We start from the raw sequence: 57,671 nt of genomic DNA on the forward strand, positions 1-57,671 counted from the left end.
GCAGAGCTTTTCTGAAAGTCCGAGTCTTTTTGCTATCAAGTAAGACAATCGAGCGGCTCTTTCACTGTGACCACTTGTATAAGAATCCTTCAACTCGAGGCTTTTCACTAGCAATGTCAAGTTTTCAAGCTTTGATTGCAGGTATTCATTGCGGTAGACATTTCCAAGCTGGATAACGAGAAAAGCGCCAAATAATATCGGTACAGCTGATAAACCCAGGTAAACATAGAGCACATAGCCAAGGATAATTACAGGCAGTGTGAGAAAAGCATTTACCAGCGGAACCTTCACTGTGAGCATAAATGTTTTTCCAAAAGGTTGAGGAATAGACAGAGACAAAACTATTGTGAAGAAAAATGAATTCAAAAGCATATACAGCAGAGAGAACAAAGCAACGATCCACATATCTTTTACAATAGACCCTGAAGTGAAAACTCTGAGCATTTCTGATACGATTCCTGTTGACAAACCTATTTGAGCCGTGTTGAAGAGATATTTGTAAATGTCCTTTGTTTTGATGAATATCGCGCCAGAAAGGAGAACGGTCAAGGAAGAGATAATCATAGCTTGAACAGTTGGCAAAAACGCCGCGATGAGAATATTTACTATAAGCCCGCCAGTGATTCTTACAATACCCCCGCCTAATTTCGATACTGTGAACCCTACAAGTTCAAAGGCACAACCAAGTATCAGAAACATCAGGAAAGTGCGATTCAGATCACCGATTCCATTTAAAGAAAACGAAAGAACGATGAAAAATACATAAACAGAGAAAAGAAGAATTATATATGCCCTTAAAGATTTTGACATCATTTATATCAACTCCGCTCTTATACCGGGGTGCTGCTTGCTATATCACCACCACTCAATATTTCCAACTGCAGAAATCAAGAGTGCGAGGAAGCTTCCGGTGAGAATTAATATTTTCCACAGTTTTTTCACAACAATCCCCCCTATATCTCAGATTGAGACTCCGCTTTTGATCTCCGCTCCCCCGCTTCGCTTTTTAAAGATCGCACCCCGGCAAGATTATGCTAAGTGCTGATTGATTTTTTCTATTATATCGCTTACGCCCTGTTTTGTAACCGCAGAATAAGCAATCACATCTGTGCAAAATAATTCTTTGACCACCCCTACTTTCTTCAAAATATCTGTCTTGCTCAGCTTATCTACTTTGCTCAATACGATAAGAACAGGTACTTCAAAATACTGACTCCACTCAATGAACATTTTATCACTCTGTTGTGGAAAAAGTCTACTGTCAATCAAAAGTACGCTCAACCTGATTTTATTTTTTCTATTTTCAAAATATGTTTCAATTAAATTCTTCCAATAATCCCTTTCGGTTTTGGATGTTTTAGCATATCCATAACCAGGTAAATCTACAAAATAATACTTTTTATTGACCTCATAAAAATTAATCGATCGTGTCTTGCCTGGTTTTTTACTGACCTTTGCCAGCTGCTTGTTAAATAATACGTTGAGTAAAGTTGATTTTCCTACATTTGATCTGCCGACAAAACACACTTCACCCAGCAGCGGCTTTGGAAAATCTTTTTCACTATAGGCGCTGATGACAAACTCAACTGTTTTTACAAACATATCTTTTCTACCACCTCATCGATTTTGCTGATGAGAACAAATTCCATCTTTTCCCTGATCTGAGGTGGTATTTTTAGCAGATCTTTCTCGTTGGTTTTTGGTAGAAGGATTCTGTTTATTCCGTATCTGTGAGCAGCAAGGATTTTTTCCTTTATTCCACCAACGGCAAGAACTTTGCCCCTGAGAGTTATTTCTCCTGTTATCGCTGAGTCGTTTCTGACCTTTTTGTTTAAAGCTGAAGATATCATCGCCACGGTCATGGTTACACCGGCAGATGGTCCATCTTTTGGGACAGCTCCTTCAGGGAGGTTTATGTGAATATCACTTTGCTGGAAAAGTTCCTTGCATTGCTCGCCACAGAATGATCTTGCAACGCTCAGTGCGATCCTTGCCGATTCTTTCATGACTTCTCCAAGTCTTCCGGTGAGGATCAATTCTCCTTTACCCGGCATCATCAAAGTTTCTACGATCATCACTGTTCCACCATACTCAGTCCAGGCAAGACCATGTACTGCTCCAATTTCGGGTTTTGTGAGTATCACGTCATTTTGGATAATTTCCTGACCCAGATATTGTTCTATATCCCTGCTGTGTATTACTATGGATTTTTCACCTTCTTCTATTTTCAGAACAGCCTTTCTCATCAACCTTTGAAGTGATCTTGTGAGCTGTCTCACACCTGCTTCTTTTGTATAAAAGTGAATGATTTTTCTCACGGCACTCTGTGAAATTTTGAGTTGCTGTTCATCGAGTGCAAATTCTTTCAAGAGTTTTGGTATGACATACGATTTAGCTATCGCGAGTTTCTCGTGGTCTGTATAACCTTCTAACCAGATAACTTCCATTCTGTCTAACAGAGCAGGTGGAATCGTGTGAGTAACATTCGCAGTTGTTATGAACAGGACATTTGACAGATCGAAAGGTATTTCCAGATAATGATCAACAAATTCTTTGTTCTGTTCGGGATCAAGAACTTCAAGCAGTGCGGCGGCTGGGTCTCCCTGAAAACTCACTGCCAGCTTGTCAATTTCATCGAGCAATAAGACGGGATTTTTGCTCTGCACGTTTCTGATGAGCTGAACAATCCTGCCGGGCATTGCTCCCACATAGGTTCTCCTGTGTCCCTTGATTTCTGCCTCGTCTCTTAAACCGCCAAGAGACATGTGAGCGAACTTTCTGTCAAGTGCCTGTGCAACAGCTCTTGCAAGTGAAGTCTTTCCAACACCTGGAGGACCAACAAAGCACAATATGGGAGCTCTCACCGACTTACTTCTCTTTCTCACCGCAAGAAATTCAAGAATCCTTTCCTTTGCTTCTTCAAGCCCGTAGTGACTTTCTTCGAGAATTTTCTTGGCTTGTTTCATATCCTCTCTGTCCTGGGTTGAATTGTTCCAGGGTAGGTTAATAAGCCAGTCGACATATGTTCTAACCACAGTCGCCTCAGCCGAATACGGGGACATCTTTTCCAGTCTCTCTATTTCTGACAGAGCCTTTCTTTTTACGAAATCTGGTAATTGTGATTTTTCAACATTTGCTCGAAGCTGTGTGGTCTCAGAATCCTTTTCACCCAGCTCTTCTGTTATGGCTTTGAGCTTTTCTCTGAGGAAAAACTCCTTTTGACTTTCCTCTATTCTCTGCTTAACCTTTGTATCAAGTTGCCTTTCTATTTCAAGAATTTCGTTTTCATGCAACAAGATCTGAAGGAGCTTTTCAAGTCTCCTTGCAGGATGAAGTTCTTCAAGCAACATCTGGCGTTGTTCCAGTGAAATTGGCAGCAAAGAGGCTATGAAATCTGCAAATCTACTTGCTTCGGTGGTTTCGGATACGGCAGCCAGTGTTTCATGTGGATATCTCTGTGTATAGAGTGCGTACTTTGAAAAACTTTCCCTGACGCTTCGAATCAAGGCTTCGATTTTTTTGGTTTTCTTGTAGCTGGTTCTTAGAATTTCAAGCCTTGCAATCATTGGTTCGTACTGAACTATTTCATAAGCTCTTGCCCTTTCGATTCCTTCAATCAAGACCCTGAAGGTTCCGTCCGGAAGCTGAACGACTTGCAAAACCTTGGAAATCGTGCCGATTTGATAAAGCTGTTCAAAGGTTGGTTCCTCGACAGATGGATCTCTCTGACTTGTCACAAAAATCAATTGCTGGTATGAATCTATGGAATGTTCAAGAGCCAGTAACGTCTTTTCTCTGGCAACGTGAACTGGCATAACCGTTTGAGGAAAGATAATCATACCATTTCTCAATGGAAGCAAAGGAAGAACTTTTGGAAGTTCAGGAGTTTGAAGAGATTCCTTTGCCAGTTTTTCCAACTTCTCAAACTTTTTTTCCATTCAACCACCTCGAAACAATTCTCTGAACCAGGTCATTTTTCGATTCCATCTGTATCATCCTACCATTTTCGCAAAAGTCAAACAACACCTTTAAGCAGTCCTCAGACCAAAAGCCTTCGAGCCTGTCAGCCCATTCTACTATCAATATTCCATCCTTGTTTTCGATGATTTCCTCAAGATCCATGGTAAGTTCACTGTCAAAATTCTCCAGACGGTACAGATCTACATGATACACCATTGAGTGCCCTTTATAGACGTTGATCAATGAAAAACTCGGACTTCTGACCCGTCCTTTTTCTATTCCAAGACCTTCAGCCATGTCGCTCACGAAAGTAGTTTTCCCAGAACCAAGTTGCCCGTATAACAATACTGTCTGTGGGGGTTTCAATTCCTCTGCAACTATCCAAGCCAGTTTAGACATCTGATGCCTTTCAAGACAGCCAAAATCGTATCTCATACTCACTGATTTTCTTTGATTGAATTGAGAATATCGATCAATTGGTCGTGGAGCAAGCCATTGCTGAAAAGATAATTTCCGCTTTCAAGAGTTGCTTCTTTTCCGGATAGATCTGTTATAGTTCCTCCGGCTTCTGGAACGATAACAAATAGTGGAGCCACATCCCAGGGATTGGCTCTTCTTGCCACGAAAAAGTCAAATCTGCCGCATGCTACATATGCTCCAGCTAATATGGCACTGCCTGTCATTCTCATTCTTCTCACTTTCTTTTCGATGGCGTTTATAAAAGGTCCTGTAAAACCAACGTAGAATCCGACATTTCCTATACTGTCTTTCAACTGCGAGTTGGATGAAACACTTATCTTCTCACCATTTACATAGGCTCCCTGATTTTTAACTGCGTAGTATGTTTCAGATAAAAGAGGATCGTGTGCGACTCCCATGACGACTTTGTTTTTTTCAGCGTAAGCAATTCCTATGGCAAAAGATGGCAAACCATGAACATAATTCATTGTACCATCTATGGGATCTATAATCCATATTCTGTCCCCTCTTTCAAAAAGTCCCTCTTCTGCGAAGATTGCATCTTTGGGAAAATGTTCTCTGATCTGTTGAACTATCATCTGCTGTGCCTGTTTATCACAGTCACTGACAAGGTCCTGAAATGAACTTTTTTCAGTTACATTCAGTGCATGACCCCAGTACTGCATCAAATAAAATCCTGTTCTTCTGGCTAATTTTATGGCAAAATCAAGTCTATCCATAGTTTAACCTCCCTATGAAATAAGGGGTCCCTCGAGGACCCCTCTGGTGGGTGCGGCAGGGATTGAACCTACGGCCTCTTCCTCGTCAAGGAAGCGCTCTTCCACTGAGCTACGCACCCTCAGTTGAGATTTTACCACATCAATTTCGTAAATTCAAGATCCTTTTGATCGTACATTTCAAAACTCCATCCCAAAGTTCTTAACAGGTTTTTAGAAGTTAGGCTAAACAAACTTTTGGTTTAATGATAAATCAGGCAAAATTTTGATTTTTCTTTTCAAAATTCTTTTTAGATGCTGGCTTTTGATTTTCACCTGTCTTTGCAAAATCGTATTATATATAATGGACAGCGCTGACCGGCCGGTGATCAATCTACACCAACGTATGTTGGGATAGGTCTAATCTTTTGGTTTTTGAACTTCAAGCCAGAATATTCTAAATAGGTATTTTTCATTTTTAGACAATTTTTCGATGTACATCGGTGAAGGTCAACTATCCCACTGCTTATAGAATAAAAATGGATATTTTTCGATAGGTTCTCTGACAAAAGAAAAAACATGTGATAGTGTAAAGTAAAGCAGAATAAGACCTGGAAAAAGTAAAAACATTGAAGAAAAAGTGCATTTTTTCATCTTATAGAAAATGGAGTCTTTTGTGCCGAATGTTGATGAAACTACTCAATGAAAGAAAAAAATCGCATTGATGAGCAAAATCAATTTGAAGGATTTTCTTGAATAGAAATTTTAAAAAAGGCGCCACAGGCGCCTTTCATTTTGCTTTTCTCAGAGAAAGCAAAGTGTACAATATAACAAAAGCAATGATGCTGACAATTCTGAGCCAGAAAATGGGGAATAGTGCGAACACTCCTATAGTACAGTAGAGCGTTCTTATGATTATGTTCAACTTTGTTTTAAAGAAACCTTCTATTGCATAACTAAGTGAAATGGCTGAGACAACCCCTGCAACCAGTGAAAATAAATTCTTTATCCAGTTTGCCTGTAACAGAAACCCCGGGTCGTACATGAAGGCAAATGGTATGATCATAGCAATGATACCCAATCTGAAGGCTTGATAACCGGTCTTGGAAGGCCCTGCTCCCGAAATAGAGCTTGCTGCATAAGCTGCGAGCGCCACCGGAGGAGTAATTGCCGAGAACACGGCAAAGTAAAAGACGAACATGTGTGAGGCCAGTGCTTGAAAGCCAAGTTGAATGAGTGCAGGCACAGCCAGAGCCGAAGCAACGATATACGCAGCAGTTGTTGGGAGCCCCATGCCCAGAACAATTGCCATGACCATAACCATTATGAGTGCAAGAAATGGTACATTTTGAGAAAGCGAGAAGATGAAGCTAACAAGTTTGAAGCCAATGCCAGTCAATGTGACAGCACCTACCACAATACCTGCTGCAGCGCATGCGATGGCAACCACGAAAATGTTCTTGGAACCGTCGTAAATAGCGTTGAGGATGCCTTTTGGTCCCATGCGGTACTTTTTGTCAAACAAAGAGACGAACCAGCTTATCATTATGGCTATCATTGCAGCTTTCATTGGCGTATAGCCTTCTAAGATCATAACAACAAGCGCGGCAATCGGAGCCATCACATAAAGTTTTTTCAAAACCTGCTTAACAGGCGGTATCATCTCATCTGGAAGACCACTCAATCCAAGCTTTTCAGCTCTTGTATGAACGGACATGAACACATAAAAATAATAAAGTATTGCGGGTATCAGTGCAGCAATCATGACTTGCTTGTACGGAATTCCCAGGAAAGAAGCCATGATGAAAGCAGCCGCACCCATGATCGGTGGCATAATCTGACCACCACTGCTTGCCACAGCTTCTACTGCTCCAGCAAAGACAGGTGAAAAGCCAAGTTGCTTCATCATTGGTATTGTAAAAGTGCCTGTTGCGTATACATTAGCCACAGCTGATCCTGAGATACTTCCGAACAAGCCAGAGCTGACCACAGCTATTTTTGCAGGACCACCAGTTGCTTTACCGGCGAGTGATTTTGACAAGTCCATGAAGTAATCGCCAGCTCCGCTGTGCTCCAGAAAACCACCGAGGATGAGAAATATCATGACAAAAGTAGCCGAAACACCAATTGGAGTGGAAAAGATGCCTTCACCGGTCAGATAAAGATGCTCGATAATTCTGTCGAATGTGACATACATACCTTTGAACTGTCCGGGCAGAAGATGCCCAATGTACATGTAAAGAACAGAAACTGCCGCGACAATTGTAAGTGCGAGTCCCACGATTCTTCGGGTAGCTTCCAAAATCAGAACAACAAGCAATGTCCCAAGTATGATCTGAGTAATTGTGACTTCATCAACCTGCACGATACGGTACAGAATGGTTTCATAATTTATGATTGCATAAAGACATGGAAGAATCGCAAGTACGAAGAGAATCCAGTCATACCAGGGTACTCGGTCCTTGTGGCTGTTCTTTGTTGCCGGATAAAGGATAAAAGCAAGTGGCAAGGCAAAAATCAGATGGATGTTCCTTTGAAGATAAGCTTCAAACGTGCCAAATAACGCAGTGTAAATATGGAATGCACCCATGGCAATGAGCGAGAAGAACACAAAATAGTATGTTGGACCTGTTAGCTTTCTCATTTATCTCACCTCATAAGAAAGATCTTAGGGGGCTTTCGCCCCCATTTACTATTTTTGCTCTGACCAGAACCTCACTGCCCCTGGATGTGCAGGCACATCTTTGCTTATTGCTTCTTGTGGATTGAGTTCGGCGAGATCAGTAAAAGCTTTTGCAATTTGATCTTTTTTGTTCCAGAGCGTCTCTGCAAGTTTGTATACGAGATCTTCAGGCAGTTTCTCTCCGATCACAAGGCAGGTATAATCACCGACTGTTGGAATGGATTCTGTCACACTTTTGTATACACCTGGCTCTATGTAAAATTTTGTTGTACCAATGTATTCTGCAAGTTTTTGAATCGCTTCCTCATCGACGGGAAGTATAACAACATCTGCTCTGCTCTCTATATCCATGATCACTGAAGCAACACGGCTGATCTGAAACGCAAAAATATCCAGATTGTTATCGCACAACAGATTTGCACCGTCAGTGTAAGAAGCAAATTCAACTCTCCCACCCCAGGATTTGATGTCTGACCACTTCACACCATAACCTTTTTCGAACAGAGACCTTATGACGAACTCGGAGGCTGTACCGGGTGTGAGGGTGGCAAATCTGACTGGAAGTTTCATTCTAATAACATCTCCTAATTTTTTGATCCCGTATTTGGTCGCAAAATCTTTTCTCGCAATGAAGTATGCATACTGTCTGTAAAGGTTTGCAAACAGTACAGTACCTTTCACCGGTTCTTTAAAAGGTTCTATACCTTTCAGTGCCGCGTTGAAAACAGACAGAGTTGTCAATCCTATGTCTGCCTGACCTCTGGAAATAGTTATGATGTTAGATGTTCCTCCACCTGTACCACTTGTTGTAGTTATGACAGATTCAGTCCAGATATTTGCAAGTGTCCCTCCAAGCGCAAACCACGTTCCTCCAGACGGTCCCGAAACGAACCTGAGCTGAGCAGGCCACTGCGCAGCCATGACTGCACTCAACAATACTCCAAGCAAAACGATAGCAAAAGTCCTTCTCACAATTTCACCTCCCTGAATGAGTACGAGCCACGGTTTCATTATGCTATAAGGTATAGCTTTGTTCAGATGAATTTCAGAGGGATTTCACTGCAAGGTTGCAATCACAATCTTTTTTACACTCTGAATTGTTGAAACTTCCCACTTGACATGAGAATAAATTTTCTGGTAGAATATACCAAACAAAATTTGCCGGAGGATTTTGAATGGAGTACAGGACGATTTTGAATCAAAGGGTGGCTCAATTTGCATATGCTTATTGGTGGTTTAGGGGAATGCCCTCTTCCAAGGTTCCCCTAATACCACTTGGTACATAAACAGGGGAATCTGATTAAAAAACACAGGGAAGAGGGCATCCAGAAAGGATGCCCTCTTTTTTTAAAAACTCACTTTTGGGGGTGTTGGTATGAAAAGGTTAATATCCGCTGTAGTTCTGGTTCTTTGTATTGTCGGTTTTGGTGCTGTCAGGGTAGGTATAACCCAGATTGTGGATCATCCGGCATTGAACGCAGTTTTCGATGGAATTGTGAAAGCCGTTGAAGATGCAGGATTCAAAATTGGTCAGGATGTAATCATCGACAGACAAAACGCTCAGGGAAGTATGCAGAATGCTGTAACGATAGCAAAAAAGTTTGCAACTGAGAAGGTTGATATTGTAGTTGCCATTGCAACACCATCTGCTCAAGCCTGTGTTCAGGCAATAAGTGACAGACCTGTTATCTTTTCTGCGGTGACAGATCCAGTTGGAGCAGGATTGATCAAGCAACTTGGGAAGAATGATTCAAATGTCGTTGGAATCTCAGACATGGTTCCAGTGTCAACGCAGCTCAGGTTGATCAAAAAGATCTTTCCCAATGCCAGAAAAGTTGGTGTGATTTACAATCCAGGAGAGGCAAATTCTGTGACTTTGACCAGTATTGCTAAATCCGCTGCTCCATCTTTGGAAATGACTGTTGTTGATATCCCCGGTACTTCTCCAAGTGAAATGATCACAGCTCTCAACAGTATTGGTCCCGGTGTGGATGTTCTGTACATAGGAACTGACAACACCGCCGCTTCTTCGATCGAAGCTATTGGTAGCGCGGCTTTGAGGTTGAAAAAACCTATAGTTGCCGCCGATATAGACATAGCACGCGGTGGAGGAATTGTCGGTTTTGGTTTTAATTACTTCCAGGTCGGTGTAGAGACAGGTCAATTACTGGTTGCTTTGCTCAAGGGTGCAAAACCAAGTGATCTTGAATCACACGTAGTTGGTCCGGATTCGCTTGTTTTGTATATAAACCTGGATGTGGCAAAACAGTTGAATATTGAAATACCATCTGATCTTCTTGAGAGAGCCAACATAGTTGTTAAGGACGGCAAAGAGGTGACCAGATGATACCGATAGTCGAACAGGGACTTTTACTGGCTCTGGCCGCCATGGGTGTATATATATCATTCCGCCTTGTCGATCTTCCTGATCTGACGCCCGATGGTTCCTATGTTCTTGGAGGAGCCGTCGCGGTCGTCCTCCTTCATTCCGGTCATGGGTGGGTCTTTTCGACTTTTATGGCTGCACTTGCCGCCGGTGCGGCCGGTGCTGTCGTTGCGTTTATAACGACGAGATTTAGAATCAACTCACTGCTCGCTTCAATTATGGTGATGACAGGTCTTTATTCACTGAGCATAAGAGTTATGAATGCGCCGAACATGCCAGTACCAAAATTCGATACGGGAAAGATAATGAGCTACGAGCAGATAGTTGGGAAAACTCCCTTAGACGACATACTCGGTGGATCAACCAGTCCAAATTTTGAAGCCAGCGGATTGAGAGCTGTAAGGGTTCCTTTCACAAATCTCGGTGATGGTCACGATCTTGCTGTCATTTCTGCGATTGTCGTGATATCGATTGTGATCATCTCGCTGTTCCTTAAAACTGAATTTGGCACGATGCTTCGGGGTTATGGCAGGAATCGTTTTGCTGTAAAGGTTTTGGGTGTCAATCCGGATCTATTTGCTTACGTCGGGCTCGTCATGGGAAATGTTTTTGCGGGATTTTCTGGTGCGCTGTTTTCCATGTACAGCGGATTTGCCGACGTGAACATGGGAATTGGGACTGTGGTGGTTTGTCTTGCGGCAGTAATTCTTGGAGAGATTGTATTTGGCTCGCATGAGCCGTTGTACGGTGTCGTCTTTCCAGTTGTGGGTGCGTTGCTGTATCAGTTTTTGCTGACATTTGCCATGAAGTATGGATATCGTATTGGTTTTAAGCCGAGCGACATGAAGTTGCTCACAGCGCTCTTTGTCGTTGCCGTCATTGCAATCAGGAGGTTCAGGAAAAGTGAGGTGACCGTATGATAGATATTGAAAATGTCACGGTTGTTTATAACAAAGGGACGCTGGATGAAAAAGTCGCCCTGAGGGATGTTTCTCTCAAAGTCAATGAAACAGAATTTCTTGTCGTTGTAGGATCAAATGGTGCGGGAAAATCTACGCTTTTGAAACTGCTCGTTGGGGATGTAAAGCCAGCTCAGGGCAGCTGCAAAATTTTTGGAATGCCTGTAGTCTCTGAAAAGATATTCAAAAAGACCAGTATAGTCTGTCAGGATCCAAACCAAGGAGTGTTCCCGAATTTGACAGTGGAAGAAAATCTCATGCTCGCCAGTAAAAAAGGTATGAGGGGACTTGGCTTTGGCAAAGTCTGTCCAACGAGCATAGATCTGCTCAAGTCCACGGGAATGGGTCTTGAAGAAGCTCTCAAAAGAAAGGCATCCAAGTTGTCCGGGGGGCAAAAACAGGCACTTGCTATAGTGATGGCTGTTTCTTCAAATCCAAAGCTACTGCTTTTGGATGAACATACAGCAGCACTTGATCCAAAAAGCACGGAAAAGATCATGGAATTGACTGACAGGATAAACAAAGAGCTCGGCACCACGATCTTGATGATCACCCATGATATGACACTCGCAGAACAATTTGGTAATAGTGTGATAGTTATGGAAGATGGAAGAATTTGCACAAAGATAGACAAATCGCAACAGAAAGTAATAGCCTCTCAACTCAAAGCCATGATAAGATCTACTGTGTTTAGCAGTAGATAACAACTTTTATTCAGTTGAGAGGTGGTTTTATGGATTCGCATACGCTTGTAAAAGCCGCAGAGTCTTTTGGCACTCCTGTCTACGTCTACGACCTTCCTTTTATTCGCCAGAGAATTTCTGTTTTAAGAGAAATGTTCAGAGATTTTGATTTCCGCCTTGCCTACGCCGTAAAAGCGAATTTCAACAGAGATATTCTGAGTGTGCTTGAAAAGGAAAATATCATGGTTGATGTTGTTTCTTTTGGAGAATACAACCAGGTTCGCTCGGTTGGTTTCACGCCAGATAGGATAATCGTCAACGGCAATTGCAAAAAAAGAGAAGAGCTTGAAAAATACGTCCAGGACGGTGTTTTTTCTATAAACCTTGATAGCTATGAAGAACTTCTCAGGCTTGAGAAAGTTCTTTCAAAACCAGCAAGGGTATCTATCAGGGTCAATCCGGATGTAGATGCAAAAACTCATCCGCACATTGCAACTGGTTTGAAGGAAAACAAATTCGGTGTCGATTTTGACACGGCATCCAAAATGGTCGAGCGAATCAGGTCGAACAAAATGGTTGATTTAATAGGTCTTCACTGCCATATAGGTTCACAGATAACCGAAGTGGAACCTTATCTTGAAGCGGTTGTTTCTATAAAGTACTTTGCAAAATCGATGAACCTGAAATTGAATGTGTTAAACCTTGGCGGTGGCTGGGGTATAGATTATGGCAATGGCAAAACTCTCGATCTTGAAGAATACAGACAGAAGATTTTCCCTATTTTGAAAGAATTTGGCTCAACGATTGTTCTGGAGCTCGGAAGATGGATTGTTGCTTCTTCGGCTTATCTGGTGGCAAAAGTTGAGTACGTAAAGAGAACCTGCAGCAAAACTTTCATCATGCTCGATACGGGAATGACCCATCTGATAAGACCTGCTCTCTATGGAGCTAAACACAGAATAATACCGTTGTACGAGACGAAGAACCGCAAGAAAATAAAAGCAGACATTGTCGGACCAATTTGCGAAAGTGCCGACACTTTTAGAAAGTCATACACCATAGCAGAGCCAGAAGAAGGTGAATTTGTAGCTATATGTGACGTTGGAGCTTATGGCTATGCCATGGCATCTGATTACAACCTGATACCAAAACCAAAAGAAATCATCTGGGATGGCGATAAATTATTCAGATCTTCTTGATCTTTACAGCCGTTCCATAGGCAAGTACTTCGGCGGCAGATTGCATGATTGAAGAACTACCAAAACGAATACCTACAACGGCATCTGCACCAAGTTCTTCTGCCTGAGCTATCATTCTTTGCAGGGCAATATTTCTTGCCTCGGTCAAAAGCTCTGTGTAAGACTTGATTTCACCGCCTGCGAGTGTTTTAAAAGCCGCAGCTATGTCTTTGCCAAGGTGTTTGGAATGAACAGTATTTCCCATAACAAGACCGAGCGTTTCAGTGATTTCATATCCCTCTATTTTTTCGGTAGTTGTGAGTATCAACCTAACACCTCCTGTGTATATTATAAAAAAACCCGGATTTCACCGGGTTTTTTGCCTGTTAGATCAATCCTTCATTCATTCTTCGTAAAAGCACGTCTTTAACATTGCTGATATGATTTTCAACGGCTTTTTCTGCTGCCTCAACGTCCTGTTGACAAATTGCTTTGTATATCAACAAATGCTCCTGATAAGACTTACTTATTCTTCCAGGGTAGGAGAGAGAAAGTATCCTGACTCTGTGGAGTTTTTCGCCCAGTGAGTTCATGATTTTGGACAATTCTTCGTTACCGGAGCCATTTATTATGGTTCTGTGGAATTCTGAATTAAGACGTGTCAGGTTTTCCAGATCATTCATCTCGGAGGCTACTTGCATTTTTTCAATAATCTGTGCAAGAGCTTGGTTGTTTTTCTGTGCACCTCTTTGAATGAACAACCTAACAGCGAGCTTTTCAAGATACATCCTCAAAAAGAGCAAGTCCTCTATTTCTTTTTTGTTCCATTTTTTCACAATGAATCCTTTGTGCGGTTCAACCAGAACCAATCCCTGTGCCGCTAAATGGTGTAATGCTTCTCTGACCGGTGTTATACTGACTCCGAGTTGCTTTGCAACCGCATCTATCACAATCCGTTCTCCGGGCATGTAATGCCCTTTGAGTATGTAATCTTTGACTGTCTCGAATACCTCTTCTCTGAGCGATTTATGACTTGCTTTTTGCATTCAAAACCTCCTTGTATAAAAATTATACCCTGGATGTTTTGTATTTTTTCACAGCCGCGGAAATTAACGGGTAGAACAAAGACAGGGCAGCCAATGAAAGCAGGGCTATTGATATACCGGAATTGAAAAAGATAGAAAAACTACCATTGGACAGCATCAAGGATTGTCTAAAGGACTGTTCAAATTTCCTGCCAACAACACTTGCCAGAATCAAAGGAGCAGTTGGTATATCGAGCTTTCTCATTGCATATCCTAAAAGCCCAAAGAGTATGAGTAGGTAAAAATCAACTACACTCAGGTTGATTGCATAAACGCCGATAAAGCAAAGTCGTTTCATTGAATATTTTTTTTAATCCACTCTGCGATGTCTTGGACAACTTTTTGAGAAACATTTGCAGGCTGCTGGTATTCAATTGGTGTAGAGGGTCCTTCGCCAGCAATAAAAAGGTGATTGAGATCGTCGTAAATTTTGAATGTGACAGTTCCTTTATTTTTAAGAGCTTCATACCACATCTGAAAATCCTTCATCGTCACCTGATAATCACGCCTGCCCTGCATTATTAAGATGGGAATATTCAAAGATTTAGCTACTTTTATTGGATCATAATTTAATAGATCTTCCCAGTAAACCTTTGAAGCACCAAGAACTGTTTCGCCTTCTTTTAACTGATCTTTCTGGATGCGTTCCAGTTGATCTTTCATATCTTGAAGTTGCTTTGCTTCGTTTTCATCGATTTTCCCATCCAGTGAAAAGATGTACTCAAGTTGATCCAGAGCATTTATTATGTATAATCCCCTTGCAGCTGGTGCAAGCAGAATGATACCTGCCAGTTGTTCTGATCTTGTGGCAATTCTGGGTGCGAGCGTTGCTCCAAGGCTGTGCCCAAGGATGAATATTCTTTTTTTATCTATTTTGTCAAATTTTCTGAGTAAATCTATGGCAGCCAGTGCGTCGTCCACCGTCTCGTCGTTGACTGTGAAATTATCCATCATCTGAATGCATTCCTGGGGATACACTTTTGTGCGTTTATCGTATCTGAGTACAGCTATACCATTACTCGCAAGCCCCCAGGCGATATCTTTGAACGGTTTATTTGGGCCGATGGTTTCGTCTCTGTCATTTGGACCAGAGCCGTGAACAAGAACCACCGCGCTGAATGGACCATCACCTTCTGGTAGTGTCAGAACTGCAGGCATTTTCCATTGACCGTTTTCCACAACGCATTCGATTTCTTTGAATTTATCGATTGCGACATATTCTGGTATCATGTAAGTTCTTTCTTCGACATAAGGCAAAAACTGCAAACCTGCTATCTTTTCCTGTTGATCAAAAACGATTCTGGCATCTAGCCTCATTTTTTCAAAATCACAGCCGACGAAAACCACGTTGTATCCCTGTTCGGTTGTACTTTTCAATCTGAGAATCTGTTTGAAATTCCCAACCTGCAGATTCAGTGTTTTCCAGAAAGATTCAAGTGTGAGATTTGATTGTTCTAAAGCATCCAGCATGATCTGTGAAACCATATTTTGAGCATTTTCAAAATTTCCAGTTGAAAGATAGTGGATGAACATCGCTGCTGTTTGTTCACAAGATGCAAAAATCAAAGTCGAAACAGTCATTAAAAAGACTACGATTGTTCTTTTCACAGGATCACCTTCCTTCAAAATTCTTTCTTTAAGAACGTACCGTAACTCAATAAGAAGAAAAACACAGATATTGCAATCAATCCAAGTGAATACTCTATGTCCAGATGACCTGTCTGGAATATCTTTCCACCCAGGATGTAAACATAGGTGTTTAAAAACCTGGTGAATCTTATCATGCCCATTACCGTGGTAATTGCCAGAAGTCCAACGCAGATCAAGATGGGTTTGACCTGATCATTTGATATGACAGAGAAAAACATCGTGACGACAAACCAGAAGATCGCACCAACTACTGTGTGAATGAGAAAAGCAACTAAAAGCCCGTAATTCAGCTTTTTGCCGGCTAAAAACGAGTAGATACCTGGAAGAAGTGACAGAACAATCATTACAGCAGCAGTCGTCGACATTGCTAAAATTGATTTTGAAAGGAATATCTTTTTTCTGTCCTTTCTTGCCAGAAGAAATTCCATGGTTCCATTCTCAGTTTCTCTTGCAAAGAGCGGAAAAGCCATTATTATTGCCAAAATTGGTACCATCTGCCCCAGGTTTTTTCCGAACCACTGGCTGTAGATATAAAAATTCCAGTCGCTCAGATTGTTTATGAAATCTTTTGGTAAGAGTTTTTCAAGAAATCTGGGTGCGTTTTGTATCTGTGCGTACTGCTGTAACATCTGGACAGTTACATTTTGAAGTGGAGCCAGAACGAAGAACAATCCCACACCTATGAGAAGGATCACAAATGCTCTGAGTTTCATATCGTAGAATTCTTTTTTTAACATCATCTCGCCCCCTTAACTATGGCTTCAAAGATCACATCGAATGTGGCAGGTTCGATTGATCCTTCTGCGAATTGCCTTCTGGTAACGTATATGTCTTCGCTTTCAGTGCTTTTATAATAAAATCCATCGATCTTCTTGCCTTTTGGTACCACACACAGTACATATCTTTCCTTCAAATCGTCAAGGTGATCCATTTCGACAATCTTTCCTTTGACCATTATCGCAACTGTATCGGCGATCTTTTCAACCTCTGCAAGGATATGACTTGTGTAGAAAACCGTGCTTCCATTGTAGGAAAGCTGTCTAATCATATCTAAAACTCTGTTTCTCATGATTGGATCCAATCCCCAGGTTGGTTCATCCATGAAGTAGATCTGTGCTTTTTGAGAAAGCACAATAGCCATGTAGGTTTGTGTGAGCATACCGTGTGATAGATTTGCTATCTTTTCTTTGAGAGGTATCTGAAAATCCTGAAGAATCTCAAAAGCTTTTTGCTTGTCAAAGTTTTCTGTGATCAACGAGGAAATCTCAACCATTTTCTCAACAGTCAGATATCTGTACAGCTCTTTTGTCTCTGGCAGATATGCAAAAGAACCATTCAAATTGATCTTCCCAGAATCAGGTTTCCTTAAGCCAAGGATACACTTGATAGTGGTTGTTTTTCCAGCACCGTTGGGTCCTAAAAGTGCAAAGATACAGCCTTCTTGAACTTCAAAACTGATATTATCCACTGCCTTTTTGCCTGTGTAAGATTTTGAAAGCCCTTCAACTTTCAGCACCATTATCATCCCTCCGATAGATTTGCTTTAATCTTTCTGAAAGAAACTGCTGGTCTATACCGATTTTTTTACATTGCTCAACGCTATTGTCGAATTGGGATATCAATCGATTCACAAAATCCTGTTCATCCAACTCTCCAACGACGTAACCTTCTCCCCTGACGAGTTTCAGCACACCTTCGTTTGTGAGTTCTCTATAAGCTCTGGCAACGGTGTTTATGTTCACCTGAAGATCTTCAGCCAGAGTCCTTATAGAAGGAACAAATTCTCCTTTCTTCAATTTGCCTGACTTGATCAAAGTTTTCACCTTTTCCATGATCTGTTTGTACACAGGTACATGTGAGCCAAAATCTATTGAAAACCACATACGCTTACCTCCGTATACTGTACTATCACAATATTACAGTGGTAATGTAAACTGAAAGTTTCATAAAAATAAATTTCGTTCTAAGCAGTCTGCCGCAGGTGGTCAAATTTTTTAAAGTGACAAAAAACAAAAACCACAGATGAGCAGATCTGTGGTTTTGACCTCCTTACAATTTTATCTGCCGTTGAACTTTGAAATAGTTTGACATCACAAGATCAGTCGGTTTGAAATCAATTCTGACATCTGCCTGAGAGGTATTGAATTAACCTTATACAGTCATTTTGCTTTTAAAAACAGTTTGAAGAGTTTTCTTTCATGTTCTTTTTGCAAAAACTCATTGAACAATAGGTTTTGGATAAACATATACTATTTCATTCTTTTTGAATATCACGGCAAGGTAAATTTCGTTGTCGCCTTTTAGTGTTATAAACGGAATAGTGTATGGAGCTCTTGTCTGACTTGATGTATTTTTAAGCATAAGGTGCAAAAGATAAACTTTATCAACATCATCTGGTTTCATGCTTATATCAAAGGAATAAATCAAGGTAGCTTTAGTTTCATAAATGCCCAGATATTCAACCTTATTACCCAGCGTGGAAATGGTGGCTCTGAGTTGATTGATAAATTCTGATTTTTTAGCACTCACATCTTGGTCTGTGGACAATGTTTTGACATAACTGTCAATGTCTGTAGTATTTGTTATCAGATTCTGCAGAGCGTTGGCAAGACCCCGTGCACGACTTTCAATGGTTGTTGGTTGCTGTGGCTGTTGTTCAGCACATGAGAAAAGCAATAATGAAGATATCACCAAAATAAAAGCCAGTTTTTTCATCTTCATCCCTCCATTACTGATTATACCTGAGATTCACAGAACAGGTCAAAACAGATATCTGTGATTTTTGATGTGCTTTGTATAGTTTACAAACGCCCATGAGTTTTTTGAATTTCAGAAAGATCAGAAAGATAGAGAAATATATCACAAAGTAAAGTTAATTTTGTTGTAGTGATTAAATTGAGTGAGAAAAGCACCTGGTTTGCTTTTTCAATAGCCGATGTTATAAAATGAATATGCAATATTCCAATGCGAGGAGGGTGAGACAATGCTAAGGGTTTTGGGTGCTGCTTTTTCAAGGTTTGCAAAGAGGTACTTGCCGGATGCTTTGATCTTTGCATTTTTGCTGACACTTCTCACATTTGTACTGGGTATGATCGTACAGCAAAAAAGCCCCATGGATATGGTTCGCTACATGGGCGATGGTTTCTGGAATTTGCTTTCTTTTGCAATGCAGATGTGTCTTGTGCTCATGACCGGACACATATTAGCTTCGACCAAACCAATGGCAGCCATTCTCAGATCCATAGCTAAGATCGCGAACACACCTTTCAAAGCAGTTGCGCTGGCTTGTGTTGTCATGATTGTAACAAGTTATCTCAACTGGGGTTTTGGTTTGATCTTTTCGTCACTTTTGGCGATCGAGATCGCAAAGAACATGAAAGGTAAAAAACTGCACTATCCACTGCTTGTTGCTTCTGCGTACTCTGGATTTCTGGTCTGGCACGCAGGACTTTCTGCATCTGCACCGTTGCTCGTCAACACAAAGGGACATTTTCTTGAAAAGTCCATAGGTTTGATTCCAGTTTCACAGACAATTTTCTCCCCAATTGGTTATTTACCAGTTCTGGTGTTGCTCTTCACACTGCCTTTCATCATGGCAGGAATGCATCCAATAAAAGATGAAGAAATAGTGGAAGTTGATCCGGCTGTCTTTTCAGAGGCAAAGAAAGCCCCCAAGAAAAACTGGTCGGAGATGACACCGGCAGAGAAGATGGAGTACAGCCCGGTTCTGTCAATGATCATTGGTGTTATTGGACTGGTATACATCTTCTATTATTTCATCGTCAAGAAAGGTTCTCTTGATCTCAACATAGTCAATTTCATCTTTTTGATGGCTGGTATTCTGTTGCATGGTACTCCAAAGAATTTCATCAACGCGGCTATCGAGGCTGGAAAAACTGTGTGGGCGATTGTGGTTCAATTCCCGTTCTACGCAGGTATCATGGGTATGATGATAAATTCTGGACTTGCTGCGACGATTGCCAACTGGTTTGCTTCTTTCTCCACTGCAAAAACACTTCCTCTGTTCACTTACTGGAGCGCAGGTTTGATAAATTTGTTTATTCCATCCGGTGGAGGTCAGTGGGCTGTGCAGGGTCCCATCATGGTTCAGGCGGCGCAGAAGATCGGTGCATCTGTTCCCAAGGTCATCATGGGTGTTGCGTGGGGTGATGCATGGACAAATATGATTCAGCCATTCTGGGCTTTGCCACTGCTTTCAGTTGCAAAGCTCGACATCAGAGACATCATGGGTTACTGTGTGATGGCTTTGATATGGAGCGGAATCGTCACAAGTTTGCTTTTCTTGGTCTTGTGATCGGTTTTTGAAAGGAGGAGTGTCAATGAGGAAAGTTTACATCGTTGGAGCAAAGAGAACTGCAATAGGAACCTTTCAGGGCACTTTAAAGGATGTCCCCGCTGTACAGCTCGGCGTTGCGGCAGCAAAAGCGGCTATGGAACAGGCGAATGTAAAGCCTGAATGGGTCGACGAAACGATCATCGGGAACATCCTGATGGCTGGACAGGGCATGGGACCTGGCAGACAGGTCAGTATATACGCAGGTATTCCGGCTGAAAAACCCGGGTACACGGTGAATATGCTTTGCGGTTCTGGCATGAAAGCCATCATGATCGGTGCAGTGGATATCATGGCTGGTCAAGCCGAGATAGTTCTTGCTGGTGGTATGGAGAGCATGAACAATGCACCATACCTGTTACCAAAAGCCAGGTTTGGTTACAGGCTGGGAAATGGTGAAATAATCGATCACATGGTTTTTGATGGGCTTACAGATATCTTCAATATGTATCACATGGGAGTCACGGCGGAAAACCTGGTGGAGAAATACGGTATATCGAGAAAAGAACAGGATCTTTTTGCCTACAAAAGCCAGATGAAAGCAAAAAAGGCAATTGAGACAGGTAGATTCAAAGATGAAATAGTACCGTTTGTGATAAAAGACAAAAAAGGAGACAAAATCTTTGACACAGATGAACATCCAAGGTTTGATACGACACTCGAGGCACTCGAAAAATTGAAACCAGCCTTCAAAAAAGACGGTACGGTAACAGCAGGAAATGCTTCTGGAATAAATGATGGAGCTTCTGCCACGGTTCTTGCAAGTGAGGATGCGGTGAAAAAATATGGTTTAAAACCACTGGCAGAAATTGTCGCATTTGCACAGCACGGAGTTGATCCAAGTATAATGGGTATAGGACCTGTTGGAGCAATTTCAAAAGCTTTGAAAAAGGCGAATTTGAAACTCACAGACATTCAGTTGATAGAACTCAACGAAGCCTTCGCCGCTCAGAGTATAGCTGTTCTAAGAGATCTGAAGAGCGAACATGGTGTGACAGATGATTGGCTTGAAGAAAGAGTTAATGTGAATGGTGGCGCAATTGCGCTCGGTCATCCAATCGGTGCAAGTGGTAACAGAATAACTGTGACACTGCTTTACGAGATGAAGAAAAGAGGACTTGAACTCGGTCTTGCGAGCCTGTGCATAGGTGGAGGTATGGGTACAGCGATAATCATCAGGAATGTGGAATAGGAGGTGCTCTGAATATATGAAAAACAAAGTCATAACCGTCGAACAAGCTGTGGAAATGATACCAGATGGAGCCACGTTGATGATCGGAGGTTTTCTTGGGGATGGAACTCCTGAAATGATAATAGATGCGCTCTTGAAAAGTGGCAAAAAAAATTTCACCATCATCGCCAATGACACCGCTTTTCCGGACAAAGGCATAGGCAAGCTCATTGTCAATAAAATGGCTAAGAAAGTGATCGTTTCACACATCGGTACCAATCCAGAGACACAGAAACAGATGATTGAAGGTACTTTGGAAGTAGAACTCGTTCCGCAGGGAACGCTGGCTGAAAGGGTACGCGCCGGTGGGTTTGGGCTTGGAGGAATTTTAACGCCAACTGGCGTTGGTACGGTTGTTGAGAATGGCAAACAGAAAATAACAATTGATGGTAAAGAATATCTTGTCGAAACAGCTCTCAGGGCAGATTTTGCACTGATAAAAGCCAAAAAGGCAGATTTTTACGGAAATCTTTTCTTCAATTTCACCTCTAGGAATTTCAACCCTCTCATGGCTTTTGCCGGAAAGGTGACAATAGTGGAAGTTGAAGAGCTGGTTCCGGTTGGTGGGCTTTCACCGAATGAGATTCATACACCTCATGCAGTTGTGGATTACATCGTAAGGGGGAATGCCAGATGATACAGGACCAAAATCTTGCAAAAGTTGTGATTGCCAAGAGGGTTGCGCTTGAGCTGAAAGATGGAGATGTCGTGAATTTGGGTATAGGCATTCCAACCTTGGTGGCAAATTATTTGCCTCCAAAAGTGGAGATTTTTCTGCAATCTGAGAATGGGATACTCGGTATGGGACCCGCACCGATGAGTGGATACGAAAATCCCAATCTGACAAATGCCGGCGGTTCACCCATAACATTTTTACCGGGCGCCTGCGCTTTTGATTCATCGGTTTCCTTTGGTCTGATCAGAGGCGGTCATGTTGATGCGACGGTACTCGGCGCTTTGCAGGTAGACGAAGAAGGTCATCTGGCAAACTGGATGGTCCCAGGTAAGATGGTGCCGGGCATGGGTGGTGCGATGGATCTTGTTACCGGTGCAAAAAAAGTTATAGTTGCGATGCAGCATGTTGCAAAAGGTAATGCACCAAAGATTGTCAAAAAATGCAGTCTGCCTTTGACATCTATAAGAAGGGTTGATCTGATCGTCACAGATATGGCGGTTATCGAAGTAACAGAAAAAGGCTTGCTTTTAAAAGAGCTTGCACCTCAAACAACTGTGGAAGAAGTAGTTCAGTTCACCGAGGCAAGGTTGATAATACCACAAGAGGTTCCCGTAATGCCTATAACTCTTTAGTTTATTTTTCACTTTTCAACAAAAAAGCGGGCTTAAGCCCGCTTTTTTGATCTTTCGATGTATAGATGTATAATTTTTTGGAGGTATCTATTTGTTCAAAAGTACGCAAAATTATGTGCTTTTCTTATCGACATTGAGTATTATAAAGATTTTCATCTTTTACCTGACAATTTCAGGCATGTTCAAGCTTTCGACAGCTTTGAGCACGGTAGGCTGGGTTTTTTTGATGTTTTTCGTGTTTAGCTTTGTTGTCAAGGAATGGGGTTTTGGATTGTATTGTGTCTTATCCATAGTACTTTTTGCCGATTTTCTTTATTTTCAGAATTTTGGAACTATGCCTTCTGTAAAACAGCTTGTCCTTTTACCGCAGGTTGGGAAACTTGGAACAGATATAAAGTATTTCACCGATTTTTTCTCTTTGCTGTTTGTTGCCGATTTGATACCGCTTGGAATATTCGATAGAAAAAGATATCTTTCCATTAAAGGGACAAATTTTCAAACACCAAGATGGGTACTGGTTACGGTATTGCTTTGCTCAATTTTCGCCGCAGCTCCACTTGTGTCTGAAAAGCTCAAACCATCTCAGGTCTTCAATAGATATGGTTTTGTTGCGTACCATGTATACGATATCGCCAGTGTGTTTACCCGTTCAAAACAGGAAGTTGCATCAGTTGTCCAAATGAATTCTCAGCAAATTGCTAAAAAAAGATACTGGGGTGCTGGTGCAAATAAAAATATCATAGTCGTTCAGCTTGAGTCTTTCCAGAATTTTTTGATAGGCATGAAATACAACGGTCAAGAAGTTACACCGAATCTCAATGCTTTGGTACATAAAGACTCCATTTACTTCACGAATTACTACCAGCAAACTGGCGCAGGCAACACAGCCGATGCTGAGTTCGTATCTCTTGTATCGTTGCACATTCCAGGTGATGAGGTAGCTTATGAAAAATACGATGTTATAGATTTTTACGCACTTCCAAGGATCTTGAGAGACTATGGATTTCATACAATTGCCATGCATGGCAATGTGGGCTGGTTCTGGAATAGGGATAAAATCTACCCGCATCTTGGTTTTGAAGAGTTTATAAGCCTTGAAAAATTCAAACAAGACCTGATCTTCAATATGGGATTGAACGATCTTTCCTTTTTTGAACAAGCCGTTGATATTCTTAAAAACTATCCAGAACCGTTTTTCGCTTTCCTGGTTACTGTTTCAAGCCACACACCTTTTGTAATTCCAGATCAGCTCAAGAGCTTGGAACTTTTACCAGAGCACGAAAATACGATCTTTGGAAATTACCTTCAGGCTGTGCACTATGCGGATTATGCCCTTGGAAAATTCATCGAAAAATTGAAAAGTACAGGGCTCTATGAGAAGTCCGTCATAATACTTTACGGTGACCATGCGGGATTGTATCCTTTCAACAAAGAGGCAAAAGACGCAATCTCAAAGTTTTTCAATAAAGAGTACAGTTATAAAGATGCCATGAATGTACCCCTGATTATTCATATACCGGGCTCGAAGATCAAAGAAGAAATAAAAACAACTGGAGGACAGATTGATTTCTTACCAACCGTATTGAATATAACAGGTATAGAAGATCAAAAGGTTGTATCAGTCGGCAAAGATCTAATTAACTCAAAAAACGGTTTTGTCGCTTTGAGGTACCACTTGCCAGATGGTTCTTTCATCGACGATGAAAGGTATTTTGAAGTGTCAAAAGATGGCATCCTTCAAAATAGTACTGGTTTTGATCTTAACTCCAATCGAACTTTGCCGTATTATGAATGTCTCGATGGCTATAAGATTGCCATTCAGCAGATAGAAACTTCTAAGCAAATACTTAACTCTTATGTTGAAAAAACTTTGGCGCTTTCAAAGTGATTTGCCATCTCTAAACACGGGCTTAACCTAAAAGAGAAATCAAAACTTTTAAAATACACGTGGGTGTTGTTGTGAGTCTACCTTTGATTGTTTTACTGGTTGTCTTTGCTCTCATTGCAATCAGAAAAATCAAGAGTGTGACTTTCAAGATATGGCAGGTCATGACCGCTGCCGCTGTATTTTTGATACTAACCAGGCAGATCAGCATTAAAGATGCTTTGTTATCTATAAATCTTGATGTGATCATCTTTCTAATCGGTATGTTTATCATCGGGGAAGCAATGAGAGAGAGTGGGTATTTATATCACCTTTCTTATCTGATCTTCAGAAAGGCTAAGAACTCATCCAGTTTACTTTTACTGGTCATATTTGTGAGCGGATTTCTTTCTGCCATTTTGATGAACGATACTGTTGCAGTCGTTGGAACGCCTTTGATGATCTATCTTGCCAAAAAGCACAGAATAGACCCAAGGGCTTTGTTGCTTGGTTTAGCCTTTGGTGTCACCATAGGAAGCGTCACAAGTCCAATTGGAAATCCGCAAAATCTGCTCATAGCACTTAAAAGTCAAATGAAAGGTCCTTTTGTTGTTTTTGCAAAGTATTTGTTCATCCCAACTGTTTTGAATATGCTATTGACATATTTTATTCTCAAGATATTCTACAGAAAATCTTTTGACGGCACACAGATTGATCATACAGTTGATATTACAACAGATGCAAAGCTTTCGCGCATCTCAAAAATTTCATTGATTTTACTTCTACTTCTGGTTGCAGTGAGAATCGTGGGTACTTTCTTTGGTCATGAGATCTTGAGACTCAGTTATATTTCAATAGTGGCGGCTTCTGTCGTTGTTCTGTTCAGCGAGAAAAGATTCAAGATCCTCAAATCCATGGACTGGGCAACGATAGTTTTTTTCGCTTCGATGTTTGTTACAATGCAAGCCGTCTGGAATTGCGGGGTTTTCCAGAAATACGTCTCTTTCATGAATTTTTCGAGCATCCCGCAGATACTTGCAGTCAGCGTCGGTGTGAGCCAGTTTATATCGAATGTTCCCTTTGTTGCACTGTTTTTGACCTTTTTCAACAACGCAAGCGATGCTGTTCTTTGCGCTCTTGCCGCCGGCAGTACAATAGCTGGCAACCTCACCATCCTTGGTGCCGCAAGTAATGTGATCATCGTTCAAAATGCCGAGAAGGAAGATGTGCATCTGACATTTATGGAATTTTTCAAGGTGGGGTTTTTGGTTACAGCCGTCAACATATCGGTTTACTGGTTGTACTTTCTGCTTTTGTGAATTTCAACTTTTTTGGTAATTTATTTGATTTTTGTAGTATAATTCACTCAGTGAGTGATTGATATGGATGATTATCTTTTTTTTGAGCCGTCTGTTCTTTTCAGAGAATATGTACTTTTGAAAGCCATTTTATCTAATGGTTCATTTTCCCAGCAACAATTTTCAAAGATCGCCCATATTGCTCCATCCATGGTGAACAGATATCTTTCGCTCTTTGAACAGAAAGGTTATATAAAAAAAACAGGTCCAAACAGAAAGAAGATGTCCTACGTAATAACCGAAGGTGGAATCTATAGATTGCAGTATCTCTCAATATGTTATCTCAGAGAAACTGCGAAACTTTATTCAAATTCCCGTCAGGTTTTCACTGAGGTCCTCGATCAGCTTTCAAAATTTGGTTTGAAAAAAATCGTTCTGTATGGTGCTGGTATAGTTGGACAGACTCTTCTTGATGCACTTACGGGTGAAAATATCGATGTCGTTGCGTTTGTGGACGACGACAGCTCCAAGCATGGCACAACTGTTAACGGTGTGAATGTGATCGATCCAGATATGGTACAAAAAATTTCCTACGATGCAGTTCTTGTAGCTTCATTCAGACATGCCGATGAAATAGCACAGAAGGCTAAATCTTTGAAGATGCAGAATATCTTTGTTTTCAAGATTCAGACAGACGGGCGGGTCTTCTTGGAAAGAAAGGAGTGAGGTCCGTGAAAGTACCACTCTTTGACATGACAAGACAATATCATGAGATTGAAAGCCAAATACTCAACGCCATTGACAGTGTTTTAAAGTCAGGAAGGCTCATCATGGGACCAAATGTCGAAGCTTTTGAAAAGGAAATGGCACAGTATTTGGGTGTAAAACACGCAATAGCCGTGGCAAATGGTTCAGACGCTCTTTACATTGCCGTCAGATCTCTTGGTATATCCGAAGGAGATTATGTGATAACCACAGCCTTCAGCTTTTTTGCGACTGCAAGCTGCATAACAAGAAATGGTGCCACTCCCATTTTTGTGGATATAGATCCTGAAACTTTCAATATCGATCTTGATCAGGTTGAAGAGATACTCAAAAGCCATCCACAGAGAAATAGAATAAAAGCAGTGATACCAGTTCACCTGTTCGGCAGAACCGTCGATCTGCAGAAACTTGAGAAGATAAGAAACGATTTTGGCGTGAAGATAATAGAAGACTGTGCTCAATCTGTCGGTTCGTACTGGATTTATTCAGATGGAAATATCAAGAAAAGCGGTTCAGTTGGAGATATTTCCACACTGTCTTTCTTCCCAACCAAAAACCTTGGAGCCTTTGGAGACGGTGGAATGATAGTGACAAACGATGATGCCTTAGCTGATTTTTGCAGGATATTCAGAGTTCACGGTGCAAGAAAAAAGTATTTCCACGAAATTGAAGGTATAAACAGCAGGCTTGATGAAATCCAGGCTGCCATTCTGAGAGTCAAACTCAGGTACCTTGAAAAATACCATGAAAGAAGAATACAGATAGCAAAAACATACAACAGGCTGTTGAACTCTCTCAATTTGGATTTGTTAAAAACCCCTCAGGTTCATGATGATCTGAGGTGTATTTTTCATCAATATGTGGTCAGAGTGAAAAACAACCACAGAGATTCTCTTAAAAAATATCTCAATGATAATGGTGTTGAGACCGCAGTTTACTATCCGCTGGGTTTACACAGGCAGAAGTGCTTTTCCCGGTTCGATTTTCAGCCTCTTGAAAACACAGAGCGTGCATGTAAAGAGGTGCTTGCGCTGCCAATCTTTCCAGAACTCAATGAGATAGAAATAGAGTATGTTGTAAAGTGCATAGGTGAATACTTCAAGGAGGCGAGAGGATGCTGAAGGAAAAAATACTCAACAGATCTGCTGTAATCGGTGTGATTGGACTTGGATATGTAGGTTTGCCGCTTGCTGTTGAAAAGGCAAAAGCGGGTTTCAAAGTGATAGGTTTTGATATTCAAAAAAAACGTGTTGACATGGTAAATCTTGGTCAGAACTACATTGGTGATGTTGTAACCGAAGATTTGCAAAAACTCGTCAGTGAAGGAAAACTTCGCGCAACCAACGATTTTGACAAACTCAGAGAATGTGATGTTGCAACTATATGCGTTCCGACTCCGCTGGACAGGTTCAAACAACCGGATCTAACTTATGTCGTTAACACGGCGAAAGATATAGCCAAAAGACTTCACAAAGAGATGCTCGTGGTGCTTGAGTCAACTACTTATCCGGGTACGACCGAAGAGGTTGTGAAACCGATACTGGAATCGACAGGTTTGAAATGCGAAGAAGATTTTTATCTTGCCTTTAGCCCGGAGAGGGTCGATCCGGGAAATCTCATTTACAAGACCAAGAACACACCCAAAGTGGTCGGCGGTGTTGGTGAGAAATCAACCGAAGTTGCAAGACTTTTATATGAAAGTGTGCTTGAGGCACCGGTTTTTGTTGTCTCTTCACCGAAAGAAGCGGAAATGTCAAAGATTCTGGAGAACACTTTCAGAATAGTCAACATAGCACTTATAAATGAGATGGCTATCGTTGCAGAAAAGATGGGAATAAACATCTGGGAAGTGATAGAGGCAGCTTCGACAAAGCCGTTTGGTTTCATGCCTTTTTATCCAGGACCGGGTGTCGGAGGGCATTGTATACCCATTGATCCTTTTTATCTGACTTACAAAGCGCGTGAATACGATTACCACACAAGACTCATTGAATTGGCTGGAGAGATAAATGATTATATGCCGGAGTATGTGGTTCAAAGAACCATGCAATTGTTGAATCAAAAGAAAAAATGCATGAACGGCGCAAAAGTGCTCCTGGTTGGTATAGCATATAAAGGAGACGTAGACGATGTCAGAGAATCTCCGGCATTGAAGGTACTCGAGCATCTTGAGAAAAATTTGGCAGATGTCGTTGTTGTCGATCCATACGTTGAAAGATTCAGTTACAAAGGCAAAGAGAGAAAAACCGAAAAGCTCACCGAAGAACTGTGCAGATGGGCTGATATAGCCATTATAACGACTGCGCATAAGAAAAGGATCGATTACAACATGTTAGTTGAGAACAGTGAGTTGATCTTTGATACAAAGAATATTCTCAAGAGTTTTGGCATAAAAAGCAAGAAGGTGATAGTCCTTTAACAATTTGATGGGGGTGGTCTTGTGAGCTGGTTTATTCTGGCTCTGTCTGCAGCAGTTAGTTCCATCTGCCTTGCGTTTGGACTGTATGCCTATGTTATGAAAAAAGATTCCGGCACAGAAAAGATGAAACAGATATCTTCTGCCATCAAAGAAGGTGCTCTCGCGTACTTGAGGAGGCAAAACAGGGCCTTAGCAGTTTTTGTTGTAATAATGGCAGTCATCATCGGTCTGGTGAGTGGCTTTCTTAAAAACCCATCGGTTGGATTGAGTATGGCAATTGCTTATGTACTTGGTTCTGTTTGCACTACTGTTGCCGCTTATCTTGGAATGAGAGCGGCAGTTGAGACCAATGTCAGAGTCGCGTCATCTGCAAGAAAAGGACTCAAAGCCGCTTTCCCAGTTGCTTTTTATGGTGGAGCCGTCATGGGAATGTTTGTGGTTGGGATATCGCTGCTCGGTATAACTGTTTTATTTTTCATTTTCAGAGTTGGTTTTGGCTGGAATGATTCAGATGCATCCAGTGTGGTGCTGGGATTTAGTTTCGGAGCAAGCGCACTCGCCCTGTTTGCAAAAGCGGGTGGGGGTATCTATACAAAGACGGCAGATATAAGCGCTGATCTTGTTGGGAAGGTCGAACTCGGTATACCGGAAGACGACCCGAGAAATCCTGCGGTGATAGCCGACAATGTTGGAGACAACGTTGGAGATGTGGCTGGAATGGGTGCAGATTTGACAGATTCATACATCGCGAGTGTGATTGCTGCCATGATAATTGGATCAGAACTTGGTGGTGGAATCCTCACGACGATGCCGCTGTTGATAGCTGCGATGGGACTTTTTGCTTCGATGCTTGGACTTGTCTTTGTGACCAGTAGTATTAAAAGCCCCGGCAGGGCTCTGAATATGGGAACATTTTCAACCTGTTTTATTTTTGTGATTCTGCTGTTTTTCGTCACCAGATTCTCAGGTCTTGAAGGTTCAAAATGGCTCGGAGTGTTTTTACCCACGGTGGCTGGTCTTGGAGCTGGAGTTGTCATCGGGCTGACTTCGGATTATTTCACTTCGATTGAAAAAAAGCCAACCAAGCAGGTTGCACAGGCTTCTGTCACCGGCAGTGCCATAAACATCCTGACGGGTTTTTCATACGGACTTGTTAGCATTGTGCCTCCAATTTTGTGTATTTCAATTGCAACTATTGCTTCGTGGTATCTTGCAAAAATGTTTGATATGGATCCATTTTACGGTGTTGCAAACGCAGCACTTGGCATGCTTTCGATTGTAGGTATGATCATCTCGGCTGATGCGTATGGTCCCATATCTGACAACGCCAAAGGCGTGGCTGAACAATCCGGGCTCGGTGAAGAGGTCATTGCAATAACCGATATGCTCGATGCAGCCGGGAACACATCAAAAGCCATAACGAAGGGTTTTGCAATAGGTTCCGCAGCTCTAACGGTTTTGGCTCTGTTCGCTGCGTACACTCACTTAGTGGATATAAAATCTCTGGAATTGATTTCTCCACAGGTTATCGCAGGTATTTTCATCGGTGCAATGATGCCACCATTTCTCTCGGCATTGTTGATTCTGGCTGTGGGTAGAAACTCTGAAAGAATGGTTGAAGAAATCAGAAGGCAGTTTAAACAGATCCCTGGACTTATTGAGGGAACGAGTAAACCGGATTATGCCAGGTGTGTCGATATAGCAACGGCAGGTGCTCTGAAAGAATTGATTTTGCCTGGCGTTCTGTCTATAATAGCTCCTGCAATGACACTGATCTTTCTTGGCAAAGAAGCCTTGGCAGGTTTTCTCGCTGGTAGCATAGTCACTGGAATTATCTTTGCTCTGTTTATGGCAAATGCGGGTGGTGCGTGGGACAACGCAAAGAAATTCATTGAAGAAGGACATCACGGTGGAAAAGGCTCACAGGCGCACAAAGCTGCGGTTGTTGGTGATACTGTCGGTGATCCATTCAAGGATACTGCCGGACCATCACTGAATACCATGATCACTGTTATGTCACTCGTTGCGGAAGTGTTCGCACCTTTGATACTTCTGATCATGAATCGATGATTGGGGTATAATTCTTTGGGAGGAAATTTTTCTGTTTTTAGACAAGACAACACGGGATTTTGTGATGGTTGATGCGATTTTGTCGAATTTTCAACCTGTGACGGAATATGGGAAAAGTTTTTTCAAAGAACTTTTTCCTATCAAAGACGAGAGGGAATTTTATCAACATTGGGAAAGATTACAAAAGGTACTGAAGCTTGATAGATTAACTGTTCAAATGATCAAAGATCAGCTTGGGCTTTTGGGATACATCAAAAATCAGGTTGAAAGCGGTTTTGATAGCATAGGTGATTTTGCAAAGCTCAAAAGATTTGTCTATTACACGATAAAACTTTCAGATTTGACAAAAGGTATCTGGGATTTACCAGACTTATCTAATCTGTGGAAGATTCTTGCCGATTTGACCTCTCAGTCTGTGAATTTCTACCTGCAATCTGAAGAGCTTGTCCATCTTCGAAAAAAACACCTTTCTATTTCAAAGCAGATAGAAGAAAAATTGAAATCTTCAAAAGAGGAAATAGAAAAGAGATTCTCAATTAAATTACCCGGCGAGGAATTCACATGCGACAGGGAGATTGCCGAAAAACTGATTCAGGAAGATTTGGTTGAAGTGGTCAGAAGGTCCAGTGAAAGGTATCATCTCAGAATCAAATGTTCACAGGAAGTTGTAGAACTGTCTGACCAGTTGAAAATGATAGAAGATCAGATGAGAGACGAAGAAGAAATAATTCTCAAAAAGCTTTCCAGAGCTGTTGATAGCTTTTTGGAAACTCTCAAATCCTGTGAAGAATTGGTCCAGCAGATCGATCTTGATCTTTGTAGATATGATTTCTTTTACCAGATGAATTGCTGCCGTCCGGAGATTTCAAGTGGATTTAAGATCGAGAAGGGAAGATTTCCGCCTGTTGTTGAATACTGCCAGAAAAATGGCTATACATACTATCCTGTGGATATTGAAGCGAGCAAGGGTGTAACGGTTCTGTACGGACCAAACATGGGCGGTAAAACGACCCTGTTGAGAACAGTGGGAAGTTTTGTAGTTCTCATGCATCTTGGGTTCCCGGTTCCGTGTGAAAGGTTTTCTTCGCCTCTTTTTGATTCAGTGAGGTATCTTTCCAGAGGTGAAGAGCTTGGTTTGAGCTCATTTGCAAGGGAGATTTCTTCGTTTGTGGATATCATAAAACTCGATGGAAAGAAATTGATCCTGATCGACGAATTTGGCTCGACGACAAATCCAGTTGAAGGCGAAGCACTGGCTATTGCTGCTGTTGATTATCTTGACAAGTTCAGCGACTTTGTGTTTTTCACAACGCATTATCCAGCTGTTGTCAGAAACGCGTCAAATGTGTATATGTGTGGAAAGTTGAGAAATCTGGACGCAGTTGACCCTCACAGAATGATAGATTATTCTGTGCAAAGAGGTAAACATCTGGGGCAGAATGTTGCGATAACTGTGGCTGAAAGATTTGGTCTGCCCGATCAAATTGTGCAAGTTGCTCAAAATTTTCTGAAAAAGGGCGGTTCCTGTGGATAAAGTTTACACAGTCAGTGAAATCACTTATTACATAGAAACTCTGATAAACTCCGATCCATATCTCACCGATATAAACATTATCGGTGAAGTGGTTGATTGCAAACAGAGAAATGGTCATTTGTTTTTTTCGCTCAAGGATGAATTCACAACGATAGGGTGCGTGTTTTTTGGCGGAGCCTCAATGGGTGTTAATCTGACAGATGGTCAGACAGTTGAGGCGCGCGGTGATGTTAGGGTCTATGCACCAAGGGGTGTATACAGATTTCAGTGTAAATATTTGAAAGTTCTCCCGCAGCGTGGGTTGCTTTTCATGAAAATGAAAGAAACTTACGATCGACTTTTGAAAGAAAAAATCTTCGAAAAGCCAAAGCGTCCTTTACCGAAGTACCCAAGAAGGATCGGAGTGGTAACCTCAAGAAATTCAGCAGCCTATCAGGATGTTTTGAGAACGATTTCAGAAAGATTTCCCGCTGTAGAAATCCTTTTGTATCACACAGGAGTTCAGGGAGAAGATGCCAAAAATTCTCTGATAAAGGCGTTGAATGATGCAGACAATGAAGAACTGGATGTGGTTTTGATCACCAGAGGTGGTGGATCGGCAGATGATCTGTGGATTTTCAACGATGAAGAGGTCGTCAGGGCTGTTTACAGATTGAGACACCCTGTTATCTCTGGGGTGGGGCATCAAATAGATACGGTTTTTATAGACTTAGTGGCTGATTATTCAGCTCATACACCAACAGCCGCCGCACAGGCAGCAGTACCTGAAAAATCACAGTTGATAAGTTATGTAACCAGTTTGATTCAAAGGGCGGGTATTCATCTTAAACAAAATCTGAAAAATGATATAACTCTGATTCAGATTCTTGCAAAAAGGCTATTAGATGCAATGCAAAAACACATATTTTTATGTGAGAAAAAATCAGAATCTTTCAGGTTAAAATTGTCTTCGCTAAATCCGGTGAACATACTTGAGAAAGGTTATGCGATTGTTGAAAAAGATGGTCGTTGGGTGAAAAGCTCTTTTGAGTTGAACAAGCAAGACAGATTGACTGTCCGATTTTCAGACGGAGTTGTGAAGGTGATGGTCTGTGAGGATCGATCAGATGGTAAGTGAGTTGGAAAAGATTGTGGAAAAGCTCGAACAGGAAGATCTGCCATTTGATGAGGCGCTGGATCTGTATAACAGAGGTATCGAGATATATAAAAAATTGATTGCGATGCTCAGTGAGGCGAAGATCCAGGTTCAGGATGTGTATGCTCAGGCTCAACAATTGATGGAGGGGACCGAATTTGAACCTAGATGATGTGGTAGGAGCAGATATCTGGAAACTTAAACAGATTTCGAGCATCATAAGAGAGCGAATAATACAGGTTGTTTCAGCAAATGGCGGACATCTTTCTTCCAATCTGGGTGTGGTTGAATTAACGCTTGCGCTTTACAACGTTTTTGATCCCAGACAGGATATAGTCATCTGGGACACTTCTCATCAGTGTTACACACACAAACTTTTAACAGGTAGATGGGATGAATTTACAAACATCAGAAGATTTGGTGGAATCAGTGGTTATGCGTCGTTAAAAGAGTCCGATCTGGACAGATTCGGTGCCGGTCACGCGGGAACTTCCATCGCCGCAGCTCTTGGTATTGAAAAGGCATTGAGGTTGAAAAATCAAAATAGAAATGTTCTGGTTGTAATAGGAGATGGGGCATTGACAAACGGTGAAGCCCTGGAGAGTTTGAACCAGTTGAAATCGCAGAATTCTAAACTGAAGATCATCCTGAATGACAATGGTATGTCAATTGCCCCGAATGTTGGAGCCCTTTCACAGACTTTTGCAAAATTGCGCACCAGCCCTGCTTATGTGAAATTCAAACAGCTTCTGAAGAAGGTACTTGAAGGATCAGATCTGGGAAAAAATTTTGAAGATGAACTGAAGAGAATTCGTGAGAGTATGAAGCATTTTATCTCCGGACCTGATTTTTTTGAATCGCTCGGCTTGAAACACATAGGTCCTATAGATGGACATGATCTTGAATTGATGACTGCCGTTTTTAAGAGAATAAAGCACTACGATTATCCGGTGGTTGTTCATGTTTTAACACAAAAAGGCAAAGGATATGAACCGGCTGAGAAAGATTGCGTAACCTTTCACAGTGCCCCAAAGTTTGATCCAGAGTCTGGAGAGCCTGTTAAGAAGCAGGGATATATATCTTACAGTGAGGTCTTTGGTGAGACTTTGCTCAGACTTGCCCAAAAAGATAAAAGGATCTTTGCTGTAACTGCCGCAATGCCAGATGGGACCGGCTTGAGACGATTTTCAGAAAAATTGCCAGATAGATTTGCAGATCTTGGCATAACTGAACAATCCTGTGTGACATTCGCCGCCGGATTGTCAGTCATGGGTTTAAGGCCTTTTGTTGCAATCTATTCCACCTTTTTGCAGAGGGCATACGATCAGATTGTACACGACGTGGCATTGCAAGACCTTGATGTTGTCTTTGCAATCGACAGGGCTGGTCTTGTCGGTGAAGACGGTCCAACTCATCACGGGTTGTCAGATATAGCACTATTCAGAACTGTGCCAAAATCGATAATCTTTACGCCAGCCAATCTGTTTGATCTGGTATGCTTATTGAGGACCGTGGTTGAAAAGAACATAAAAGGCGTAATAGCCATTCGATATCCAAGAGATTCTGAAAAAGCGGATTTTGAGGAACTGTGGGATAAATCAAAAACAATAAACCCGTTTAGCTGGGACATTCTCAGAAAGGGGAACGGTAAAATAGCTGTTCTTGCAGTTGGGAATATGGTAAACCAGGTTGAAAAACTCATTTCACTGGATCCAACTGTTGTCTATGTCAGATGCGTCAAACCTTTAGACGAAGTGACGATGAACTTTTTAGCTGAGAGTCACGATTTATTTGTCACGATCGAAGAGGGTTTTCTCAGCGGTGGTTTTGGAGAAAGTATAATCACTTTTATGAATCAACACGATATCAGAAAACCTGTGCTCACACTCGGTGTACCAGAAGAATTCATACCGCATGGTTCTAGGGAAGAATTGCTTAAATTCTGTAAACTTGACTCGGAGGGAATTTTTGACACTGTGGTATCATTTCTAAAAAAGGAGGTTTATGCATGGTAATCAAACTGGATTATGGAGAACTGCAGGTGAGTTTGAAGGCGTTGAAAAAACTCGCTTATATTGCAACGGCACAGAGCTATGGACCTGTGAACATATCTTCTGAAAGCTTTTTTGGAAAGCTCTTTGGAGAAAAAGAGGAAGAGAGAATAAAAGTTGAGGAACTCGACAATGGCAAGGTAGTTGTCGATTTGTACATCGAAGTCGAATACGGTGTGAAGGTAACAGAGGTTGCAAAGAATATCATAGAAAATGTCGTGCATGTTTTGAAGAACATAGGTACTTGCGAGGATGTTGAAGTTAACGTGCACGTGACAGGGATCCGCTGAGGAGGTGCGGATCTTGGAAAAAGTGAATGGAAAATTCATGAAGACTGCTTTTCAAAAGGCAACACAGTTTCTTGCGTTACATGTTGACGAACTCAATGCGCTAAACGTCTTTCCTGTGCCAGATGGTGATACCGGTTCAAACATGCTTGCAACAATGAAAGAAGGTTGCAAATATCTGGACCAATTGGACAAGGACAAGCATGATCTTTCGGCTGTGATGGAAGCCATTAGAAGTGGAACGCTTATGGGTGCCCGGGGTAACTCCGGTGTGATACTTTCCCAAATATTCCGCGGTTTTGCAATGTACTGTGAAAAGAAAAGGACACTTCAGCCAAAAGATATACTGAAAATGTTTTCAACGGCGAAAAACGTGGCATATAAAGCTGTTATGAGACCGGTTGAGGGAACTATGCTGACGGTTTTAAGAAGAATAGATGAAAGATCACAAGAAGCAAGCCAGGCTGAGACAGTTCTTCAGGTCTTTGATTGGATCCTTAAAGTGGCAGAAGAGACCGTAAAAGAAACTCCGAATTTACTTCCGGTGCTGAAAGAAGCCGGGGTAGTCGATGCCGGTGCCAAGGGATTGTACTACATACTGCAGGGATTTCGTTCAGTGGCTGCAGGAGATGAGCAGGTTAATCTCGAGGTGGTTTCCAGTACCAACGGCGAGATCTCTGTGGAGTTGCCTACAGAAGAACTAAAATATCAGTACTGCACTGAAATAATGGTGAAGGGAAAGAGTGATTTTCACATTGAAAAGGTTGGAGAGTTAAGGCTTTTTCTTGAAAGCATAGGAGATTCAGCGGTTGTGGTGCACGACGGTGCGGTGCTCAAAACTCATGTTCACACCAACAGTCCAGGTATTGTAATTGAGGAAGCGCTGAAATACGGAGAAATATTAAAAGTGAAAGTGGATAATATGAAACTGCAACATGAACATCTGGTGGAACAAACTGCCGAGCAACTCAAAAGATATGGTTTTGTGGCAGTTTCTCCCGGTCATGGTATCTCAGAAGTTTTGAGAAATCTTGGAGTGGATCAGATAGTCCGCGGCGGTCAGACCATGAATCCAAGTACAGCCGACCTGAAATTTGCCATAGACAAGATCAGGGCTGAAGTGGTTTTTCTGTTTCCTAACAATCCCAACATAGTACTGGCTGCAAAACAAGCTGCAGAGAATACGAAAGATAAACAGGTGATAATAATACCAACTCAAACTGTCCAGGAATGCATCTCAGCCATGATGAGTTTCGATCCAAATGAAGAACCAGAAAAGTTACAGGAAAAGTTCATCCAAGCTGCTGAATATGTTATTCCACTGTGTATTACGCGCGCTGTAAGGGACGCAAAGCACAATGGAACCAAAATCAAGAAAGGTGAATACATGGTGATGCGAGGTAAAAAACTCGTTTCACACGGACAATTTCTAAAGCAGGCGATGAACAGGGCTCTGACGGCACTCGATTTGCGTGGAAGAGAAGTGGTGACGATTTTCACCGGTCAGGACGCAGTTGATGCTGATATAGATACGATCAAAGAGGCACTGGAAAGGGCTGTTGACCAGGTGCAGATTGATGTTCATGAAGGTGGCCAGCCACATTATCCTTACCTTCTGATGATAGAATAAGGGGCAGATGCCCCTTATATCAATCTGAAAGTTTCATTACGATCTTTCCGCATTCACCTTTCATCATTAAGTCAAAGCCTTTTTGCCAGTCTTCAAATGGAATGATATGTGTCACCACTTTGGAAAGATCGATTTTTCCGCTGCTGAGAAGTTGATCTGCTATTCTCCATGTCTCAAAGATCTTGCGACCTGTTATGCCGTAGATTTTGATTCCTTTGAAGGTTATTAGTTCGTCTATGGCAAGCTGTACTTTTGTTCCAAATACGCCTAAAATGGAAGCTGTTCCACCGCGTGTGAGTGATCTCAATCCCTGCTCAAGTGCGCTCGCATTGCCGGACATTTCCAGAAAGACGTCAACACCATCACCGCCTGTGATTTCCATCACTTTTGTGTAAAGGTCTTCTTGAGTTGGATCTATTACTATGTCTGCACCGTTGTTCTTTGCAAGGTTTTTTCTGTATGGTTTGATCTCTGAAGCTATTACCAATGAAGCGCCGGCAGCCTTTGCAACCTGAACAGCCATTGCACCTATTGGACCTATACCAGTTATCAGCACAGTTTTACCGGTTAAATCTTCGACCAAAGCCGTGTGGATTGCATTCCCGAAAGGTTCCATCACCGATGCAAAATCAGGTGATATCTTTGATGATACCTTCCAGAGTATTGTCTGTGGTACCTTGATGTATTCGGCAAAGGCTCCATCAATGTCAACACCAAGTATCTTCATGTTTCTGCATATGTGCATTCTGTTGGTCTTACACTGATAGCACTGCTGACATGGAATATGTGTCTCTGCTGCAACAAAATCTCCCACCTGAACTGTTTGAACAGCTTCACCGATTTGTTCAACTATTCCGGCAAATTCATGACCAATTATCATAGGTGGTCTGATATGACTTTTTGCCCAGTCATCCCATTTGTAAATATGAACATCAGAACCACAAATCGATGCACGTTTTACCTTCACCAAAACCTCCGTTGGTCCAATAGTACCTGGTTTTGGTACATCCTGCATCACCAGTCCAGCCGCCATGTGTGTCTTTAAAATAGCTCTCATTTTAATCCCTCCCTGTTTCCAGATAAAGCTTACATCAAAGTTTTATAAATTCAAAATACATACTCAGGTTGGCATATTTTTTGCTGAACATGCAAAAGTTGTAAAATACAGATGCAGTAGACAAAAGGAGGTGTGACAGATGCCTTTGGAAAGAATAACCAAGGCACTTGATGAGGAATTACAGCAACTGAAATGGGAAGGTCGTGCAAAGGGAAAAGAGTTCATAATAACAGATATCAAGAAACCAGAAGGTGAAAAAGGACCCAGGTTTTTCCTGAAGGGTTATGGGAACAAAGAGTTCATAAGAATGAACTCCAATTCTTATCTTGGAATGTCTTTGAGAGAGGAGATCATAAAAATTGAGGAAGAAACAGCCAGAAAATATGGTGTTGGACCAGGTGCGGTGAGATTCATAAGCGGTACTTACCTGCCTCACAGGGAACTTGAAAAGAAACTTGCACAATTTCATCTTAGAGAAGATGCGATGATCTACAGCGCGGCGTATGTCACAGTGATCGGTGTGATCTCTTCTCTCACAGACTCCGAAACGATCATCATAAGCGACGAGTTAAACCACAATTGCATTATCAACGCCGTGAAGCTTTCAAGACCAAAGGACAAATTCGTTTACAAACATTTAGATATGAACGATCTTGAGCAAAAAATAAAAGACAGTATTGGCAGAGCAAGGAGAGTTCTTGTTATCACCGACGGTGTTTTCAGCATGCGAGGAGACTATGCACCGCTGGACAAAATAGTTGATATCGCAAATAAGTACGATAGCTATTTTGAGCAAAACATAATTGTCATTGCCGATGATTCTCACGGTGTGGGAGCCTTTGGAGAAACAGGCAGAGGAACCGAACAAGTAGTTGGTGCACGGGTTGATCTTCTAATTGGAACACTCGGGAAGGCTTTCGGTGTGAATGGTGGATATGTGGTCTCAGATCAGACTGTGATTACATACCTGAGAGAAAAAGCAATTACGTATATTTACTCAAACCCAATCACACCAGCAGAGGCTGCATGCGCACTTAAAGTCTTACAGATTCTTGACAGCGATGAAGGTAGAGAAAGGTTGAGATATCTGGGAAAACTGACCAAGAAATTCAGAGACGGTTTGTTAAAACTCGGTTATGAAACCATTGTCAGTGAACATCCGATTGTTCCTTTACTTGTTAGAGACACCAAGAGAACCTCTGATATGGTGAACTATCTAATAGAAAATGGTGTCCTTGCCACTGGTCTGAACTTCCCCGTAGTTCCAAAAGGAGATGAAACAATAAGATTTCAAATAAACGCCGATCACACACCTTATGACATTGATTTTGTCTTAAAAGTACTTGAGAACTACAAAAAAACAAGGTGGGACAGATTCTAATTTATTAAGGAGTTTGACTCATCGTGTAACAGATTGTATAATGAACGTAGATCAATCTTTGAAGGGAGGTAGAGGGAATGAAGAAAGTGTTTGTGTTGTCAGTGCTCGTTTTTGCGGTTTTTGCTTTCGCACAGGCTGTTAACTGGGCTTTCTTGCAGGAGCCAATTTCACTGAACATCTGGAATTACCTTGGTCCAAATGCGACGGTATGGACTGGCTATGTGATAGGTCCAAGAGTCTCCGGGTTGTACTCTTACTCAGATGTGAGATTTGACTGGATCCCGAGTCTTGCCGCAGATCTTCCAGATCTTGAACAACAGGGAGATCAGTGGGTGTACACCATAAAACTCAGAACAGATGTCACATGGTCAGATGGTACGAAGTTCTCTGCTGATGATGTTGTCTGGTCTATGAACACCGTCAGAAAATTCATAGTTGATTACGGTCTTGGTGGAAACTGGGCTGGTTACATCGATCCCGATTACTTCATCAAAGCAGAAAAGGTTGATGATTTCACGGTGAAAATTTATTTCACACAACCAAGTCTTGCAAAGGCAAACTTCGGTGCATTGATGATGCCAATCCTTCAGAAAAAATACTGGGAACCAAAAGTTGAGGCAGCTCTCAAAACAGCGGATCCACTTCAAACAATGTACAACTACGATGTTTCCGACGAGCCAATCCTTGGGGCATTCTTGCTGAAAAAGTGGGAAAAAGGAGCATTCATAGAAGTCACTGCTCGTAAAGATTACTTCGACACCGGCAGTATACTGACTCTCTACAAAAACGGTGCGGTGTCCATCAAAAATCCAAACACTGGATTTGCCTGGTCTGGTTATGGTGAACCAACTGGTGAAAAATTGTACGAACTTGTCACAGGTCCTTACGTTGATAGCATAATCTACAGAATGTACCTGAACAGATCTGCCGCTATAACCGCTCTGATCAACGGCGATGTCAGCTTTATCTTCAATTCACTTGGCTTGCAAAAAGGTGAGGCAGATCAACTTGCAAAGGTTGCGAATGTTAAATTGATCAGCAACTCTGTGAACGGTTTCAGATACATGTGCTTCAACATGAGAAGATTCCCGATGAACATCAAAGAATTCAGACAAGCCATAGCGGCTCTTGTGGATCGTGAATTTCTCACTTCCAGGGTCCTTGGTGGTCAGGCATTTCCACAATACGGTGTTGTGCCCAATGGAAATGTCTTCTGGTACAACCCCAATGTTGAAAAACTTTCACCAGGTTATGGCATGAGCTTTGGAGACAGAAGAAAACTTGCCATCGATCTTTTGAAAAAAGCTGGTTTCAAATGGGTTGTCGAGCCAAAGATCGAGGGCAACAACGTTGTCAGACAGGGTAGAGGTTTGATTGGTCCTAATGGTCAGAGAATTGAACAAATAGAACTTCTTGCACCCGGTGCAGGCTATGACCCAATGAGAGCCACAATAGCACTCTACATTGAAAGATGGGCAAATGAACTTGGTATACCTATAAAAGCGAACCTGGTCGACTTCAACCTGATCGTTCAGAAAGTCTTTGATGAGCCATTCAACTTTGATATTTACATGCTGGGCTGGAGCCTTGGATACTATCCAGATCACGTTGCAGATTTCTTCCACAGCAAGCGCGCAGGTGTCGGTGATTACAACGCTGCTGGATACAACAATCCAGAGTTTGATAAACTTGCCGATGAATTTCTTGCAGCATCTGATATCGACAAGGCAAGAGAACTGTCCTTCAAACTTCAGGAGATCCTTGCACAGGATGTTCCTTATGTGGTGATCTTTGACACACCGGTTACCGAAGCTTACAGAACAGATCAGATTATCTTCCCGTATGAAAAGACGCTGTCTGGATTGCAATATGCGAACGGAACACCACTGCTTGTAAAGGCAGCAAAATGAGTATTCAATGATTTTTCAATTTCCACCGCCCCGCCACGCGGGGCGGTTGGGATTTTATAGCCTGAGAGGAGGTAAAAGGTGCTTAAATTTATTGGCAAAAGAGCTTTTCAAATTGTCATACTTCTATTCATCTATGTTACAATTGTTTTCTGGTTGATGGAAGCCCTGCCTGGAAGTTTTCTTGATAAGTACCTCATGAATCCAAAGATTACTCCAGAAATAAGAGAAAACTTGAAACGTCAATTTGGTTTTGACAAACCCGTTTTTACCAGATATCTGTATTACATGAAAAACTTCGTGACCTTAGACCTCGGCGTGTCGTTTTCGTATTTTCCAAGGAAAGTCACATCAATAATATTTGAGAGGCTTCCCAGAACAGTTTTTCTGTTCGTAACCTCGACCTTAGTTTCGTATGCCCTTGGATATAATCTTGGTAAAAGATCTGCATGGAGAAGAGGTAAGATAATCGATCAGGTGACAACCTTCACCGGCATCGTGTTCTGGACGATCTTTCTGCCGTTGCTCGCCATATTCAACATCTGGTTGTTTGGAGTTATACTGGGAGTACTTCCGCTGAACCAGTTTATAGAACCGAATCTTTGGAGACACGTTTCTTTTTCAGCGCAGGATCTTTTTCTAAAGCTTCTGCTCAATGCATTTATCTTTCTGATTGTTTTTCTAATTTCCATGATCATTTCCAGCAAACTCAAGACAATAGCCGCCAAGAGAGCTCTACTTTATACTTCTTCGATTACCACGATTGTTATCTCAATTTTGATTTGGATTCTCTCAGGCAAGGGAGTTTATGCCTGGGATATAATAAAACACATGGTTCTACCTGTATTTACGCTGACACTCTATTCTTTTGCCGGAAGTATGCTTGTGATGCGTGACACAATGCTTGATGTTATAAGGGAAGACTACATCACCACGGCAAAGGCAAAGGGTTTACCTGATAAAGTAGTGAGAGACAAGCACGCGGCGAGAAACGCTTTGTTACCACTTGTGACCAATTTTGTGATAAGTCTTGGTTTCACGATAGGTGGAGGCATAATAACCGAAACCATGTTTTCCTGGCCCGGTCTTGGAAGGGCATATTTGGAAGCCCTCAATCAGCAGGATACTCCTTTGATGGTAGGACTTCTTGTTTTCACGGGTATTTTTGTTCTTATCGCCCACCTTGTTGCCGATGTACTCTATGCCTTTTTGGATCCAAGAATAAGATATTGAGGTGAGCAAAATGGTTGAAGCGGTCATAAAGGAACCCCTGTGGAAGATTCGTCTTAAACTCTGGATGAGATCCTTCAGAACAGGATGGGAGTTGTTCAGAGAAAGAAAGCTGGCTGTTTTTGGACTCAGTGTCATAATATTCTTCGCAATTTTTGGTCTGGTTTATCCTCTTTATCCGATCATAATGAAAAACATTTTCTGGAAAAATGATCCTTTAGGGTATCAGGCATTCGCACCTTATGATCCTGTAATTGGTTTTGATCCTGATGTAATTAGCCACCCATCTGCCCCATCTCTCAGACATCCACTTGGCACAGACCCACTTGGAAGAGATATTCTGTCGATGATCATGTACAGCACACCGCGTGAATTTGTCCTTGGTATAACTGCCGCTTTGATAACAGTTGTCATAGGTACGATCATCGGTGCCAGCTGTGCATATTATGGCGGTGTGATAGATACATTTTTTATGAGACTTGCTGATATAGTCATGCTTTTCCCAAGTCTTGCACTTTTGATGGTCCTGAGTGCTTTCATAGATTTGACGCTTTTCAGACTGGCTCTGATCATAGGTATGCTTTCTGGCTTTGGTTCAATCACTCTGGTGTTGAAAGCGCAGGCTTTGACCATAAAGGTTAGACCATTCATCGAAGCCGCAAAGTCTGCCGGTGCGAGTGACGCTTATATAATATTCAAGCACATCATTCCAAATATTTTACCTCTCTCGTTTTTGTACATGATGCTGGATGTGACAGGTGCTATCTTCACCGAAGCTACACTCTCTTTCCTGGGTCTTGCAAACATTAGGATGAGCTGGGGTGTGATCATTCAAATGGCTGAATCGTCAGGTTACCTGATGGGAGCGAGTATAGGAACTTACTGGTGGCTGTGGCTTCCTGCTGGAGTCTGCATAACTTTGCTGTGTTCTGCATTCTATTTCCTTGGTAGAGGACTTGAAGAGATTGTGAACCCAAGGCTCAGAAAGAGGTGATGAAATGCTGCTCTCTGTGAAAGATTTGAGGATGCACTATAAGACGAAAATGGGATATGTGAAGGCTGTTGATGGGATAAATTTTGATCTTGATTCTGGTGAGAGTTTGGGAATAGTTGGCGAATCTGGATGTGGTAAAACTTCTATCTCGATGACGATTTTGAGGTTGTTACCAGATAATGCAGAGTTCAAAACGGGAAGTGTTCTTTTTGATATGGGAAACGGTCCAGTGGATCTTGTTCAATTAGACGAATCAGAAATGAGAAAATACAGATGGCGTGGCATATCTATGATCTTTCAGGCTGCCATGAATTCACTCAATCCAGTTTATAAGGTGGGAGATCAGATAATCGAAGCCATACAGAACCATTTTCCCGAAACTCCTGTGGACAAAGCCCGAGAAAAAGTCGCCGAGCTCTTTGAATTGGTTGGACTCGATCCGTCCAGGATGGATCAATATCCACATCAGTACAGTGGTGGAATGAAACAAAGAGCGGTTATTGCAATGGCTTTAGCATGTGATCCAAGAGTTATCATTGCCGATGAACCAACAACAGCGCTCGATGTTATCGTTCAGGACAGGATACTCAAAGAAATAAGAAAGATTCAAAAGAAGCTGAACATGGCAATGATATACATCTCTCATGATATCGCAGTGATAGCAGAAGTCAGCGATAAAATAGCGGTCATGTATGCGGGAAAATTCGCTGAACTCGCCGATTCAGTGACAATTTTCAAAAGACCCATGCATCCGTATACCTATGGTTTGATGCATGCTTTTCCAAGTACCGTTGGTGAAAAAACAGATCTTGTCACGATACCAGGAGAGCCACCAAACTTGCTCAATCCACCAAAAGGCTGTCGGTTTGCTCCAAGATGTCCCAAAGCAGATACAACGTGCTTGAACCAGGAGCCTGAGTACAGAGAAATAGAAAAAGGTCACTTTGTAGCATGCCATCATCCTGTGGAACCAAAAGAGGTGGTGCGTTTCTATGAACAATGAACTGGTGTTAAAAATAGAAAATCTCAGAAAACTTTTCCCGGCTGAAAGGCGCATTTTCGGCAAAACAAGATACTTTGTTCATGCCGTGGATGATATTTCAATCGAGATAAAAAAGAAGGAATCACTTGCGCTGGTTGGAGAATCAGGCTGTGGAAAAACGACAACAGGCAAAGTTCTTGTGGGGCTTGAAGAACCGACAGAAGGAAGGATAATCTTTGAACAGGAAGATGTAACACCCCTGTTGTATGAAAATGAATCCTTGGCAAGGCGCTATGTGGAAAAAAATTATGTTGAAAGGTTTTCAAAGATGAGTGATGAACAGCTCAGACAATTAGATGGTATAGATGGCATATATGCCGATAGGTTTCTCAAACTTTCAAGAAACGAGGCGAAATTCGTTTCAGAGTTTCTCGAAAATCGAAGATCAAGGGTCTGGCAATTGCGCAGGCGTGTACAGATGATCTTCCAGGATCCGTACGAATCGCTCAATCCAAGGATGACGATCTTCGATATAGTTTCTGAACCTTTGAACATCCACGAAATAGGTAATTTGAAAGAACGTGAGGATAGAGTCGCGCAAATGCTTGCGGATGTCGGCTTGACCCCGCCGGAAACTTTCATGTTCAGATTTCCACACGAACTTTCAGGTGGGCAGAGACAGAGAGTGGCAATAGCAAGAGCGTTGATTTTGAATCCATCTTTTGTAATCGCAGATGAACCCACTTCAATGCTCGATGTGTCAATTCGAACAGGTGTGATGAAACTGATGATGAGACTTGCCGATGAACACAACATGAGTTATCTGTACATAACTCACGATCTTGCCGTCGCAAGGTATATGAGCAACAACATAGCGGTCATGTACCTGGGTAAAATAGTTGAGACTGGTCCAACCGAGGAGGTACTGCAAAATCCACTTCATCCTTATACCAAAGCTCTTCTGGCTGCGGTACCTATCCCTGACCCGGAGCAGAGAAGAGGCGAACCAAATATAAAAGGGAGTGTTCCCAAGCCTATAAACCCGCCAAAGCGGTGCAGGTTTTTCGATAGGTGTCCGTATGCAGTTGAGTATTGTGAAAAGAACGACCATCCACGTTTGGTAGAAGTTCTTCAGGGGCATAAGGTCGCCTGTTATGTTGTCAGTGGAGAAGCAAAATAGAAAGATTAACTGGCTTTTGTTTTTGTGTATAACCCTGGCGGTGTTGAATTACACTGCCGGGGTGATTGTTTATAGAGGTTACATTCAAAGACTTTCCAGCACATCGGCTGTTTGCCAGATTTTTCTAAAATCCGATTCTTTGCACGGAGAAATAAACATAAACCCCCCTGATGATTTGGCTGTTTTTCCTGTGGATTATCAGATCTATTTTTATGATCAAAAAGGTGATACACTACAACTTGTTGCGAATTCTTTAAACGGACAGCTTCGTGCGGTTTTTGATGTTCCAATCAGAGAGAAACTTTTTTCGACTCAATGGCATGTTGTGGGATATTCAAACATTAGAATCAAATGGTTGTGGCTCTCGATGAATCTGACTTTGCCAGTAGAGGTGGAGGTCAGATGAAGAAAATCTCTGTCTTTTTCATTTTAATGGTTTTTGTTTACCATGCGGTTGTTTTTGAACTGATTTTAGGAAAGTTTTCACCACTGCCGTCTTATTTACTCTGGGTGATCGTTGCTGTGATCTCCTGGGTTGTTGGATTGTCTGTGGAGTCATTTTCGAAGATCCTGTTTATCATAATAGGTTCTTTCATTGTGGCTGGAATTGTCAGCTACTTTCTGATGGGTTATTACATTCGCGAAGGTGTAGCTGGTCTGGTTCAGATCATTACTCTGAAAATGATATCAATCTCTCTGCTCACCATCTTTTTGCTCAGCAGTATCTGCGCCTTTTTTGGTTACATGTTCAGATCTCATTAGTACAAATAGGCTCACTGAATTATTCAGTACATGGCAGAGTAATGCGCAAAAAAGGCTTTTTGTGCTCAAGACAGAGTAAGCGAATATGTAACCCACGGCAAATCTGTAAGCAAAATTGAAGATTGAAAATCTCTCTATCTTGCTGAAAACGTTCGACAGATGAATGAAAGAAAAGATCAATGCATTTATAAAGACATCTGGTATCAGAGACAGTACTGCGCCTCTGAAGATGATCTCCTCTGATATGGGTAGCAGAATGCCCATGAAGATAAGGTCAACAAAAGATATTTTTTTGTAAAATCTGATTTGTTCAGCCTTGAGAAAGCCCCCAAGAAGGATCATCGCTCCAAAAGCTACAAGAAAAGGTATCAATCCCTTAAATTGTATTTTGAATGTGTAAGGCACTCTCAGAAAAACAAAAAGAACAACTGCATACAGAAGCTGGCAAAAAGCGATGAACTGTATTCTATTTTTTCTGAGCAATTTAGAGAGATTTTGCAGTACTATCATTACAAACAAAACCAGTAAAACCAGTAAAAATCCCAAATTTCATCCCTCTATCTTTCTAACACGTTTTTCACGGTCGAATTGCACACGCCACAGCCATGGCATCTGTCCCATCGGCAATCTGAAGTTGTAATGCCTTTCAAAGCTTTTTCATATTCTTCTATCAGAAACTTTTTACTCACTCCAACATCGATGTGATCCCAGGGAAAGTCTTGATCGATACTCTTTTGGCTCAGATAAGAATGTAGATCGATCTGGCATTTTTCGATGGCATTCTGCCATAGACTGAAGTTGAAAATATTTTCCCATTCATCAAACAGTGAACCATCTGTGAACGCGTTCAAAACAACATCGAAGACCTTTCTATCGCCTCTGGATAGCAAGCCTTCTATCAGGCTCATGTGCGGGTTGTGAAAATCGATGCTGGCAATGTCTTTTGCCTGCAAAATGATTTTCTGTGCATGGTTTACATAATCGATCGATCTTTGCTCGGCAAACTGGAAAGGTGTGTGTGGTTTTGGTATGAAATTTGCCACAGAAAGAACGATCTTTTTGAATCCAATTTTGCGAGCGATTTTAGCCATTTGCACAATGCCGTAAAGGTCTTCATCTTTCTCTGTTGGCAAACCGATCATGAAATAGAGCTTCACCCTGTTCCAACCAGCTTTCTTTGCCGCTTCAAGGGTGCTTATGTAATCTTCTTCGGTCACATTTTTGTTTATCACATTTCTGAGCCTTTGAGTACCAGCCTCCGGCGCAAATGTCAAACCTGTTCTCCGTACAGCGCTCACCGCTTGTGCGATGGACAGACCGAATCTATCAAGGCGTGTAGAAGGTATGGATATGGACACAGCCAGGTTTTTAAGCTTTTCTCTGAGAGTTTCTAAAACTGTATTTATGGTGCTGTGATCTGCGGTAGACAGTGACAAAAGAGCGAGTTCTTCGTAACCTGTGCATAAAAGCGATGAGATTGATTCATCGATGATATTTTTACTGTACTTTTCTCTGACAGGTCTGTATATGATTCCTGCCTGGCAAAATCTGCATCCTCTGGTGCAGCCGCGCATGACTTCCACCACGACTCTATCGTGAACGGGTTGTGTATTTGGTATTATTCTCTGATCTGAGAGTTTAGCTTCGTTGAGATCTTTGAATATCCTTCGGTTTATCTTTTTCGGTGCCCAGTCAAAAAGCGGTCTTGGTGGTATGGTCGGTTGATAAAACATCGGCACATAAACTCCGTCTATTTGAGAAAGTACCTTGAGCCTTTCTTCTCTTTTCATTCCTTTTGTCTGGATCAAGCTTTGAGCTATTTGCAGAGCCACATCTTCCCCATCTCCCACGACAAACGCATCGAAAACTCTTGCAAGGACCTCGGGATTTGTTGTACATGGCCCACCGGCGATGATTATTGGATCACTTTCTGTACGCAGATCCGAATAAAGCGGTATTTTGGCAAGATCGAGTACGCAGAGTACATTTGTGTATGAAAGTTCGTACTGAAGAGATATACCTATCAAATCGAGTTTTCTCAACGGAGTCTTCGATTCCAGTGTGAACAATTCGATGTCTTTTTGCTTCATCAGATTTATCATGTCTTTCCACGGCAAAAAAGCTCTCTCAGCCCATACCTCTGGCAGGTTGTTCAGCACATTGTAGATGATCAACAGTCCAAGATTTGACATTCCGATTTCGTAAAGGTCTGGGAAGACCAGTCCCACTCTGAGTTTTACTTCAGACGGGTTTTTCATTATCTGATTGTATTCCATACCGATGTACCTGGAAGGTTTTTCGACTTTTTCAAGGTTTTCATTTATTAAACGCAGGATCATTTTTTTGTCTCCCCCATGAGAAATTCAAAGATTTTTCTTGCCATCGGTGCGGCAGCTTCTCCTCCTCCGCCTGCATTCTCGAGCATAACTAAGACTATGAATTTTGGAGAATTCACCGGCGAGAATGCAACAAACCACGAATGTGATCTTTCACCCTTTTTACCGGTTTCAGCAGTTCCCGTCTTGCCAGCCACATCGATGTTAAAGCCTTTGAATGCCTGATATGCTGTTCCCTCGTCGGCTGGATTACCGTTTGACTTTACAACCTCTCTGAGAGAGTCTTTCAGAAAATCGATTGTACTTTGCTTGAGTGGGATTTTGTAAGATAATCCTTTTTCGAATTCGTAGATTTTCTTACCTTGCTGGTTTTTGACGTGATCAAGCACATGAGGACGATAGCAGGAAGCATCGTTAGCTATCGTGTTGAAAAAATTGAGGACCTCAATGGGCGTGAGATTGATAAAACTCTGTCCTATTCCGCACAGTATCGTATCACCCGGATACCAGGGCTCTTTGTAGGTGTTGTATTTCCAGTTTGGATCCGGGTACAACCCTCTGCGCTCAGCCGGTAAATCTATTCCGGTGAGTTGATCGATCATGAAAAGATTTGCGTACTGTTTCATTCTTTCAATACCAAGCTCCAAGGCTAAATTGTAGAAAAACACATTGCACGAGACTCTGATAGCCTTTTTCAGATCGGTCACGCCGTGTCCAGATATATACCAATCTCTATACAAACCCAGAGATCTTCCAGAACTTCCGATGTACTCATAGTATCCTTTGCAATCGACGGTTTTGCCAAGATCTGGATTATTTTCCAAATATGCAATGGCATAGAGCGGTTTTATGATAGATCCAGGTGGATAGGTCGCACTGATTGCCCTGTTCAAAAGAGGGCTTTTGGGATCATTTGAGATCTGTATCCATTGTCTTTGATCGATATTCAGAAGCATGTTTGGATCAAAACTTGGAAAAGAAGCCATTGCGAGAATTGAACCATCTTTTGCTGACTGGACAATGACAGCACCGGCGTGGTTGAAACTGCTCAAAAGTCTCTGGACATACTCTTGAAGCTTTGAATCTATCGTCAATACAACGTCATTTCCTGCAAGTGGTACTGCCTGTAAAAATCTTCCAGTGACTCCACCCGATACCGATACGCTCACCAGCTCGTAACCATCCTGACCTTTCAGGTACGAATCGTACTGCTTTTCTACTCCAGATACTCCATATCTATCGGCACTGATATAGCCAACAACATGAGGTGCCAGGTTACTGTAACGCCTCACATATTTTCTGAAGACTAAGACGCCTGCTTTTTCGAGTTTCATTGCCTCAGCCTCAGTTACCTGTATCTCTTCACCGAGTATCAATTTCAACTTTCTTTCCTGTCCCAGTATTTCGCCAACTTTCTCAACATCTAAGGAACCAGTTGATCTTGCAACCAAGATCTCTTCGTCCCATGCGAGTAATACACCGTCCCTGGTCAGTATTTTTCCCCTCGGAGCATCGATTTTTCTCACATAAACTTTAAGTGACTCTATGTATTCAAGATGGGATTTATGTTGAATGACTTGAAGTACAAAGGCTCTGATCAGTAAAACAACGAATGGAACAGTCATCATCAGATAAATCACTGCTTTAAGCCTTTTCAAGGTTAATCCTCCAGATTGACATGGACAGTATACTCAGTATTATCGTCATGATCAAGGACGAGCCTTCAAAAAATAAAAGCACAGTAACAGCTATATTGTAGAGCAAAAATGGAATGAATGGTTTGAGAAAGTATTCCCTTGTCGTGATAAAAAAAACGTAAGTTGCAAATATCATTAAATGAAAAAAATTCTGGCTCTGGAAACACAGTGCCGAGTGAATTGTTAAGATCACCATAACTCTCACAATACTCACAATCGATGAGAATATGAGGTACTCAACGGCAAGATAGGGTATGAGTAAGGTGAACAGATCAAAATAGGCACTGTCAACGGCTAAGACAAGAACTCCAAAAACATATATTCCAAGTTTTCGCCAGTAAATGCCGTTCACTTGCTTCACCTGCTTACATTATATTTTAGTATTCCTGCTCGGGATCAACGGGGTTGATTATTTCACCCGTTCTTAAGAACGTCTCCAATATGTTAAACGTCTCGTTCATGAGTCCATCGCTTCCCTGTTGAGTGTAACCACCGACATGAGGTGATAGAACGACATTTTTAAGCGTGTTGAATGGATATCTGCTGGGCAGTGTGACTTCGTCGGTGTTTCTGGGATACAGATACCAGGTGTCTATGGCTGCTCCTGAAAGGATCCCATCTCTGAGGCTCTGGAAAAGTGCTTTTTCATCAATTATCTCGCCTCTTGATACGTTTATCAGGTATTTTCCTTTCATTTTGTGAAGCCTTTCGGCATCGAATAAGTTTCTGGTTTGTTTTGTCAGCGGAAGGGTTATGAAAATCACATCACTAACTTCAACTGCCCAATCCAGATCTGATGTTATATTCGAATGCTCTTTTGGAGCGGATTTTCTGACTCCTATGATCTGACAGCCAAAAGGTTGCAACAACTTGGAAAGTTCCTCGCCTATATGCCCCATGCCCACGATACAAACCGTTTTGTTTCTGAGTGAACACCAGTGATCTTCTTCAACAGAACCAACTGAATAACCATGCCAGACACCGTATCTGAGATCTCTATCGAATTCGACAACCCTTCCAAGAAGTGCCAGCGCCAGAGCCAGTGCCCTTTCGGCAACGGCAGGCGCATTGGCATGACAGTTGCTAACCATTACTTTCTTTTTCCTGATTGCTTCCCAGTCGAGTGCATTCACACCAGCCATCGGCACGATTATCAATTTGAGTCTTGAAGACTCGATTTCTTCCTTGGAAAGCCTTGCAGAAACAACAACATCGGCGTCTTTTATGAGCAAGCGAGGCGATGGATTTGAAAAATATCCCTCAAAATGAACATTCCGATGAAGGTCTTTGAGTTCTTTTATCTTAGCCAGCCATTTATCGTTGATTCTGTTCAGAAAAAGCACCAGCATTTGACCACTCCTCAGTAAAGATGCAGAACCATCTCAAGTTGTGTCAGGACCGTTTGAAAACCAATTTTGATCGCAGCGCTGTACAAAGGATCGTCCTCAGGCACATTAGCAATTGAACAGATGTTTTTGTTTTCAACATCACAAACATAGCTGACAGCTTCGCTGAGCAGTGGAACATACGATTCTCTGTTCTTTACAGGTGCACAGTCAACTATGAAGGCGTTCTTCTCGGTCGAACCCCAGACAACATATCCCTGGTCCTTTAGCAGGTTTGTTCTTGCCATCTTGTACCTGCTGCTTGCCAGTAAAAGAGTGGCTGGTTCGCGTTGCCAGTTGAGATGTCTTGAAAGATTTATCATGGCTTCTACAGAAGCTTGATGAATCCATCTTGGATCGACTTTGAAGAAAGACACTTTTCTCACGGGTTCAGGATTTTCCTTTACCATCGTGAACAGTTTTCTTGTGGTTCTAAAGCCGTTTTTTTCATAGAATCTGATTGCCCTTGCCTCGGTCTCCAGAACCTCCAATACGACTGTCTCAGCCTTTCTCCATCTGAGTGCTTCAAGGGCGTGCTCCAGAATTCTGTATGCAAGCCCGCTTCCCCTTTCTTCTTTCACAACTCCCATGGAATCAATTCTTCCTCTGTTTTTTCTCAGACAGCACACGACAAACCCAACAGGTCTATCGTTTTTGAGAAACACGAAGGAATCGGTGAAAGAAATGGAATTTTCTCGAGCATCAAGGTTGAAGCTCAGAATATCCCAGTTAATTGGCACCGGATAATCGCTGAAAATTTCATTGACAAGATCGAGAAACCTTACAACAGGAAACTCCGCCAACAACTTGACGGATTCCATCCGACCACCACCTTATCAGATAGAGATATTAAGATGGTTATCTTTGTCCTGCTTTGGTGTGTTTGCGACAGATTTCATAGCTATTCTCCAGGCATCTAACAATTCCTCAAAATAACCCAGAACTTCGTCTATTTTTTGCATCTCTTTTTTCACAGATGCTTCTATCAGTGTTCTGTACATATAACTGTACAACGATCTCAACCCCTTGGCTATTTCTCCGCCTCTTTCAATATCAAGTGAGATGTTCAATTCAGTGACTATGTCCTGAACCCTTTTGATTTTCTCGTTTGTGGTGATAAAATCGTTTTTACTCAAAGCCTCTTTGGCATTTTTGAGAAGCTCTATGGCTTTTTCATACATCATCTCGATCAGTTTTGCCGGGCTGGCGGTTTTCACTGCATTTTCTATGTAGTAATCTTTCATCATTGTGAGTGCACCTCCCTGATTTTGGAAAGAACAACTTCAAAGAATTCCTGATAGAACTTCAAAACTATCGCAAGATCGTTTTCGACGGAGTTCGCTATTTCTGAAATGTCCTGCTTTTCCAGGGTGGCGAGAAATTTTTTCAATCTGAGCAGTATACCTGATGTGTCGATATCGGGTATTTCTATTATTCTGTAAACGCTCTGTCTGAGATTGTCCAAAGCCGAGATACTCTCCGATATGCTCTCTATGTCTTTGAAAGATTTTGGTTGGCCGGATCTGAGTGAGCGAGCGACGGATGGTAACAGTCCTGTGGCGGTTTTTATGTATTCGAGTATGCCCGGTAGAATTTCACTCAGGTATTCAATCGGTGTGGAAAATTCCATGATGATCTCTGTGTTTTCTTCGAGCAGAGAATCTCTCAATTCGGAAACCTTCTGGGTCGGAATTTGAACTTTATCGATTATCAAGGACTTCAGCACCTTATCCTTTGGAGATACTTCATCGTACAGTTTGCCAAAGGTCACAAAATCTTTTGCCTGAAAACTCATCTGCTTTCCGTTCAATATGACTGTAACCATTCAGATCACTCCTTTTTCTTTTGCCAGAAAGACTAAGGACAGAGTCTTTGCATCGACGATTTTTCCACTCAAGCACATATTCAAAACCTCGTCTGGTCTGAATATTTCTACCTTGAGCAACTCGTCCTGATCTAGATTCTGCTCGGTCTTTACGAGATTTTCAGCCACGTACAGGTGAATTTTTTCATTGGAAAAACCGGGTGTTGTGAAAATGTATCCCATATATTCAAGTTTTTGAGCCCTGTATCCTGTTTCTTCCTCAAGTTCTCTTAAAGCACATGCCTCTGGCAATTCGTTCTCATCGAGCTTGCCAGCGGGAACCTCAATAAGCTCTGCACCGACAGGGTACCTGAACTGCTTCACCAGAACAACGTTGCCATCTGCCAGGACTGGCAGCACAGCAACAGCACCTGGATGCATGACTACTTCACGTGTCGATCTGTACCCATTTTGTAAAAGAACCTCGTCAACTTTGACTGTCAAAATCCTGCCTTTGAAAATCTGCTGGCTCTTTAATACCTTTTCGGACAAAATTCTCACTCCTTGACAGCTATATTTTCTATCTCAACAGGTACGATATTTGACACACCGTCGATCATCGTGACTCCGTGCAATAGATCGGCAGATTCCATAACGACTTTGTTATGCGTTATTACTATGAACTGAGCCTTTTTCGAGCCGTCTTCCAGCAATCTTTTGAACCTTTCTGCGTTGAATTCATCCAAAGGAGCATCGATTTCGTCAAGAACATAAAACGGACTTGGTTTGACTTCGAGCAGTGCAAAGAGCAAAGCTATGCCGACAAGTGCCTTTTCTCCTCCAGAAAGTAACTGTAGCTTTTGGATTCTCCTTGAAGGCTTTTTGACACAGATCTCTATACCCGCTTCGAGAATATCTTTACCCGGCTCGATTTTTATTTCTCCTTCACCGCCTGCAAAGAGCAGTGAGATGAAGTAGTTGAATTTCGTGTTTACCTGTTCGTACACATCAAGCAGTCTGTTTCTCGCCTCTTCATCTGTTCGCCTGATCAGATCGTTTATTTTTTCTTTTGCTTCATTTAGATCATTTCTCTGAAGTACAAGATCGTTGTACTTATTTTCCACCTGGTTGTATTCATCTATTGCAAGTAAATCAACAGGACCGAGGTATTTTATCTTGTTCTGCAGGTCCTCCAGTTCGTTTTTCAGTGATTCCAGCTTCTCTTGATCGACTTCTTCTATTTGAAGGGCTGTTTGCTCTTCTATTTCAACAAGGATTTGCTCTATCCTGTTTTGAACTTCCTGAATAGACAGTTCAAGATGGTGCAGATATTCTCTTGATTTTTCACGTTCATCTTTGATCTGCTGCATCTTTTTTTCCAGTTCATCGAGCTGAGCCAGTTTTTGGTCTTTATCACTTCTCTGCATTCTCATCGTTTCAAAAAGATTTTCCGTTTCTTTCTTGACTGTTTCCAATTCCTGCTGGTTTTCAAGCAATATGTTTTTCAAGCGATCGATTTCTTTTTCGATTTCCTCTGACTGTGCTGAAAGCTGCATAGATTCCTCTTTTAGTTTTTGTTTCTGTTCTCTTAGTCTGGATAATTCAGACTCATAGTGTAATTTTCTCTCCATCAAATTGGTAACCTCGGCTTTCAGTTGCGAATATTGCGTCGAAATTTCTTCAAGCGTTTGTTTTTCGAAGGCTAACTGTTCATCAAAATTTCTCAGCTCGGATTCATAAGACGAAATTTTTCCAGAGAGCTCTTCGAGTTCTGAGAGGATTTTTTCCCGTCTAATCTGCATTCCTTCTGACTTGATCGTGTAATTTTTTTTCAACTGTTCCAAGGAGTTGATCTCTTTGCTGAGCTCTTCAACTGTTTTGCTAAGCTCTTCAATCATTCTCTTTGTTGAACTACCTTCGGCAATAACACTGGTGAGCTCTCTTTCAGCGAGTCTTTCCTGATTTGACAGGGTCTGAATTTCCTGGTCGATCTGGGAAAGTTTTTGCTGGTGCAGTTTTTCGAGAGAAGATAGTTCCAGTCTTTGATTTGCAATTTCATTGAGTCTCAATTTTCTCTTTACAAGTGAGTCTGTTCTTTCAACTTCAATTTCACCGCCTGTTATCGAACCGTGCTGTCCTATTATCTCACCATTCAAGGTTGCTATACGGCACCTGACTTTATAGCGCTTTTTTATGTCAACAGCATCGTCGAGTGTCTTGACTATGATATCGTTGCCGAAAAGATAGCCTGGAAGAGCCATGAATTGCTGGCTTACTCGCACGATCTGCGCCGCATATCCAATGAAACCCGCATGGCGCTCGATTTCTCTCATACCGCTGAAATGAGATTCTATCAGATCAAGCGGCAGAAAGGTAACACGCCCGACTTTCTGAGTGTTCAACCACTCAATGACCTTCTTGGCTGTATTGGCATTATCGACCACTACATGCTGTACGGCACCGCCAAGGAGCACTTCTATGGCTTTGGCGTACTCTGCCGGGAAGTTCACCAAGTTACCCACCACATCGTAAACACCATCCAATTCTCCTTGAGCTTTTTTTGCGAAAATAGCTCTAACAGATCTGGTGTAACCCTCGTAGGTTTGTATCCTGTATTTTATTTTTGATTCTTCCTCATCGAGATTTTTCATCACTCGCTTGATGTTGTCCAGCTGTTCCAAGGTCGACCTTTTTTCATTTGAAAGTTCTGAAAGCCTTTCTCTGATGGACTGTAACTCTTTTGCGAGTGAGGCTTCTCTGTCACCCGCTGTTTTCAATTTTTCCAGCAGAGCTGAGAGTTCCTCTTGAAGACCAGATAATCTTTTCATTTTGAGATCGAGCTGTGAGTCTACCATCGATATGCGTTTGGATAAATCCTCGAGTCCTTCCTCAATTCTGGAAAGTTCACTTTCCAGAGACAATTTTTCCTTATTTGCAAGATCGCTTTTTTCCTTCAACGCAAGCAGTTGCTTTTCTTTTTCTGAGTACCTTGAAACCAGTTCATTTCTCTTTTCTTCGACCTTCGTTAACTCATTCTCTTTGGCTCCAATTTCATCTATCAGCCCTTTAAAAATGAGGTTGAGTTCCTCACTTCTTTTGTCAATCGCCGCTATCTGTTCCTTGGCTGAATCAAGGCGGGTGGTCGTCTCAACGAATTTGGTTTCTCTTTCGTTCAGCCTTCTTGTGTACATTTCTCTGAGTTCCATCAGGGTGGTTTGACGCTTTTTGTAATCCTCCAACAGATTTGTGAA

Annotated in this window: 54 protein-coding genes and 1 tRNA gene (1 of these 55 running past the window's edge); 28 read left to right on the top strand and 27 right to left on the bottom strand. The window is 41.8% G+C overall.

Annotated elements, in window-relative coordinates; all coding sequences use genetic code 11:
- The 8 genes from AC4E92_RS02860 to AC4E92_RS02895 form a co-directional block, all read right to left on the bottom strand.
- Positions 1 to 813: HD-GYP domain-containing protein (locus AC4E92_RS02860; RefSeq protein WP_490239078.1), on the bottom strand; the 813-nt coding region annotated here is incomplete at its 3' end.
- 216 nt (positions 814 to 1,029) lie between these two features.
- Complete coding sequence (gene yihA / locus AC4E92_RS02865) at positions 1,030 to 1,602, bottom strand: ribosome biogenesis GTP-binding protein YihA/YsxC (RefSeq protein ID WP_490239079.1); 573 nt, start codon at positions 1,600 to 1,602, stop codon at positions 1,030 to 1,032.
- Entirely contained in the window at positions 1,593 to 3,938 is a 2,346-nt protein-coding gene (gene lon / locus AC4E92_RS02870) for an endopeptidase La (RefSeq protein WP_490239080.1), read from the bottom strand. Before lon ends, yihA begins: the two co-directional genes overlap by 10 nt.
- Complete coding sequence (gene tsaE, locus AC4E92_RS02875; RefSeq protein ID WP_490239081.1) at positions 3,922 to 4,359, bottom strand: tRNA (adenosine(37)-N6)-threonylcarbamoyltransferase complex ATPase subunit type 1 TsaE; 438 nt, start codon at positions 4,357 to 4,359, stop codon at positions 3,922 to 3,924. The genes lon and tsaE overlap by 17 nt, the downstream gene beginning before the upstream one ends.
- 38 nt (positions 4,360 to 4,397) lie before the next feature.
- A complete protein-coding gene (locus tag AC4E92_RS02880) occupies positions 4,398 to 5,159 on the bottom strand; it encodes an inositol monophosphatase family protein (RefSeq protein ID WP_490239082.1) in 762 nt (253 codons plus the stop codon).
- A 44-nt stretch (positions 5,160 to 5,203) separates the two neighbouring features.
- Positions 5,204 to 5,278 (bottom strand) — tRNA-Val (locus tag AC4E92_RS02885).
- A gap of 647 nt (positions 5,279 to 5,925) precedes the next feature.
- Positions 5,926 to 7,779 (bottom strand): TRAP transporter permease, encoded by a 1,854-nt coding sequence (locus AC4E92_RS02890; protein WP_490239083.1) that lies wholly within the window; start codon positions 7,777 to 7,779, stop codon positions 5,926 to 5,928.
- Positions 7,780 to 7,827: 48 nt separating this feature from the next.
- Positions 7,828 to 8,790: a TAXI family TRAP transporter solute-binding subunit gene (locus AC4E92_RS02895; protein WP_490239084.1), complete on the bottom strand. Its 963-nt coding sequence runs from the start codon at positions 8,788 to 8,790 to the stop codon at positions 7,828 to 7,830.
- Between the two features lie 403 nt (positions 8,791 to 9,193).
- Between AC4E92_RS02895 and AC4E92_RS02900 the strand changes: the two genes are divergently transcribed.
- From AC4E92_RS02900 to lysA, 4 genes are read left to right on the top strand one after another with little or no spacing between them, the layout of a single operon-like run.
- Positions 9,194 to 10,165, top strand: coding sequence for an ABC transporter substrate-binding protein (locus AC4E92_RS02900; RefSeq protein WP_490239085.1), 972 nt, complete (start codon positions 9,194 to 9,196; stop codon positions 10,163 to 10,165).
- Positions 10,162 to 11,124 (top strand): ABC transporter permease, encoded by a 963-nt coding sequence (locus AC4E92_RS02905; RefSeq protein ID WP_490239086.1) that lies wholly within the window; start codon positions 10,162 to 10,164, stop codon positions 11,122 to 11,124. Before AC4E92_RS02900 ends, AC4E92_RS02905 begins: the two co-directional genes overlap by 4 nt.
- Positions 11,121 to 11,867 carry an ATP-binding cassette domain-containing protein gene (locus tag AC4E92_RS02910; protein WP_490239087.1) on the top strand — a complete coding sequence of 249 codons (747 nt, stop codon included), beginning with the start codon at positions 11,121 to 11,123 and terminating at the stop codon, positions 11,865 to 11,867. The genes AC4E92_RS02905 and AC4E92_RS02910 overlap by 4 nt, the downstream gene beginning before the upstream one ends.
- A 29-nt stretch (positions 11,868 to 11,896) precedes the next feature.
- Entirely contained in the window at positions 11,897 to 13,045 is a 1,149-nt protein-coding gene (lysA, locus tag AC4E92_RS02915; protein ID WP_490239088.1) for a diaminopimelate decarboxylase, read from the top strand.
- Here lysA and AC4E92_RS02920 read toward each other — a convergent pair.
- The 8 genes from AC4E92_RS02920 to AC4E92_RS02955 all read right to left on the bottom strand — a co-directional run bounded on the left by AC4E92_RS02920 (position 13,032) and on the right by AC4E92_RS02955 (position 18,474).
- Positions 13,032 to 13,352 (bottom strand): YbjQ family protein, encoded by a 321-nt coding sequence (locus tag AC4E92_RS02920; protein ID WP_490239089.1) that lies wholly within the window; start codon positions 13,350 to 13,352, stop codon positions 13,032 to 13,034. The genes lysA and AC4E92_RS02920 overlap by 14 nt on opposite strands.
- 58 nt (positions 13,353 to 13,410) lie before the next feature.
- The gene (locus tag AC4E92_RS02925) at positions 13,411 to 14,070 is read right to left on the bottom strand and encodes a GntR family transcriptional regulator (protein ID WP_490239090.1); all 660 of its coding nucleotides are present in this window, start codon (positions 14,068 to 14,070) and stop codon (positions 13,411 to 13,413) included.
- 22 nt (positions 14,071 to 14,092) lie between these two features.
- Entirely contained in the window at positions 14,093 to 14,407 is a 315-nt protein-coding gene (locus AC4E92_RS02930) for a tripartite tricarboxylate transporter permease (RefSeq protein WP_490239091.1), read from the bottom strand.
- Positions 14,404 to 15,717 carry an alpha/beta hydrolase gene (locus tag AC4E92_RS02935; RefSeq protein WP_490239092.1) on the bottom strand — a complete coding sequence of 438 codons (1,314 nt, stop codon included), beginning with the start codon at positions 15,715 to 15,717 and terminating at the stop codon, positions 14,404 to 14,406. Before AC4E92_RS02935 ends, AC4E92_RS02930 begins: the two co-directional genes overlap by 4 nt.
- 14 nt (positions 15,718 to 15,731) lie before the next feature.
- Entirely contained in the window at positions 15,732 to 16,496 is a 765-nt protein-coding gene (locus AC4E92_RS02940) for an ABC transporter permease subunit (RefSeq protein ID WP_490239093.1), read from the bottom strand.
- Complete coding sequence (locus AC4E92_RS02945) at positions 16,496 to 17,278, bottom strand: ABC transporter ATP-binding protein (RefSeq protein WP_490239094.1); 783 nt, start codon at positions 17,276 to 17,278, stop codon at positions 16,496 to 16,498. The genes AC4E92_RS02940 and AC4E92_RS02945 overlap by 1 nt, the downstream gene beginning before the upstream one ends.
- Positions 17,262 to 17,642, bottom strand: a complete 381-nt coding sequence (locus AC4E92_RS02950; RefSeq protein ID WP_490239095.1) for a GntR family transcriptional regulator — start codon at positions 17,640 to 17,642, stop codon at positions 17,262 to 17,264. Before AC4E92_RS02950 ends, AC4E92_RS02945 begins: the two co-directional genes overlap by 17 nt.
- 334 nt (positions 17,643 to 17,976) lie before the next feature.
- Positions 17,977 to 18,474 carry a hypothetical protein gene (locus AC4E92_RS02955; RefSeq protein WP_490239096.1) on the bottom strand — a complete coding sequence of 166 codons (498 nt, stop codon included), beginning with the start codon at positions 18,472 to 18,474 and terminating at the stop codon, positions 17,977 to 17,979.
- A gap of 268 nt (positions 18,475 to 18,742) precedes the next feature.
- On the opposite strand from AC4E92_RS02955, the gene AC4E92_RS02960 reads away from it, so the two are divergent.
- The 16 genes from AC4E92_RS02960 (at position 18,743) to AC4E92_RS03035 (ending at position 37,705) form a co-directional block, all read left to right on the top strand.
- Complete coding sequence (locus AC4E92_RS02960) at positions 18,743 to 20,074, top strand: short-chain fatty acid transporter (RefSeq protein WP_490239097.1); 1,332 nt, start codon at positions 18,743 to 18,745, stop codon at positions 20,072 to 20,074.
- Positions 20,075 to 20,099: 25 nt separating this feature from the next.
- Complete coding sequence (locus AC4E92_RS02965) at positions 20,100 to 21,305, top strand: acetyl-CoA C-acetyltransferase (RefSeq protein ID WP_490239098.1); 1,206 nt, start codon at positions 20,100 to 20,102, stop codon at positions 21,303 to 21,305.
- Between the two features lie 16 nt (positions 21,306 to 21,321).
- On the top strand, positions 21,322 to 21,981 hold the full coding sequence (atoD, locus tag AC4E92_RS02970; protein ID WP_490239099.1) for an acetate CoA-transferase subunit alpha: 660 nt from the start codon (positions 21,322 to 21,324) through the stop codon (positions 21,979 to 21,981).
- Positions 21,978 to 22,652: a 3-oxoacid CoA-transferase subunit B gene (locus tag AC4E92_RS02975; protein WP_490239100.1), complete on the top strand. Its 675-nt coding sequence runs from the start codon at positions 21,978 to 21,980 to the stop codon at positions 22,650 to 22,652. The genes atoD and AC4E92_RS02975 overlap by 4 nt, the downstream gene beginning before the upstream one ends.
- A gap of 91 nt (positions 22,653 to 22,743) precedes the next feature.
- Positions 22,744 to 24,540, top strand: a complete 1,797-nt coding sequence (locus AC4E92_RS02980) for an LTA synthase family protein (RefSeq protein WP_490239101.1) — start codon at positions 22,744 to 22,746, stop codon at positions 24,538 to 24,540.
- 71 nt (positions 24,541 to 24,611) lie between these two features.
- Positions 24,612 to 25,835, top strand: coding sequence for an ArsB/NhaD family transporter (locus AC4E92_RS02985; RefSeq protein ID WP_490239102.1), 1,224 nt, complete (start codon positions 24,612 to 24,614; stop codon positions 25,833 to 25,835).
- Between the two features lie 63 nt (positions 25,836 to 25,898).
- Positions 25,899 to 26,540 carry a nucleoside-diphosphate sugar epimerase/dehydratase gene (locus AC4E92_RS02990; protein WP_490239103.1) on the top strand — a complete coding sequence of 214 codons (642 nt, stop codon included), beginning with the start codon at positions 25,899 to 25,901 and terminating at the stop codon, positions 26,538 to 26,540.
- A 5-nt stretch (positions 26,541 to 26,545) separates the two neighbouring features.
- Positions 26,546 to 27,700, top strand: coding sequence for a DegT/DnrJ/EryC1/StrS family aminotransferase (locus AC4E92_RS02995; protein ID WP_490239104.1), 1,155 nt, complete (start codon positions 26,546 to 26,548; stop codon positions 27,698 to 27,700).
- A complete protein-coding gene (locus AC4E92_RS03000; protein WP_490239105.1) occupies positions 27,694 to 28,998 on the top strand; it encodes a nucleotide sugar dehydrogenase in 1,305 nt (434 codons plus the stop codon). Before AC4E92_RS02995 ends, AC4E92_RS03000 begins: the two co-directional genes overlap by 7 nt.
- Before the next feature lie 21 nt (positions 28,999 to 29,019).
- Positions 29,020 to 31,068: a sodium-translocating pyrophosphatase gene (locus AC4E92_RS03005; RefSeq protein WP_490239106.1), complete on the top strand. Its 2,049-nt coding sequence runs from the start codon at positions 29,020 to 29,022 to the stop codon at positions 31,066 to 31,068.
- A 64-nt stretch (positions 31,069 to 31,132) separates the two neighbouring features.
- On the top strand, positions 31,133 to 32,602 hold the full coding sequence (locus AC4E92_RS03010; protein WP_490239107.1) for a MutS-related protein: 1,470 nt from the start codon (positions 31,133 to 31,135) through the stop codon (positions 32,600 to 32,602).
- Positions 32,595 to 33,719, top strand: a complete 1,125-nt coding sequence (gene xseA / locus AC4E92_RS03015; RefSeq protein ID WP_490239108.1) for an exodeoxyribonuclease VII large subunit — start codon at positions 32,595 to 32,597, stop codon at positions 33,717 to 33,719. The genes AC4E92_RS03010 and xseA overlap by 8 nt, the downstream gene beginning before the upstream one ends.
- Positions 33,709 to 33,909 carry an exodeoxyribonuclease VII small subunit gene (gene xseB / locus AC4E92_RS03020; RefSeq protein ID WP_490239109.1) on the top strand — a complete coding sequence of 67 codons (201 nt, stop codon included), beginning with the start codon at positions 33,709 to 33,711 and terminating at the stop codon, positions 33,907 to 33,909. Before xseA ends, xseB begins: the two co-directional genes overlap by 11 nt.
- Positions 33,896 to 35,752, top strand: coding sequence for a 1-deoxy-D-xylulose-5-phosphate synthase (dxs, locus tag AC4E92_RS03025; RefSeq protein ID WP_490239110.1), 1,857 nt, complete (start codon positions 33,896 to 33,898; stop codon positions 35,750 to 35,752). The genes xseB and dxs overlap by 14 nt, the downstream gene beginning before the upstream one ends.
- Entirely contained in the window at positions 35,746 to 36,078 is a 333-nt protein-coding gene (locus tag AC4E92_RS03030; protein WP_490239111.1) for an Asp23/Gls24 family envelope stress response protein, read from the top strand. The genes dxs and AC4E92_RS03030 overlap by 7 nt, the downstream gene beginning before the upstream one ends.
- A 22-nt stretch (positions 36,079 to 36,100) precedes the next feature.
- Positions 36,101 to 37,705, top strand: coding sequence for a DAK2 domain-containing protein (locus tag AC4E92_RS03035; RefSeq protein ID WP_490239183.1), 1,605 nt, complete (start codon positions 36,101 to 36,103; stop codon positions 37,703 to 37,705).
- 19 nt (positions 37,706 to 37,724) lie between these two features.
- On the opposite strand, the gene tdh is transcribed toward AC4E92_RS03035, so the two are convergent.
- Positions 37,725 to 38,762, bottom strand: coding sequence for an L-threonine 3-dehydrogenase (tdh, locus tag AC4E92_RS03040; protein WP_490239112.1), 1,038 nt, complete (start codon positions 38,760 to 38,762; stop codon positions 37,725 to 37,727).
- A gap of 139 nt (positions 38,763 to 38,901) precedes the next feature.
- On the opposite strand from tdh, the gene AC4E92_RS03045 reads away from it, so the two are divergent.
- From AC4E92_RS03045 to AC4E92_RS03080, 8 genes are all read left to right on the top strand, one after another.
- On the top strand, positions 38,902 to 40,143 hold the full coding sequence (locus AC4E92_RS03045) for an aminotransferase class I/II-fold pyridoxal phosphate-dependent enzyme (protein ID WP_490239113.1): 1,242 nt from the start codon (positions 38,902 to 38,904) through the stop codon (positions 40,141 to 40,143).
- A gap of 77 nt (positions 40,144 to 40,220) precedes the next feature.
- Positions 40,221 to 42,053 carry an ABC transporter substrate-binding protein gene (locus AC4E92_RS03050; protein WP_490239114.1) on the top strand — a complete coding sequence of 611 codons (1,833 nt, stop codon included), beginning with the start codon at positions 40,221 to 40,223 and terminating at the stop codon, positions 42,051 to 42,053.
- A gap of 78 nt (positions 42,054 to 42,131) precedes the next feature.
- Positions 42,132 to 43,283, top strand: a complete 1,152-nt coding sequence (locus AC4E92_RS03055) for an ABC transporter permease (protein WP_490239115.1) — start codon at positions 42,132 to 42,134, stop codon at positions 43,281 to 43,283.
- 10 nt (positions 43,284 to 43,293) lie between these two features.
- Entirely contained in the window at positions 43,294 to 44,274 is a 981-nt protein-coding gene (locus AC4E92_RS03060; RefSeq protein WP_490239116.1) for an ABC transporter permease, read from the top strand.
- 4 nt (positions 44,275 to 44,278) lie between these two features.
- Complete coding sequence (locus tag AC4E92_RS03065) at positions 44,279 to 45,277, top strand: ABC transporter ATP-binding protein (protein ID WP_490239117.1); 999 nt, start codon at positions 44,279 to 44,281, stop codon at positions 45,275 to 45,277.
- On the top strand, positions 45,267 to 46,436 hold the full coding sequence (locus AC4E92_RS03070) for an ABC transporter ATP-binding protein (protein WP_490239118.1): 1,170 nt from the start codon (positions 45,267 to 45,269) through the stop codon (positions 46,434 to 46,436). Before AC4E92_RS03065 ends, AC4E92_RS03070 begins: the two co-directional genes overlap by 11 nt.
- A complete protein-coding gene (locus AC4E92_RS03075) occupies positions 46,411 to 46,842 on the top strand; it encodes a hypothetical protein (RefSeq protein WP_490239119.1) in 432 nt (143 codons plus the stop codon). The genes AC4E92_RS03070 and AC4E92_RS03075 overlap by 26 nt, the downstream gene beginning before the upstream one ends.
- Positions 46,839 to 47,198: a hypothetical protein gene (locus AC4E92_RS03080; protein ID WP_490239120.1), complete on the top strand. Its 360-nt coding sequence runs from the start codon at positions 46,839 to 46,841 to the stop codon at positions 47,196 to 47,198. The genes AC4E92_RS03075 and AC4E92_RS03080 overlap by 4 nt, the downstream gene beginning before the upstream one ends.
- Here the strand turns inward: AC4E92_RS03080 and AC4E92_RS03085 are convergent.
- The 10 genes in view from AC4E92_RS03085 to smc are tightly spaced (at most 25 nt apart) and all read right to left on the bottom strand, a layout consistent with a single transcriptional unit that may run on beyond the window.
- The gene (locus AC4E92_RS03085; protein ID WP_490239121.1) at positions 47,124 to 47,744 is read right to left on the bottom strand and encodes a CPBP family intramembrane glutamic endopeptidase; all 621 of its coding nucleotides are present in this window, start codon (positions 47,742 to 47,744) and stop codon (positions 47,124 to 47,126) included. The two genes, AC4E92_RS03080 and AC4E92_RS03085, sit on opposite strands and share 75 nt — an antisense overlap.
- 11 nt (positions 47,745 to 47,755) lie before the next feature.
- Complete coding sequence (locus AC4E92_RS03090; protein ID WP_490239122.1) at positions 47,756 to 49,537, bottom strand: TIGR03960 family B12-binding radical SAM protein; 1,782 nt, start codon at positions 49,535 to 49,537, stop codon at positions 47,756 to 47,758.
- Positions 49,534 to 51,192, bottom strand: a complete 1,659-nt coding sequence (locus tag AC4E92_RS03095; protein ID WP_490239123.1) for a penicillin-binding transpeptidase domain-containing protein — start codon at positions 51,190 to 51,192, stop codon at positions 49,534 to 49,536. Before AC4E92_RS03095 ends, AC4E92_RS03090 begins: the two co-directional genes overlap by 4 nt.
- Positions 51,179 to 51,583 carry a hypothetical protein gene (locus tag AC4E92_RS03100; protein WP_490239124.1) on the bottom strand — a complete coding sequence of 135 codons (405 nt, stop codon included), beginning with the start codon at positions 51,581 to 51,583 and terminating at the stop codon, positions 51,179 to 51,181. The genes AC4E92_RS03095 and AC4E92_RS03100 overlap by 14 nt, the downstream gene beginning before the upstream one ends.
- 25 nt (positions 51,584 to 51,608) lie before the next feature.
- Positions 51,609 to 52,580 (bottom strand): 2-hydroxyacid dehydrogenase, encoded by a 972-nt coding sequence (locus AC4E92_RS03105; RefSeq protein ID WP_490239125.1) that lies wholly within the window; start codon positions 52,578 to 52,580, stop codon positions 51,609 to 51,611.
- An 11-nt stretch (positions 52,581 to 52,591) separates the two neighbouring features.
- Complete coding sequence (locus tag AC4E92_RS03110) at positions 52,592 to 53,437, bottom strand: GNAT family N-acetyltransferase (protein WP_490239126.1); 846 nt, start codon at positions 53,435 to 53,437, stop codon at positions 52,592 to 52,594.
- Between the two features lie 15 nt (positions 53,438 to 53,452).
- Positions 53,453 to 53,863, bottom strand: coding sequence for a flagellar export chaperone FliS (fliS, locus tag AC4E92_RS03115; protein WP_490239127.1), 411 nt, complete (start codon positions 53,861 to 53,863; stop codon positions 53,453 to 53,455).
- On the bottom strand, positions 53,860 to 54,441 hold the full coding sequence (locus tag AC4E92_RS03120) for a hypothetical protein (RefSeq protein ID WP_490239128.1): 582 nt from the start codon (positions 54,439 to 54,441) through the stop codon (positions 53,860 to 53,862). Before AC4E92_RS03120 ends, fliS begins: the two co-directional genes overlap by 4 nt.
- Positions 54,442 to 54,981, bottom strand: a complete 540-nt coding sequence (locus AC4E92_RS03125; protein ID WP_490239129.1) for an NUDIX domain-containing protein — start codon at positions 54,979 to 54,981, stop codon at positions 54,442 to 54,444.
- On the bottom strand, positions 54,978 to 57,671 hold the 3' portion of the coding sequence (smc, locus tag AC4E92_RS03130) for a chromosome segregation protein SMC (protein WP_490239130.1). The gene runs 834 nt beyond the window's last position; only the last 2,694 of its 3,528 coding nucleotides appear in the window; its start codon lies beyond the right edge, outside the window; its stop codon occupies positions 54,978 to 54,980. Before smc ends, AC4E92_RS03125 begins: the two co-directional genes overlap by 4 nt.

Origin of the sequence: Pseudothermotoga sp., assembly GCF_031962025.1 — a bacterium.
GTDB lineage: Bacteria > Thermotogota > Thermotogae > Thermotogales > DSM-5069 > Pseudothermotoga_B.

Excerpts from the sequence above, each read along its gene's own strand:
- AC4E92_RS03090 (WP_490239122.1), bottom strand. The coding sequence starts at position 49,537 with ATGATCCTGCGTTTAATAAATGAAAACCTTGAAAAAGTCGAAAAACCT.
- yihA (WP_490239079.1), bottom strand. The coding sequence starts at position 1,602 with ATGTTTGTAAAAACAGTTGAGTTTGTCATCAGCGCCTATAGTGAAAAA.
- AC4E92_RS02905 (WP_490239086.1), top strand. The coding sequence starts at position 10,162 with ATGATACCGATAGTCGAACAGGGACTTTTACTGGCTCTGGCCGCCATG.
- fliS (WP_490239127.1), bottom strand. The coding sequence starts at position 53,863 with ATGATGAAAGATTACTACATAGAAAATGCAGTGAAAACCGCCAGCCCG.
- AC4E92_RS02880 (WP_490239082.1), bottom strand. The coding sequence starts at position 5,159 with ATGGATAGACTTGATTTTGCCATAAAATTAGCCAGAAGAACAGGATTT.
- AC4E92_RS02930 (WP_490239091.1), bottom strand. The coding sequence starts at position 14,407 with ATGAAACGACTTTGCTTTATCGGCGTTTATGCAATCAACCTGAGTGTA.
- AC4E92_RS02960 (WP_490239097.1), top strand. The coding sequence starts at position 18,743 with ATGCTAAGGGTTTTGGGTGCTGCTTTTTCAAGGTTTGCAAAGAGGTAC.
- AC4E92_RS02925 (WP_490239090.1), bottom strand. The coding sequence starts at position 14,070 with ATGCAAAAAGCAAGTCATAAATCGCTCAGAGAAGAGGTATTCGAGACA.
- AC4E92_RS02965 (WP_490239098.1), top strand. The coding sequence starts at position 20,100 with ATGAGGAAAGTTTACATCGTTGGAGCAAAGAGAACTGCAATAGGAACC.
- tsaE (WP_490239081.1), bottom strand. The coding sequence starts at position 4,359 with ATGTCTAAACTGGCTTGGATAGTTGCAGAGGAATTGAAACCCCCACAG.
- AC4E92_RS02975 (WP_490239100.1), top strand. The coding sequence starts at position 21,978 with ATGATACAGGACCAAAATCTTGCAAAAGTTGTGATTGCCAAGAGGGTT.
- AC4E92_RS02940 (WP_490239093.1), bottom strand. The coding sequence starts at position 16,496 with ATGTTAAAAAAAGAATTCTACGATATGAAACTCAGAGCATTTGTGATC.
- AC4E92_RS03080 (WP_490239120.1), top strand. The coding sequence starts at position 46,839 with ATGAAGAAAATCTCTGTCTTTTTCATTTTAATGGTTTTTGTTTACCAT.
- lysA (WP_490239088.1), top strand. The coding sequence starts at position 11,897 with ATGGATTCGCATACGCTTGTAAAAGCCGCAGAGTCTTTTGGCACTCCT.
- AC4E92_RS02890 (WP_490239083.1), bottom strand. The coding sequence starts at position 7,779 with ATGAGAAAGCTAACAGGTCCAACATACTATTTTGTGTTCTTCTCGCTC.
- AC4E92_RS03050 (WP_490239114.1), top strand. The coding sequence starts at position 40,221 with ATGAAGAAAGTGTTTGTGTTGTCAGTGCTCGTTTTTGCGGTTTTTGCT.
- AC4E92_RS03045 (WP_490239113.1), top strand. The coding sequence starts at position 38,902 with ATGCCTTTGGAAAGAATAACCAAGGCACTTGATGAGGAATTACAGCAA.
- AC4E92_RS03105 (WP_490239125.1), bottom strand. The coding sequence starts at position 52,580 with ATGCTGGTGCTTTTTCTGAACAGAATCAACGATAAATGGCTGGCTAAG.
- AC4E92_RS02955 (WP_490239096.1), bottom strand. The coding sequence starts at position 18,474 with ATGAAAAAACTGGCTTTTATTTTGGTGATATCTTCATTATTGCTTTTC.
- AC4E92_RS03120 (WP_490239128.1), bottom strand. The coding sequence starts at position 54,441 with ATGGTTACAGTCATATTGAACGGAAAGCAGATGAGTTTTCAGGCAAAA.
- AC4E92_RS02900 (WP_490239085.1), top strand. The coding sequence starts at position 9,194 with ATGAAAAGGTTAATATCCGCTGTAGTTCTGGTTCTTTGTATTGTCGGT.
- AC4E92_RS02945 (WP_490239094.1), bottom strand. The coding sequence starts at position 17,278 with ATGGTGCTGAAAGTTGAAGGGCTTTCAAAATCTTACACAGGCAAAAAG.
- AC4E92_RS02990 (WP_490239103.1), top strand. The coding sequence starts at position 25,899 with ATGGATGATTATCTTTTTTTTGAGCCGTCTGTTCTTTTCAGAGAATAT.
- AC4E92_RS03030 (WP_490239111.1), top strand. The coding sequence starts at position 35,746 with ATGGTAATCAAACTGGATTATGGAGAACTGCAGGTGAGTTTGAAGGCG.
- AC4E92_RS02950 (WP_490239095.1), bottom strand. The coding sequence starts at position 17,642 with ATGTGGTTTTCAATAGATTTTGGCTCACATGTACCTGTGTACAAACAG.
- AC4E92_RS02910 (WP_490239087.1), top strand. The coding sequence starts at position 11,121 with ATGATAGATATTGAAAATGTCACGGTTGTTTATAACAAAGGGACGCTG.
- AC4E92_RS03000 (WP_490239105.1), top strand. The coding sequence starts at position 27,694 with ATGCTGAAGGAAAAAATACTCAACAGATCTGCTGTAATCGGTGTGATT.
- AC4E92_RS03065 (WP_490239117.1), top strand. The coding sequence starts at position 44,279 with ATGCTGCTCTCTGTGAAAGATTTGAGGATGCACTATAAGACGAAAATG.
- AC4E92_RS03070 (WP_490239118.1), top strand. The coding sequence starts at position 45,267 with ATGAACAATGAACTGGTGTTAAAAATAGAAAATCTCAGAAAACTTTTC.
- tdh (WP_490239112.1), bottom strand. The coding sequence starts at position 38,762 with ATGAGAGCTATTTTAAAGACACACATGGCGGCTGGACTGGTGATGCAG.
- atoD (WP_490239099.1), top strand. The coding sequence starts at position 21,322 with ATGAAAAACAAAGTCATAACCGTCGAACAAGCTGTGGAAATGATACCA.
- AC4E92_RS03010 (WP_490239107.1), top strand. The coding sequence starts at position 31,133 with ATGGTTGATGCGATTTTGTCGAATTTTCAACCTGTGACGGAATATGGG.
- lon (WP_490239080.1), bottom strand. The coding sequence starts at position 3,938 with ATGGAAAAAAAGTTTGAGAAGTTGGAAAAACTGGCAAAGGAATCTCTT.
- xseB (WP_490239109.1), top strand. The coding sequence starts at position 33,709 with ATGGTAAGTGAGTTGGAAAAGATTGTGGAAAAGCTCGAACAGGAAGAT.
- AC4E92_RS03060 (WP_490239116.1), top strand. The coding sequence starts at position 43,294 with ATGGTTGAAGCGGTCATAAAGGAACCCCTGTGGAAGATTCGTCTTAAA.
- AC4E92_RS03075 (WP_490239119.1), top strand. The coding sequence starts at position 46,411 with ATGTTGTCAGTGGAGAAGCAAAATAGAAAGATTAACTGGCTTTTGTTT.
- AC4E92_RS03110 (WP_490239126.1), bottom strand. The coding sequence starts at position 53,437 with ATGGAATCCGTCAAGTTGTTGGCGGAGTTTCCTGTTGTAAGGTTTCTC.